The sequence below is a fragment of the Actinotalea soli genome, from assembly GCF_017565425.1.
GTDB lineage: Bacteria > Actinomycetota > Actinomycetes > Actinomycetales > Cellulomonadaceae > Actinotalea > Actinotalea soli.
The window spans coordinates 55130-111415 of record NZ_JAGEMK010000010.1 but is presented as its reverse complement, the minus strand read 5'-3'; the positions used below and the strand labels follow the sequence as shown (position 1 = coordinate 111415).

Here is a 56286-nt window from a genome sequence, read left to right as displayed (position 1 = left end):
TCACCGGGACCCTCCTCGGCGCGATCGGCGTCAAGCTCGCGATCGACGCCCCGGCTCCCGCCGCCTCTGCCTGAGACCCCCCGGCTCCACATGTGACCCCGGACGACCGTCAGACGCTGGCCGCCCACCCCGACCCCGGGGTGCGGCGCGTCGTCGCGGGGATCTTGCCACTGCTCACTCACGGTGACCTACCGACCGAGCAGATGCTCGCGGTCATCATTGGGCTCACTCTCGACGCCGACGGCGGGGTGCGGGACTACGCGTGCTTCGTCCTTGCACAGCGGTGGAGAGAGGTCGACACCCCCGGGCTCCGCGAGGCATTGGCAGCCCGCCTGGACGACATCGACCGGGACACCCGGTCAGAGGCGTTGGTCGGGTTGGCCTACCAGCCCAGGGCAGAGCGCAGCCGGACTGTCGGGAGACTGGGTCGCCTGGTGACAGGTGTCCGAGGAGGGGATGTCCTCGGTCACGAACGTAGGCCGTTGGCTGCGCTGATCCCCCCTCACGCCCCAACCCCGACAGCCCCCTCGCGAGGCGGTACGGTCGAACCCGTCACCACCAGGGCGCCCACCGCGCCCCGGCGAACGACACGGGTGTTGTCCTGTGGGTTCCACGAGTGAGACCACTCATCACCCGGGCCTCTGGGTGCTCTGGACTTTAACTCTGACCTGCAACGGAGCCCCTGACCTGCGACGTTGAAGTCCCGCCGAGGGAATCGCTGTACGGCGGATCGGGAACGTCGGTGCGCGAGGACCGCAGAACGCGAGGTCGTCGATCTGGAACGTGCGCGGCGGGCGGCCAACGGCAATGGGCTCAGACGCCAAGTAGATGGTGCAGTCACCGACGACGCCTGCTGAGGCTCGCTAGTGTCCTGAGCATGGGGCAGCGGCGCGACTACGCGATCGACAAAGCGGTGACGGACCGGGCCGAGGCCGAGGCCGTCTGTGCCGCGGTGATCGACGTTCTACGACCGGTCATCCGCTCGGCGCGGATCGACGTGTTCACCGACTCCCCCGAGAAGATGCCGGACGATGTGCGTCGGGCCGAGGCTCACCTGGCGGCGGCGGGTAGGGACCGCAAGAGACGCGGGTCCGACGGTCGAATGGGGCTCGTGGTGAGACGCGGTGATCCGGAGTGGAGCGCAGTGGAGAGCTACGCAGCCTGGTCGATCAACGCGGAGCTGACCGGGGCAGACGACCAGGACCTGGCGACATTCCACGACTGCGGCTACTCCGTTGTCGCCGCGTTGACCGACGACGAGGTCGCCGCCCTACGACTCCGCCTGGCACCGATTGCTCCAGTGAACCTGCTCAGCGACATTCACGACCGTCGTCGTTCGGAGAAGCGGGCCGTACGGCACTCCCGTGCACGCGCGTGGTTAGGGCGCTGAACGGTCCGGTAGAGACGGAGAGCGCCAGCTGCCGCGCACGGATGCGTGCGCCCTTGGTCAGCCGAAGTCGGCGGCTGACGGGCCCTGGCCTGCCAGGATGGATGCATGGCGATGCCAGACCAAGAGGGTGATGTCGACTACCTGCAGCGAGTGGAACGACTGGCTCACGCCGTAGTCGACCACGCTCAGGACGAGCCGTGGTTTGCCTATGGAGAGGATGGTCAGGCCGCCGAGCGATCACTGGAGCGCGCCATCAACGACCTCGCTTCCCACCTTCGACACACGCACCACGATGGCGATGGTTGCCTCAGTGAATGACGCGGTGTCCGCTCATGCCGAGGTCCGCGCATCTGCCGATGGGTGGACGAACAGGGCGCCCAGCTGCCGGCCCGAGCCACTCGCAACGCCGGGCACGCGCTCTCGCAGGCGATGCGGCCTTCCACTCGAGGGCGTCCCGGTGACCTCGACGGCTCGGTCTTCGGGGCAGGGCGACGCTAAGGCGAGGTGACGCCATGGCCGCGGCCCCTTGCCTGCCGTGGCGAGATCACCGGGCACACTCGTGGCATGGGTGTCGTCGAGCTACTGCTGGCCGGTCGCGCGGACACCGCTAGGTTCGATGAAGCTGTCGATGCTGCCGACGCGTCTGATGTCGCGGGGACGCTGACGCTGGCCGCCCACCCAGACCCCGGGGTGCGGCGCGTCGTCGCGGGGACCTTGCCACTGCTCACCCACGGCGACCCACCGACCGAACAGATGGTCGCGGTCATCATTGGGCTCACTCTTGACGCCGACCGCGGGGTGCGGGACTACGCGTGCTTCGTCCTTGCAGAGCAGTGGAGAGAGGTCGACACCCCCGCGCTCCGCGAGGCCTTGGCGGCCCGCCTGGACGACATCGACCGGGGGACCCGCTCAGAGGCGTTGGTTGGGTTGGCCTACCGTCGCGATCCCCGCGCGCTGGCCCGTGTCCGCGACGCGTTGTCGCGACCTCGTGGTGACGTGTGGCGCCTCGAGATGGTCGCGGCGGGGGCGCTGTCGGACCCGCAGCTGCACGACCTCGTCCAGCGACACCAGGACGGGTGGGCTACCACGGAGGACACCCAGACCGCTGACGCCGTCAGGCGACTGACCGACCCGACCGGTCCGGGGCCGGACCTTCTCGACGGCATGGCCAAGCTGTGCCGGAGTCGCGCACGCGGCTGGCCCGACGGCGATGCGCTGGGCGCTTGGGACCTGGTGGCAGAGATGCTGGAGATCGCGCCCTACCGCGCCAGGGAGTTCTTCGACGGCGTGCTCGCTCGTGTGGCTGGCGACGACGCAGCCGAGCAAGAGCTGCGCGAACACTCTGCACTCGCGCACCTCACGGGGGACAACGGAAGTCCTCGCGCCTGAAGACGAAGCGCCGGCGAACGACACGGTTGCTGTCCCGTGGGTTCCACGAGTTGACCCACGCACCACCCACGGACCAGCACCGCCACGGTGGCGCGTGGGACTGGTACTGGCAGGCACCGGCCATCGGGGGCGGGCCATCAGGCACTACTCCACCGAAGCAAGCACCACGACCTCCGCAGCTGAGGCGTCCGCATCGGGCAGGCAACGGCTCGCCAGGTCGGGGTAGCCCGACTCGAAGGCGACGAAGCCCCCACCTCCGGAGATCGGCGCGCCGACTTCCAGGACCGTGCCCTGCGCCGTGCGGACCTGTCCGTCGCTGGTCAAGTCGAACCCCTGGGGCCAGATCGCCACCGTGACCTGCCCTTCCGCGCCGGCCAGCCCGAAACAGCCCTGGTCGTTCAGGCCGAGGTCGCCCTCGATCGCAGCGTCCCCGCCGCTGTCGCTGACGGTCTGCACGAGCAGCGTCCGGTTGCCCTCGGTCAACGCGCGCGTCTCTGCCGCTGCGCACCCAGCAAGGGCAAGCAGGGCCACGACGGCCAAGACAGGTCGGGCACCCCGCACAGTCCACACCTCAGCTCGTCTTGACGGTGACACCGAGCGTGCTCGCGGCACTTCTCAGCGGCGTGAAGACGTCCCGGCGCGCTCCAGAAAGCGTGATGTAGCCGCTGTGAATGCCGTACCCGGCGTTTCCGTAGTACCACGGCCCTCCACTGTCGCCTGGCGCCGCCTGCCTCAGCAGAACCGACGTCAGACCGCAGTACTGGCCCCGGCACTGGTTGAGGGTAGAGACACGGTCGCACGACCCGCCGGTCTTCCTGCCGTACTTGCACACCGTCGTGCCCGATGTCGGGTTGTGGTACGAGGTGATTGTCTTCAAAGTTGTCGTTCCGACGTAGAACTTCGCAGCAGTCGTGCCGCCGCCGCTGTGCCACTGCACATCTCGGGTGGAGGACCCACCCCGATAGGTCAACGCCTTGCTCCCGTAAGACAACGAATTCGAACAATGCGCCGCGGTCATCAGTCCCTGCGAGTAGCTCGCCGAACCCACTGAGAAGCCCGCGGTGCAGTAGCCACCCGAGGAGGTTGTCAGCTTCGCACCGCCGTACAGGGCGTCGAACCCTCCAGCGTCCGCCTTCACGGCGGTGACCTCAACGGCGATGCCTTCAAGGTCTGACCTGGCGGTGTCCGCGCGGTGGTCCTCGACGCTGCTCGCGACGGCGAGCGACTCCGTGCGCACTGCAGCAGCAGGGGTTCCTGCCTCGACCTCGGTCACCACAGCGATGCGACCCAGGTTGGTGTCGATGGACGTCGAGACGTCAGCGACTCCCTCGAGCGCTCGTGTGCTGTGGTGGATCTCCTCACCCATCGCCCGGATGTCCACCTCGGTCCACCCGGCGTCCTGGCGGACCTCGACATCTGCGGGCAGCTTCGTCAGGACGTCCAGTGCGCCCTGCGGCGCCTTTCCGGCGAAAGACACCCAGACGCCAGAGTCTTCGATCGCTGACCCCGAGTACGCCTCGGGAAAGCCTTCCTGGATCGTGGTGACCGCATCGGCGAAGAGGTGCTGCCACAAGAGCGGGTCATCCGCCGCGATGGGTTGGTCTCCGCGGACTGTCTTGATGTCCGCGAGCAGGGCGGCCGACGGTCGAACCAGGGAACCTTCACCCCGGACCACCAGAGAGTTCCCGTCGCCTGTCGACCCTGACTCTTGCGGGCCGGCAGCGCCAGCTGCCGTGGGCAAAGCTGACGCTGCTATGAGAATGACAAGTGCCGTGGTGATACGACGAAACCCATGCATGGAAGCCCCCTGCGTCCAGATCTACTGTGATGTAGGGCACAACGTAGGCCTCCGCAAGGTGGCCGTCAATGGCCCATGCGGGTCTACCTTTCACCCGCTCGCATCATTGACCCCGATGCCATCTCGACCCTCACCGGGCCAATCTGCGACATGCGCACTACGACCACGCCCGCACCCCACAAGTCCGCCTCCACCTCTCGACCCTCCAATGCTGCGCGGCGCTGCCAGGCCATGACCAAGGCCGCCGGCGCGACCGTGGCCCTGGCGATGCTCGCCACCCTCACCGTCCCGTTCATCCCGGGCCGCCGCAGGTCGGCCTCCGGTCAGCGCCGCCAGGTCGTCGAGCGTCTCGCGGCGTCGAAGATGCGCTTGACCGCGTGCTGGTCCAGAACCTCCGGCTGACGGGCGAGCACTTCGCCAATGCGCGGCGGTACACGGCGTGCACGCCCTGCGGCGCGGTCTCGATGACGACGTCCTGCGCACCGAGGGCACCACCACACCGGCGGCGGCCAGCGCGACACCGGAAGCCGCCGTGAGGAGCTTCGCAGCGCGCTGCGCCTCGTGGCGGAAGTTGCGCAGGTACGGCTGGCGCTGGCGTTGATCATGAACCAGCTGGCCACCCGGAGCACCGAGCTCCTCACCTACCTCCCGCGCAAGAACACCCCCGGATCAGACAAGGCCGCATGCTCCATGCACGGTGTCATCGGGCGGTTCCTCAAGACCCTGGGGATCCTCGGTGAGGACCTCACCGCCAGCTGCGCCTACACCGCGGGCCTGCGTCGCGTGCTCGAGCGCGGCAGCGTCGCCGAAGCGCTCCTGGCCGCCGGCTACACCCGCGGCGAGGAGGCCACCCTCCTCAAGCTCCTCGGCCTGACCCGTCAGTCCGCCGCCGCGCCCACGGCCGCCCCGATCCAGCACCGCAACGGGTTCTGAGCCCTCCGCTCACCCAGCTACCCCGACGAAGCCCCGTCAGCACCGGACAACCGGTACGGCGGGGCTTCGTCGCGTCCGGATGACGTCGCGAACTACACGGTGATTATCCCGAGGGTTCCACCGACCCCACCGCCGCACCCCCGGCCCCTCACGCCCCAACCCCGACAGCCCCCTGACAAGGCGGTACGGTCGATCCCGTCACCACCAGGGCGCCCACCACGCCCCGGCGAACGACACGGGTGTTGTCCTGTGGGTTCCACGAGTTAGACCACTCACCACCCGGGCCTCTAGCTCAATTGGCAGAGCTGCGGACTTTTAATCCGTAGGTTGTCGGTTCGAACCCGACGGGGCCCACCCGAACCGGCCCACCGACGCCCGGCTAGTGCACCCTCCGCGCCGCGAACAGCACGTGCGTGTCCGGCCAGGGCACCGGCTCCCCCGTCGCCGCGTCGGTCAGGCGGGTACGCACCTCGAGCCGGTTCTCGACGAGCCACTCGTTGCGCCACGGGCCGCTGCCGGGGTCGAGGGTGAAGCCGACCTCCTCGAGCAGCTCGACCCACGCGTCGTAGCTCATGTCGCAGAAGCGCTCGTGGCACTCGGAGAGGTAGTTGTCGAGGTAGTCGCGGGTGTAGAGGAACTCCATCGCGTGCCGCAGCGGCAGCTCGGCGACGCCGTCCGCGACCCACCGCAGGTCGCACCGGCCGCCGGACAGCGCGGGGAAGTCGCGCGCGAACTGCTCGAGACGCTGGGCCGGCGCCAACCCCTCGAGGAAGGCTGCGACCTCCTCGGACAGCAGCCTTTCGAGGTCGACGGCCTCCTCCGTCGCCGCGCCCCCGAGGTGCAGGTGCACCAGCCGGTCGCCGTCCTGGGGCCCGAGCACGTCCGAGTTGATCCAGACCCCGCCGGGGGCCGTGTGCTCGAAGATCCGCCGGGCGAGCAGACGCAGGTCCGCGACGCCGTCGCCGTAGCTGGAGATCTCATGGGTGAGGGCGATCGTCGTCGTCGTGGTGACCGAGCCCGGGGAGAACACCGGGGCGTGCAACAGGTTCCGCTGGGCGAAGAACACGTTGGGGTGGCCGAAGACGCCCTGCGCCCTGCGGTGCTCGGCCTCGGCCACCAGGTGCCGCGAGACGTCGACCCCGTAGAGGTCGGAGTCGGCCAGGCGCGGGTCCCGGGCAGCCCGCTCGAGCAGCCCGCCTGCGGCGCACCCCAGGTCTACCACCCGGCCGGGTCGGACGAAGGGCCCCACCTGCTCCCACTTGCGGTCGGAGGCGTCGTCGAAGGCGGCCGTGTAGGTGCGGTAGTCCCGGGTCTCGGTCAGATCCCCCTCGCTCGAGACGGTCGGGTCCTCGTGCACGTCACGGACGTAGCTGGCCAGGCCGTACCTGTCGTACACCTCGGCGGCTGCGGGGTGCACCAGCTCACGCCACCGCTCGTCCTGCGCGACGAGCATCTCCAGGACGTCCCAGGGGCGCGCCGGCTGCGGGTCGCGGTCGTCCTCCACGGGCAGGACGACGAACCCTGCCGCCTCGTACAGGGCGGTCACCTCGGGGGTCGAGCAGGCGACGACGGTCGACTCGGGAGTCAGCTCGAGGCCCAGGGTCAGACCCACGCTCGCCAGCACGGTGGTCGCGAACCTGTCGCTGGGGGCGACGTCCGCCACGGGGGCCACGAGACTGGGCAGCCCGGTGGCTGCGGCGACCCGCTCGATGATGGCCTCGCGTCGGTGCGCGGGCAGCGGGTTGCGCCGGGTGCCGTGGTGGGTCGCCGAGGTCACGGCCCAGATCACCGAGGCCGCGGGCGCGGCGCCCGTCGCGAGGATCTCGGCGAGCCTCTCGACCTGGAAGCGGGTCACCAGGTGGTGGCGGCCGGGGAACAGCACGTACGTCGGTGGCATGGGCCCCATCGTGCCGTCACGGCTCGACGAGCCGCAGGTGCCGCTCCGAGGCCGCCCGGTGGACGGTCTGCCCGAGCGTGCGAGCACGGCGGGAACGGGCCAGCACTGTTTCCAAGGTCGCAATATTTGCCATGTCGGCAACTACCTGCCATAGTTGCCGACATGGAAAACAACACCACCGCACCTGACGTTGCCGAGGCCCGCGAGGCCCTGGCCGCCATCACGACCGCCCAGCAGGCCGTGCGCAACACTCCTTGGCCGACCTGGATCTACCCGGTCAACGCCGCGCTCCTCGCTGCGCTCGCGCTCACCGCGCTGCTCAGCGAGGACCGGCACACCATCACTCTCGCCGTCATGTTCATGGTGGTGGGGATCAACATGACGGCCGGGTACCGCTCGGGAACCCCGTCCGCCGTACCCACCAGCCGGGGCTTCCTGGCTGCGGCTGCCGTCGCGATGCTCGCCGCCGGCACCGCCGTCCTTCTGCCCACGGTCTCGGGCCCGACCTGGCTGATCGTCGTCCTGGCCGTCGTCGCGGCGGCCAGCTACCTGCTCGGCGGGGTCGCGCACCGCCGGTCCACCCGGCGCACACCGTGACCGCGGCGCTCGACCCCGTCATCCACCCGACGCATCGGCTACGCATCTGCGCGATGCTCGTCACGGGGACCACGATGGAGCTGTCGGCCATCAAGGACCAGCTCGACCTGAGCCCGTCGGCGCTGAGCAAGCAGGTCGCCGCCCTGGTCGATGCGGGATACGTCAAGCAGGAACGGCTCGGCGTCGACTCGCGCCGGGTATGGCTCTCGTTGACTCGCCAAGGCATGAAGGCGTATCGCAGCCATGTCGCGGCACTGCGGGAGATCGTCGCGGACGCCCCGGACCCCGACCAGTAGTCGCACCCCGGCCGCGAGGTGCGTCGCGCACGCGCTCGACGAAACCTCATCCTCGCCTTCTCACGTGCCGAGAAGGACAATGGGCGGACGTACTGCCCGGCTGTGCCTGTTTCCTGACGGGGGACCGTGGTGGCTGACCCACAGCGAGGACCAGGGCCTGTGGTGGGCGCGACGTCGACGTCGCCCGACCACCCCGTCGGCGCGCCCGACGCCCTGGACGACAACCCCGTGGACCGCCTGGTCGCGCGCGCCTCGCGGGTCTCCCCGGTGGTCTCGGTCACGGCCCTGGCGCTGATGCTCGTCGTGATCTGGGTCGCCGTGTACGTCTCGGGCGGGACGCAGCGCGCCCTCCCGCACCTGTTCTACATCCCGATCATCCTCGGCGCGCTGGCCTTCGGCTGGCGCGGGTCCTTCCTCACCGCGATCGCGGCCTCGGTGCTGTGCGGCCCGGTCATGCCCCTCAACAGCGTGACCGGTGAGGCCCAGCAGGTCGTCAGCTGGGTGACGCGGTCGGTGATGTTCGTGGTCATCGGCGTCGTCATCGCCGCGGTGCTCTCGGCACGCCAGCACCTCCTCGAGCAGCAGCTCGAGCGCGAGGTGCGCACGGCGATCGCCCGCTCGACCCACGGCGCACGGCACGTCGACCACGAGGCCGCCGCCCGCGTGGCCGACGTGCTCGAGCGACGTGCCTTCCACCCCGTCTACCAACCGGTCTTCTCCCTGCGGACCGGTCGCCTGCTCGGCGTCGAGGCCCTGACCCGGTTCGACGCCGAACCCGCCCGCACCCCGGACGTGTGGTTCGAGGCAGCGGCCTCGGTGGGCCTGGGCCCCGACCTCGAGATCGCCGCGATCGAGGCAGCCCTGGGGCCCGAGGGCCTCGGCGGGGCGCAGGTCGACGTCTCGGTCAACGTCTCCCCCGCGACCCTCGCCGACCCGCGGCTGCTCGAGCTGGTCCGCGGCCGTCCCGACAGTCCCCTGACGATCGAGATCACCGAGCACGCGGCGATCGAGGACTACCACGTGCTCAAGGCCAACCTCGCGCCGCTGCGGGCCACCGGCGTCCGGGTGGCGGTCGACGACGCGGGGGCGGGCTTCTCGAGCCTGCAGCACATCGTCCAGCTCGCCCCGGACGTCATCAAGCTCGACATGTCCCTCACCCAGGGGGTCGACGCCAGCCCCCTGCGCCGCGCCCTGGCCGGAGCACTCATCGACTTCGCCGAGCGCACCGGTGCACAGCTCGTGGTCGAGGGCATCGAGACCGACACCGACCTCGCGGCGTGGTCGGCCCTCGGCGCCCACGCCGTCCAGGGGTACCTCGTGGGACGCCCGGGCGCCCTGCCCGCCCCGCCGTCGAGCCCTCGCATCGCGTCGATGCTCGCCCTGCGCTGAGCGCCTGCGCGGACGACCGAGCGCCCCTGGTCGGACCGGGGAAGACCGCGAGCCGCCAGATCGCTTATCGTGTGCTGCCATGGACCTACCCGGCTCACCACGTGAGCCACTCGGACCCTGCTCCCGGTCGGTGATCGACCGGTGAGCCCCGAGTGGCTGCTCCTGATCCTCGTCGTCGTGCTCATCGCGGCCAACGGTCTGTTCGTCGCCGCGGAGTTCGCCCTCGTCACGGTCGACCGTCCCACGATCTCCAAGCTCGCCGACGCCGGCGACAAGCGGGCCACCTCGGTGCGCACCGCCCTGCGGTCCCTGTCGACCCAGCTCTCGGGCGCCCAGCTCGGCATCACCGTGACCAGCCTGATCGTGGGCTTCATCGCCGAGCCCTCGATCGCCACCATCCTGCGCGGCCCCCTCGAGAGCTGGGGGATGCCGGACGGCACCGCTGCTGCCGTGGCACTGACCGCAGGCTTCCTCATCGCGACCTCGACCCAGATGGTCTTCGGCGAGCTGGTGCCCAAGAACTGGGCCATCGCCGAGCCTGTCCGGGTGGGCCGCGCCGTCGCTGGCGCCCAGCGGGCCTTCACCTGGGTGGCCGGGCCGCTGATCCGCTTCCTGAACGGCAGCGCCAACAACATCGTCCGTCGCCTGGGCATGGAGCCGCAGGAGGAGCTGGCCTCGGCCCGCTCGGCCCAGGAGCTCGGCGCCCTCGCCAGCCGCTCAGCGATCGAGGGCAAGCTCGACGCCGAGGTCGCCCGCCGCGTGACCCACACGGCCGAGCTGACCGAGCGCACCGCGGCCGACGCGATGACCCCGCGCCCCCGGGTCCGCTTCCTCGACGCGACCGACCCCGTCAACGACGTGCTGACCCTCACGGCCCGCACCGGCCACGCGCGGTTCCCCGTGCTGGGCGAGGACGTCGACGACGTCGTCGGGGTGGTGCACTTCAAGCACGCCCTGGCCATCCCGGCCCTCGAGCGCGCGAGCCGCACCATCGGGGAGATCGCCCAGCCCGTCTCCGCGGTGCCCTCCGCGATGCCGCTGGACTCGGTGCTCGGCGTCCTGCGCGACGGGCTGCAGCTCGCGATGGTCGTCGACGAGTACGGCGGCACCGACGGCGTCATCACCCTCGAGGACCTCGTCGAGGAGATCGTCGGGGAGATCGAGGACGAGCAGGACCGCCCCATCGGCCGGCACCGGCAGGTCGGCCCCGACGCGTGGTCCCTCTCGGGACTGCTGCGCCCGGACGAGGCCGGCGAGATCACCGGCGTCGACGTGCCCGAGGGCGAGGAGTCCGACACCCTGGGCGGCCTCATCACCGAGCACCTCGAGCGCTTCCCCGCGGTCGACGACGAGGTGGTCCTCGAGGGCCGCGACTCCCGTCTGCTGGACGACGTGGGGCTGCCCACCCCGACCCAGGTGCGGCTGCGGGTCACCCGCCTCGACGGACGCCGCGTGGACCGTGTGCTGATGACCGTCGAGCCCATCACCGACGAGCACGACGAGGAGGACACCGATGGCTGACCTCCCCGCCCTCGGCATCGGCCTGGCCCTGCTGCTCGGCAACGCGTTCTTCGTCGGCGCCGAGTTCGCCCTGATCTCGGCCCGCCGCACCCAGATCGAGCCCCGGGCCTCCGAGGGCTCGGCCATGGCACGGATCACCCTGCGCGCCATGGAGCGGGTCTCGCTGATGATGGCCGGCGCCCAGCTCGGCATCACCATGTGCTCCCTGGGCCTCGGCGCCATCGCCGAGCCCGCGCTCGCCCACCTGCTCGAGGTCCCGCTCGCGGCCGTGGGAGTCTCCGGGCCGCTGCTGCACGGCATCGCCTTCACGATCGCCCTGGCCGTCGTGGTGTTCCTGCACATGGTCCTGGGCGAGATGGTGCCCAAGAACATCGCGATCGCCGGGCCCGAGCGCTCCGCGATCCTCATGGGCCCGCCGCTCTACCTCGTCGTGCTGATCCTCAAGCCGCTGATCGTCACCCTCAACTGGACGGCCAACATCGTCCTCAAGTCCCTGCGCGTGACCCCGCGCGAGGAGGTGGCCTCGACCTTCACCGCGGACGAGGTCGCCGGGTTCATCGCCGAGTCACGCCAGCAGGGGCTGCTCGAGGAGGCTGAGCACGACCTGCTCGCCGGGGCCCTGAGCATGGGCATCGAGCAGATCCACGCGGTCGCGGTCCCCCTCTCCGAGCTCGTGGTGCTGCCCGCTGGCGCGACCCCGGCCCAGGCCGAGGCCGAGTGCGTGCGCACCGGGTTCTCGCGCTTCCCGATCCGTGGGCCCGAGGGGGACATGGTCGGCTACGTGCACCTCAAGGACCTGCTCATGGCCCCGGCGCACACCCTCGCCCAGCCGATCCGGCCCCGGCTGATCCGCCCCCTGGTCGAGGTCGACGGCGAGACCACCCTCGACGCGGCGCTCACCGCGATGCAGGCTCGCGGCACCCACGTAGCCCTCGTCACCACCCAGGGCGAGCCGCACGGCATCGCGATGCTCGAGGACGTCGTCGAGAGGCTCGTCGGCGAGGTCGTGGACGCGGCCCAGCGCCCGAAGGACTGACCGCCCGGTCCGCGCCCTCGCGTGGCAGGCCGGACCCTCCCACGACGACCTCGAGCACGACGAAGGCCGCCCCAGCGGATGCTGTGGCGGCCTTCGTGATGTGCTGGGGCTCAGCCCTGGGGGGCGAGCAGGAAGCCCGTGCCGTCCTCGGAGGGGGCGGCATCGAGCTGCTGGTCGGCCAGGGTGCTCGAGGTCGTGGGCTCGACGAAGACGCGGGCGCCCTCGGCCTCGATGACCTCGTCGCCCTCGACCGGGGCGGGGACGAGCGACAGCTCGAAGCTGCCGACCTGCTGGGCGGACTCGGCGATCCGCAGACCGCCCTCGTCAGGAAGTCCAGCGCGGGTCGAGATGTCCTGGACGGCGTGACGGGCGTTGTCGGTCAGGGTGAGCATGGGTGCTCCTTCGGTGGCCGGGATCGACGCCGGGCCCGGCCTCGGCAGGTGTGCCGCACCGGGGACCAGGCGTCTCGGGCTCTTCCACCGTCACAAGCCCGCGGCCGGGCCGCAAGCGGCGAGCCCCACGACGTCCACCCAGCGGACACCACCGTCACGTGACGTGAAGCCGGCGGCCGGCCCGTGGCTCAGCGCTGGGCCTCGTCCTCGTCGGTCGGCGGCACCACCGGCTGCTCCGCGGTGTGCTCGCGCTCCTCCATGACCTCCTGACCCGGACCCGAGAAGGCCTTGGACCGCTCGACCGCCGCGAGGCTGCCGGTGAAGAGCCGCGAGTGCTTGTCCAGGTCGAGGCGCACGGTGTCCTGCTGCGAGCCGAGCTCACGCTGCAGCTCGGCCGTCCGACGGCGGCGGGGCGGGTCCACCGCGGCCATCACCTGGGTCTCCTGCCTCGGGTCCGCGTCCTGGCGTCCTGCCGGGGGCGCCGGCGACGCCCCAGGGTCGGGCGCGGGGGTGGGACGAGCAGGGGTGGACGCGGGGGAGGCCGGAGGCACGACGCCGGGCGCCGGGCCGGGGGCGGGCTCGGAGGTCGGGACGGACTCCACCTCGGGCTCTGCCGAGTCGGCGTCGGACAGGTCCGCGCCCGACGGGTCCGCATCCGCCGGGTCCGCATCCGCCGGGTCCGCATCCGTCGACCTCACCACCCGCGGGCGCGCGACCGCACCGTCCTCGAGGCGCGTGCGGGGCAGCGCACCGAGGTGGTTGCCCTGCAGCCACACCACGAGGCCCTCACGCACGTAGCAGCGCAGGTCGAAGAGGGTGGGGGCGTCGGCGGCCGAGGCGAGGGCCCGCACGCGGACCAGACCGCCCGTCGCCTCGGTCACCTGGAGGATCCCGACGCGGTGGTCCCAGAGCCCGGACGCCTCGAGCAGCCGGGTGAGCTCGATGCGCATCTCGTCGACCGGCACGGTCCAGTCGAGGTCGAGCTCGACGGTGCCGAGCAGGTCGGCCGCGCGACGGGTCCAGTTCTGGAACGGGGTCGAGGTGAACCACGTCGAGGGCAGGATCAGCCGACGGTCGTCCCACAGGTGGACGACGACGTAGGTCAGGGTGATCTCCTCGATGCGGCCCCACTCCCCCTCGACCACGACGACGTCGTCGACCCGGATCGCGTCGGTGAAGGCCAGCTGGAGCCCGGCGAAGAGGTTGGCCAGGCTGCTCTGGGCCGCGAGGCCGGCGACCACCGAGAGCACACCGGCCGAGGCCAGCAGGCCCGCACCCGCGACGCGGGCCCCCTCGAAGGTGAGCAGGGAGGCCGCGATCGCGCAGAGCACCAGGGCCGCCACCGTGAGCCGCCGCAGGATGCTCACCTGGGTACGCACCCGCCGGGCATGCCGGTTGTCGGCGACGTCGGTGCGGTAGCGCGCCAGGGCGGCGTCCTCTGCGACGAAGGCCAGGGCGCCAACGAGCCACGCGAGGGAGGCGATCAGGGCGATCAGCAGCGCGTGCTCGACGGCCGGTCGCCAGGCGGCACCGGGGTCGGTCTCGGTGGGCAGCCGGGTGACCAGCCGGATGGCCACCCACGACGCGCTGACGACGAGCACGGCGCGCAGCGGCTGGCGGGCTCGCCGGGAGAGGTTCTCGGCGAGCCAGGTCCGCCGGCCCGCCGCCCTCACGACGGCGGCGATGACCTCGGCGAGCACCAGGGCGACCACGAGAGCCGCGGCGACGGCGACGACCACCACGACGGCGGAGGTCGCCTCGCGGACGACCGTGCCCGTGGTGGTCTCGTCCTCGGTAGCGGTCAGCAGACGGGGCAGGTCACGGATGATGGCGGGGGGAAGCACGGGCCCAGAGTAGGACGGAACCCTGAGCACGTCCTGTGTTCAAGTTTGTTGAATTCCGTTGAACCTTGTCGATATGCTGCGGGCATGAGCACCTGGTTGGTCACCGGCGGCGCCGGCTACATCGGATCCCACGTCGTGCAGGCCTTCATCGACCAGGGCATCACGCCCGTGGTCGTAGACGACCTGTCGAGCGGGCACGCGGAGTTCGTCCCCGAGGGCATCCCGTTCGTCCAGGCGAGCCTCCTCGAGGGCGCCCGCATCGAGGCCGCCCTGCGCGAGCACGGGGCGACCGGCGTCGTGCACCTCGCTGGGTTCAAGTACGCGGGGGTCAGCGTCGAGCGCCCCCTGCACACCTACACCCAGAACGTGACCGGCACCGTCAACCTGCTCGAGGCGATGGCTGCGGCCGGCACCACCAACATCGTGTTCTCCTCCTCGGCCGCCGTGTACGGGACTCCCGACACCGACCTCGTGACCGAGACGACGGCCACCGCCCCCGAGTCGCCCTACGGCGAGAGCAAGCTCATCGGCGAGTGGCTGCTGGCCGACCAGGCCCGTGCCACGGCCTCCTCGGGCGCTCCTCTGCGCCACACCTCGCTGCGCTACTTCAACGTGGTCGGCTCAGGCAGTCCGCGGCTCTACGACTCGAGCCCGCACAACCTGTTCCCCCTGGTGCTCGACGCCCTCGTGGCGGGCCGCACCCCACGCATCAACGGCACCGACTACCCGACCCCCGACGGCACCTGCGTGCGTGACTACGTGCACGTGGCCGACCTCGCCGTCTCGCACGTCGCCGCGGCGCGGGCCCTCGAGCAGGGCACCTCCCTGGAGCCCGTCTACAACCTGGGCTCGGGGGACGGGGTCTCGGTGCGGGAGATCATGCAGGCCATGGCCCAGGTCACGGGCATCGACTTCACCCCCGAGGAGGCCCCGCGTCGCCCGGGGGACCCCGCCCGCATCGTCGCCTCGGGGGAACGCGCCGCACGGGACCTCGACTGGCAGATGCGCCACACGCTCACGGACATGGTCGGCACCGCCTGGCAGGCCCGGCAGGCCTCCTCCTGAACCCCTAGGGCCGCTGCACGGGGCTCGCAGGGCCGACGGAGCCGCCTGAGCGGTGCACCCGGCTCACGGACGCGACGCGGGCTCCAGGGCCTGGAGCTCGGGGAGGCGCGCTGCGACCTCCTCGAGGGTCCGCTCGCTCCCCGCGTAGACCCCCTCGGGCCGCGGCCAGTGGATGACCACGTCGGTGTACCCGAGAGCCGCCGCGCGCTCCACCCCTTCGACGAGCACCTCGGTCGAGGACAGCGAGAAGACCGGGGCGCCGTCCAGGCTCAGGTAACGGTCGACCTCCCCCGGCGCGCGCCCCGCCTCGTCCGCCGCAGCGTCGAAGCGCGCGGTCAGCTCGGCGAGGCCCTGCCACCACGCCTCCTGGGCCTGCGCCGGCGTCGGGCCCGTCTCCTCGATGCCGAGGCTCGGGCCGTAGGTGCCCCACCCCTGGCCATGACGCGCGGCCACACGCATCGCGCGCGGGCCGTTGGCCGCCACGACGAAAGGCACCCGCGGGGTCTGCACGCACCCCGGGATCATCCTCGCTCCGTGGGCCTCGAAGTGGGTGCCTCCGTGGTCCGTCACGGGCTGGCGCAGCAGGAGGTCGAGCATCTCGACGAACTCCTCGAACCTCTCGGTCCGGGTGCGCAGGTCCACGGGAGGGCCGAGCACCTCGGCGTCGACCCCCGTCCCGCCGGCCCCCACACCGAGCACGAACCGCCCCTCGCTCACGTCGTCGAGCCCCATGACGTCCTTGGCGAAGGTCACCGGGTGGCGGTAGTTGGGACTGGCGACCCAGGTGCCCAGCCGGATCCGCTCGGTGGCCGTCGCGGCCGCCGCGAGCAGGGGGACCGTCGCGAGCCAGGGCTCGTCGACCAGGGAGCGCCAGGCGAGGTGGTCGTAGGTCCAGGCATGGTCGAAGCCGTACTCCTCGGCGCGCTGCCAGCGGCGCCTCGCCTCCGGCCACCGGTCCTGGGGCAGCAGCACGATCCCGATCCGCATGTGTCTCCCTCTCTCGCCCGACCCCGGCGCGCACCTACGCCCAGCCGAGCTCGTGCAACCGCTCGTCGTCGATGCCGAAGTGGTGCGCGACCTCGTGGACCACCGTGACGGCGACCTCCTCGACCACCTCCGTGACCGTCTCACAGATGGCCAGGGTCGGGTGCCGGAAGATCGTGATCCGGTCCGGCAGGGATCCCGCCTCCCACCACAGGTCCCGCTCGGTCAGCGCCACCCCCTCGTACAGCCCCAGGAGCTCAGGGTCCTCCGGGGGCGGGTCGTCCTCGACCAGCACCACGACGTTGTCGATCTGCGCCGCGAGCTCGGGCGGGATCCGGTCCAGGGCGTCACGGACCGCCTCCTCGAAGTCCTCTCGCGTCATCTCCACCACCCCGCCATTGTGGCCGCTTTGGAGATCCCCGCCTCAGCCCGTATGCTTTCCGAGGTCTTACGACGCTGCGACGTCACGGGCGTCCGTGTGACACGGCCCCCATCGTCTAGCGGCCCAGGACCCCGCCCTTTCACGGCGGTAGCACGGGTTCGAATCCCGTTGGGGGTACGAGCAGGACAGCAGGATGCATCACCGCAGTACGCTCGAAGCAAGATCTGCAGGAACCTTGTCTCACACAAGGCCCCGTAGCGCAGTTGGTTAGCGCGCCGCCCTGTCACGGCGGAGGTCGCGGGTTCAAGTCCCGTCGGGGTCGCTCGTCGCCCGCCCGGTCTCACGACCGGGCGTCGGCGTCAGCAGGGCCAGATAGCTCAGTTGGTAGAGCGTTCGACTGAAAATCGAAAGGTCCGCGGTTCGAACCCGCGTCTGGCCACCCAGCTCCCCCCGCCCTGCGGCCCGCACCACGCCGCCCCGGCGACCTGCCGAAGCCCAGCGTCTGGCTCCGCCCCCCTCCCCGAGCGTCGTCCTCGTGCTCTCCGATTGCCGAACCGCCCCACGACGGGTTGGCTGGGCGGAGAATGGGGCCTAACCCACCGGCGCTGCCCGTGGGCCGACGACGACGAAGGACGTGGTGAGGTGACGAGCACGAACAGCACCGGGCGTGCCGACGCTCGACCGAGCATCGGCGAGCTCGTGCAGAACCTGACGGAGAAGCTCTCGCAGCTGATCCGCGACGAGATCGCGCTCGCCAAGGCGGAGATGACCGAGAAGGCCAAGCACGCGGGCATCGGCGTGGGGCTCCTGGTCGGGGCCGGTCTCTTGGGGTTCTTCGCCCTCGCCACGCTCATCGCCACCGCGGTGCTCGGCCTGGCGAACGCCGTCCCCGCGTGGCTCGCCGCGCTGATCGTGGCCGTCGTGCTCCTGGCGATCGCCGCGACCCTGGCCCTGATCGGCATCAAGACCCTCAAGAAGGGCGTCCCGCCGGTCCCCGAGCGTGCGCAGGAGAGCGTCAAGCTCGACGTCGAGGCCGTCAAGGAAGGACTTCAGTGATGAACGCGTCCACCACCGCAGCCAGCTCCTCCTCCGAGGAGGACAAGCACCAGCGCACCCCTCAGCAGATCGAGGCGGAGATCGCCCGGACCCGTCAGGAGCTCCGCCTCACCGTGGACGAGCTCTCCGACCGCCTCGACCCCCGCACGCAGGCGACCCTCGCGGTCGACGAGGTCAAGGCTGCCGTCGCCGAGGTCAAGCGCAAGGTCTCGGGGGAGTCCCGTCCGCTGGGCGAGCCCGAGCCGACGACGCGCGCCTGGGTGATCCTGGGCACGGGGGCCGCGGCCGCCGTGGGGCTCGTCGCCAGCATCATCCGCAAGCTCTGAGCCGAGGCTGCGGAGCCTCACGTCCCGTTCCGCGAGACGTGACGTCCCTCACGCTGGGCACATCACAGGGCCGTCCGGGGGGCGCGGGTCGCCGGAACGGCCGCAGAGCATGTACCGTTAGCGCACGACGAAGAACCAGCACCCCGGGGCCGCACGTGACAACACGGTGCCGCCCCGCTTCTACGTTAGAGGGGGTCGATGCCATGGGGCGCGGCCGTCAGAAGGCTAAGCAGACGAAGGTCGCTCGCGAGCTCAAGTACTCGAGCTACGAGCCGAACTACCGAGCCCTCGAGCAGGAGCTCACGTCTGGTGGACGCCGCAGCGACCTGGCGACGGAGAGCCGACAGGCCTCGGGAACCCCTGAGGACGCTGACGACTACGCCGACTGGTCAGCAGAGGAACGTTGACCGGTCGACACGCACCCTGACCTGCGCAGGACGGCAGGTCGGAGCACGCAGTCGACGAGAACCCCGGAGGCCCTCGGGCCCCCGGGGTTCCGTCGCGTCCGGAGCCGGTGCACCACCGCGCGCGTCGTCGGTCAGCTGGCCGCGGGCGCGCCTCCCCCACCCAGGTCCTCGCCGTCGCGAGGCCTGAGGCCGCAGCCGGGGTCTCAGGCCGTCGTGTAGCGCCCGAGCATCTGCACGGCCCCGCCGCGCACGCCCTTGGTCCCTCGGACGACGCCATCGCCCGTCTCACCCTCGTCGGAGCGGACCCGGCCCAGGACCCAGGAGGGCACTCCCGCCTCAGCGAGCTGCGCCACAGCCCCGTCGACGCCCTCAGGGCTGACGACGGCGACCATCCCCACCCCGAGGTTCAGGGTGGCCTCGAGGTCGGTCCAGGGCACGTCGCCCAGGTGCCGCACCATCTCGAAGACCGGGGGCACCGTCCAGCTCGACCGGTCGACTTCGGCGAGCAGCCCGGGGGGCAGGACCCGCGCCAGGTTCGCCGCGAGTCCCCCACCGGTGACGTGGCTCAGGGCGTGCAGGTGACGGCCCGCGTCTCGGGCCAAGGACAGGCACGGACGCGTGTACAGGCGGGTGGGCTCGAGGAGCTCCTCACCGAGCCGGCGGCCCAGCTCGGGCACCTCGCGGTCCAGGGACCAGCCGGCGACCTGGAGGACCCGACGCACGAGGGAGTACCCGTTGGAGTGCAGGCCCGAGGAGGCCATCGCGAGGACCACGTCCCCCGCCCGGACGCGCTCGGGGCCGAGCACGTCCTCGGCCTCCACGATCCCGGTCGCGGCCCCGGCGACGTCGTACTCGTCGGGGGCGAGCAGCCCGGGGTGCTCGGCGGTCTCCCCGCCGACCAGGGCGGTCCCCGTCTCGGCGCAGGCCTCGGCGATCCCCCGGACGATCGCGGCGACCCGCTCGGGGACCACCGACCCCGTCGCGATGTAGTCGGTCATGAAGAGCGGCTCGGCGCCCACCACGACGATGTCGTCCACGACCATGCCGACCAGGTCGAAGCCGATCGTGTGGTGCACGTCCATGGCCTGAGCGATCGCCACCTTGGTGCCGACGCCGTCGGTCGAGGTGGCGAGCAACGGCCGCCGGTACCGGGAGACCGCCGCCAGGTCGTAGAGCCCGGCGAAGCCGCCGACCCCGCCCAGCACCTGCGGGCCGTGGGTGGCCCGCACGGCGTCCTTCATGAGCTCGACGGCACGGTCCCCGGCCTCGGTGTCGACCCCGGCCGAGGCGTAGGTGACCGGCTCCCGCCCGGAGTCGCTCACGGGTGCTCGAGCGCGCTCGCGCCACCGGTCGAGGTGAGCAGCGAGGACAGGCCGTCCTCGGGGGCCCCCAGAGGCAGCTCGCTCTGCTCGAGCAGGTGCTTGCCGAGCCGGTCCGCCGGGGGCAGCTCGATGGGGTACTTCCCGGTGAAGCACGCGGTGCACAGCCGTGCCGAGGGCTGCTCGGTGGCCTCGATCATGCCCTCGAGGGACAGGTAGCCCAGGGAGTCCGCCCCGATCGAGCGTCCGATCTCGTCGGGGGTCAGGCCCGTGGCGATCAGCTCGGCCCGCGAGGCGAAGTCGATGCCGTAGAAGCAGGGCCACTTGACGGGCGGTGCGGAGATCCGCACGTGCACCTCGGCCGCCCCCGCCTCGCGCAGCATCCGGACCAGGGCGCGCTGGGTGTTGCCGCGCACGATCGTGTCGTCGACCACCACGAGGCGCTGCCCGCGGATGACGTCCTTGAGCGGGTTGAGCTTGAGCCGGATGCCGAGCTGGCGCAGGGTCTGCGAGGGCTGGATGAAGGTCCGCCCCACGTAGGCGTTCTTGGTCAGCCCCTGGGCGTACCGGATCCCCGACTCGGCGGCGTAGCCGATGGCTGCCGGGGTCCCGGACTCGGGCACCGGGATGACGAGGTCGGCGTCGACGGGGAACTCCCGCGCCAGGGCCCGGCCCATCTCCACGCGGGCGGCGTGGACCGAGCGCCCGGAGATGCTCGTGTCCGGCCGGGCCAGGTAGATGTACTCGAAGGAGCAGCCCGTCGGCGTGGCCGGGGCGAAGCGGGTGCTGCGCAGCCCGTCGGCGTCGATCGCGATGAGCTCGCCGGGCTCGACCTCACGCACCAGCGAGGCACCGACGATGTCCAGGGCGGCGCTCTCGCTCGCGACCACCCAGCCGCGCTCGAGGCGACCGAGGACCAGGGGCCGGACGCCGTGGGTGTCCCGTGCCGCGTAGAGGGTGTGCTCGTCCATGAAGACCAGGCAGAAGGCGCCGCGGAGCCGCGGCAGCACCTCGAGGGCGGTGGCCTCGAGGGTGTGGTCGGGGTCGCCCTGGAGCAGGGCCGTGACCAGCGCGGTGTCGGTGGTGGTGCCGCGGGCGAGCTCACCGCGGCGCTGCGAGCCGTAGCGCTCGGCCACGAGGTCGACGAGCTCGGCGGTGTTGGTGAGGTTGCCGTTGTGACCCAGGGCGATCGTCCCGCCGGCCGTGGGGCCGAGGGTCGGCTGGGCGTTCTCCCACGTCGAGGCGCCGGTGGTCGAGTACCGGGTGTGGCCGATCGCGACGTGCCCGGTCAGGGCGTTGAGGGCCGTCTCGTCGAAGACCTGCGAGACCAGGCCCATGTCCTTGTAGACGAGGAGCTGGTCCCCGTTCGAGGCGGCGATGCCGGCTGACTCCTGACCCCGGTGCTGCAGGGCGTACAGGCCGAAGTAGGTGAGCTTGGCCACCTCCTCACCGGGGGCCCAGACCCCGAAGACGCCGCACGCGTCCTGGGGGCCCTTCTCACCGGGCATGAGGTCATGGCTCAGTCGTCCGTCACCGCGGGGCACGGCGCCATCGTCGCACACGCCCGCCGGGTCGCGCGCGCGGCGTCGGGGAGTCCCGGCGGACGGTGTCCCGCCACCGCCGGCGCGCGCCGTCCCTCAGCGCCGCGAGCGCCGGTCCGCGACCACGGCGGCCACGGCGCCGAGGATCGCGCCCAGGACGGCGAGGGTCAGCCCGGTGAAGACGACGACGGGCCCCAGGCCGAGCTCGTTGGTCCCCCCGCGCCAGAGCAGCACGGTGGGCACCGCGACGAGGATCCCCAGCACGACCCCGGCCATGACGAAGCCCCGGTAGCGGGGCGCGCGGCGCACCGTCGCGGGGGTGGCGACCCGCTCGAGCTCCTCGGCGTCGGGCGCGGGGGCGGGGGCGGGCCGGCCCTCGGCGGGCTGGTCCGGGTCTGGGGCGTTCTGGTCGGACGACACAACCGGACCCTACCCGCGCGGAGCGGGCAGGGTCCGGTCGTCGTGCGTCACGCCACAGGTGGCGGCGAGCTCAGGCCGTCATCCGGCACGGGCTCAGGGGCGCCACCAGCCGATGAACAGGTACCAGAGCCAGCCGAAGAGCTTCTTGACCAGGTCCACCAGCCAGTTGCCCCCGGGCTCCCCGGGCTCCTCGGGCTCGTCCGCCTCGGCCACGGTCACCGCGAACTCGGCACTGGTGCCGGTCTCGGTCCCCGCGACGAGCACGAGCTCACCCGCCTCGGTGCCCTCCGGCACGGTGAAGGTCACGCTCGCCCGGCCCACCTCGTCGGTGGTGTCGACGATGGTCGGGTCGATCGCCGCGGTCGCGAGGACCTCGTCGCCCGCCCGGACGGTGACCTCGTCGGGCTGCTGCTCCCCGGCGCTGAACAGCAGGGAGGAGAGCTCGACCGTGACCTCGTCCTCGGGCAGGTAGCCCTCCGCCGGCGGGTCCACGACGTGGACTCCGACGGCCCGCTGCGCGAGGTCGGGGCTCACGGGCGAGAGCTCCCCCAGGTAGTCGACGAAGGCCTGCAGGTCCACACGACCCGAGTCCCGCGCGTCGCTGCCCTCGGCGAGGGTCGTGAAGTTGTCCCCGCCCGAGGCGAGGAAGGAGTTCACGACCACCGTGTACCCGGCCTCGAGGTCGAGCGGCTCCCCGTCGACCAGCACCCGGTCGATCCGGTCGCCCTCGGGGCCGGTCGGGTCGTAGGTGTAGGTCAGGCCCGACGTGCCGAGCTTGAGGAACGGGCGGCTGGCCCCCGCGGGCTGCCACTGCTCCTCGAGCACGTCGACCACCTGCTGGCCCGTGAGGGTCATGGTGACGAGCGTGTTGGCGAAGGGCTGGACGTTGGCCGCCTCCCGGTAGGTGACGTTGCCGTCCGGGTCCCCCTCGCCGCTCGAGGCATACGTGAGGTCGGCCCGCAGCCCGCCCGGGTTCATGAAGGCGATCTGCGTGCCGGCGTCCTGCGTGGCCCACCGCTGCACGTCGGCCACGAGGTTGTTCAGGGTGGACTCCCCGCCCCGGTTCTCCGAGCCGTTCGACTGCTGGGCCCGCCGCAGGTCACCCGTGATCTCCCCGAGCGAGACCTGGCCGAGCTCCTCCGCCACCTCGACGGCCTCGGCCACGATGGCCGCGACCTCCGCGTCGGGCTCGAAGGCCGGCTGCCCGTCGACCACGAGCGGGACGATCTCGGCCGCGTTGTCCACGACCTCGCCGTCCGCGTCGACCGTGAGGGTGACCCGGGCGAGGGTCTCGCCGTACTGGCCGCCCTGCACCACCGGCCGGGTGAGCCCGTCGGCCCATCCCTCGACGGGGATCTGGTGGGTGTGCCGCTGGTGGGTGTGACCCGCGAAGATCACGTCGACCTCGGGGCTCACCTCGGTCGCGATGCGTCCGAAGTCCGAGTCGTCGGTCGAGTCGGCGATGTCGGCCGAGGCCGGGCCCTCGTGGACCAGCAGGACCAGCACGTCGGCCTCGCCGTTGGCAGGGTCACCGTCGGTCAGGTCGGCCGCGACGCGGTTGACCTCCTCGACGATCGGCCGGAACTCCAGGCTCGCGATCCCGGCCGGGGTGACCAGGGAGGGCATGTCCTCGGTGAGGGCGCCGATGAAGCCCACGTCGACCCCGTCGATCTCGGTGATCCAGTAGTCCTCGTACGCGGGCTCGCCGGTCTCACGGTCGTAGACGTTGGCCCCGAGGTGCGGGAAGTCCGCGAGCGGGATCACGCGGTCGTCCAGGTCCTCGCGGCCCCGGTCGAACTCGTGGTTGCCCAGGGCCGCGGCGTCCAGGCCCATCGCGTTGAGGGCCTCGATGGTGGGGGTGTCCTCCTGGACGAAGGAGGTGAAGGTCGAGGCACCGATGTTGTCCCCCGCCGAGAGGAACAGCGTGTTCGGGTTCGCGTCCCGGTAGGAGTTGACCGCCCCGGCCAGGACCGCGGCCCCGGCCGCCGGGGGGTTCGCCTCGAGCCGCCCGTGGAAGTCGTTGACGGTCAGCAGGTCGATCTCGACCGTGCCGTCACCGCCGTCGGGGCCCTCGGCCGTGAACCCGACGAGGATCGGGTCGTGGTCGGAGGAGCGGTACACGGTCCCGGCCTCGGCCTGCGGGAAGGCTCCGTAGTACTGGTAGCCGAACCACTCGGGGGCGTTGATCTCCCAGATGTCGGCCCCGGTCACGCGCTCGGCGAAGGACGGGGTCGCGAGGGCGTGGTCGAGGGAGCCGAGCTCGCCGTCGAAGGTGTAGGTGTACTGGCCCGAGGCGTGCTGGGCCGTGAGGTCCACGTAGCCTGCCGCCGCGAAGGCCGCGATCGGGTCCTCCTGGCTGTAGGAGTTCAGGTCCCCGAGCACCGCGACGTCCTCGACACCCGCGCCGAGGACCTCCTCCTCGACGAACTCGATGACCGCCTCGGCCTGGCCGACGCGCTCGGCGTTGAAGAAGCCCTGGCCGTCGGCCGGCTCCTCGCCCGTTCCGCCGCCCTTGGACTTGAAGTGGTTCGCGACCACCGCGAACTCCTCCCCGCCGTCGAGCGGGGCGAAGGTCTGGGCGATCGGCTCCCGGGCGATGTTCCACACGGTCTCGTCGACCGGCGCGAGGCTCTCGCCCACGGGCTCGACCGTGTCGGTGCGGTAGATGATCGCGTTCATGATCGCGTCGGTCTCGGTCGCTCCCTCGCCGACGAGCACCGCGGGGGTGGGCACGTAGGCCCAGACCTCGCTGCCCTCAGCCACGTTCAGGGCAGCCACGAGGTCGGCGAGCGCGACGTCGGGGGTCCCGTCGCCGAACTGCACCGAGTTCTCGATCTCCTGCAGGGCGACGACGTCGGCCCCGAGCGAGGTGATGGCCTGGACGATCTTGGGCTTCTGCAGGTCGAACTGGGCCTGGTTCCGGGCGCCACGCGCCCGCGAGTCGTCCTCGGTGAAGGTCGTGAAGTAGTTGAGGACGTTGAAGGCCGCGACCGCGAGGTCCCCGCCGACCTCGGCCGGGGCCTCGGGACGCGGGTTGAGCTCGGTGAAGGTGGGCTTCTGCTCGGCGGGGGTCTGCGCGCTGATCGGCGTGGTGGGCTGGAGGCGCCACTCGTCGAAGCCGTAGTGCAGCACGTAGGTCAGGTCGGCAAAGTCGACGCCGTCACCGACGCGGACCGGGTCCTCGGCCGTGAGGTACGGCTGGGTCGCACCGGTCACCTGGCTGCTGCGACCGTCGTCCAGGAGCAGGCGACGGGCCGCGTTCTGGGCCGCGATCGCGTCGGCCTCGGCCCCCGGCCGGGCCAGCTCGGTGCTCTTGACCGGCAGGGTGTCCCCCGCGCTCAGCCAGACGGCCCCGAAGCGGTCGACCTCGTGGGTCGAGGCCACCAGGTAGTCACCCTCGGGGGCGACGAGCATGCCCTCGAAGGGCTCGCGGTCCGCGCCGGTGAGGGAGTCGGGCAGGCTGACGGGGTCGGGCACCTGGCCCTCGCCGACCACCTCGACCGCTCCGCCCGCTCCGGCGGCAGAGATCTGGGTCAGCCCGAAGTACTCGCCTGCGACGCCCGTGACCTGCACGAGGTCGCCGATCTGCGCGTCGGTGGTCCGGGTGTTGAGGTAGACGAAGATGCCGTCCGAGGCTCCGGGGGTCGCGTCCTCGGTCCCGCCCGAGCCGGCGGTCTGCACGTACAGGCCACGGTAGCCGCCCGTGGTGTGGTCGGCCGTGACCACACCCTCGACGGTGACCGTGCTGCCTGCCAGGGGGGTGGCGTCGCCGGTGCCCTGCACCTCGGCGATCGTGTGCGTCACCTCGGCCGCAGCGGCCGGGGGGACGAGAACGGCAGCGAGGCCGAGAGAGCCTGCTGCCGAGAGGGTGACGAGGCGCCGGGTACGGCGCCGGGCGTGGTGCATCGGGCTGACCTCCAGGGGGTCACTGCACGGAGCGAAGGCGCTCGAGGCGGCGCCCTGACCCGGTGCACGCTATAGGCCGACCGGGTGAAGATCCACCCCCCTTGTGACCTTGGTCATGGAAGGTTTGACCTTCGTTCACCAGGTGGTCGCAGCCGTCCCGCGAGCTGAGCGGTCGGCGCCGGCGGCGACCCGGTCGCGGCCCGCCCGACCGGACCCCCGTCAGCGCTGTCGCGCGGCCTGGAGCGGGAGGTACGGCGCGAGGTCGGCCCGGGCCCCGGAGGCGCGGACCCGCCCCGAGGCGACGGCCTCGGCCCACACGATCTGCCCGCTGACCAGGGCCAACCAGGTGCTGGGGTCCGTCTCGACGACGTTGGGGGGCGTGCCCCGGGTGTGCCGCGGCCCCGCGACGGCCTGCACGGCGCCGTCGGGCGGGACCCGCACCTCGACCGACGGACCGGGGGCGACCTCGGCGAGCTCCTCGAGGGTGAAGCGGACGGCGGTGCGCACCTGGGCCCGGGGCGCACCCTCGGGATCTGCCTGCCAGGCGGCCAGGGCCGCACGGCCGACAGCGGGGTCGGTGCGTCGTGCCGGTGCCATGCCAGGCAGCCAACCACAGAAAACCCGTCCTCAAGGTCGGGGGGTCAGCGACCGATAGGAGCATCAGTCCGCACCGCGGTGCCATGGGGGCCCAGGGCGACTGTCCTGAGAGGCCTCTACGCATGGCTCGACGCCCTGTCCTGCTCGCCGCCGCGACGGCGATCCTGCTCCCGGTGGTGGGCCTCGCCCCCGCCGGGGCGACCACCGGCACCACGGTCACCGCGCCGACGGTGACCACGACCACCACAACCACCGACGTGGCGACCGAGGGCTCGACCGAGCCTGAGACCGTCACCGGTGAGGTCCAGCGCCTCGCCGTGGAGCTGCGCGACGGCGGCGGCTTCCAGCTGACCTTCGTGGTGCCGACCGAGGGCGACCCGGTGCGGGTCCCCGACGAGGAGATCGCCGAGGTGACCACCGGATCGACCGTCGAGGTCGTCGTCGTCGGGGTCGACCCCCTCGAGGAGATCACCGAGCCCGAGACCTCGGCCGAGCTGCTCGCGGTCGACGTGCTCACCGCCGCCCCCGAGGCCAACGTGCTCGCCGAGGCCACCGAGGCCGAGGTCGCCGACCCCGAGATCGCCCAGGCGCCCGGCGTGGTCGCCGTCCGACCGGTGCACCTGATCTCCGGCCGGCTCTCGGGCCAGACCCTCGACGCGATCCGCAGCGCCGACCTCGCGACCGACCTGACGACCCTCGTCACGCCCTACTGGTCGGACTCGACGGCCGGGCAGGTCGTCTTCAGCGAGTCGAGCCGCAGGAACGGTGCGGTCCACAGCACCTGGGGCAAGACCACCACCTGCACCAACTCCCAGATCCTCGGGACCCTGGCCTGGGCGAGCGCCCTCGTCGGCCTTCCCCGCCCGGCCGGTGACGGGCAGCACGCCGTGCTCTACACCCCTGACGTCGCTGCCTGCGGCTTCAGCGGCGTGGCTCACGTGGCCAACGGCGGCGCGGCGTGGCTCAACGGGGACACCAAGCGCTCCAGCCGGTGGATGACCTTCGCCCACGAGCTGGGACACACCCTCACCCTCGGCCACTCGAACTCGTACGTGTACTGCGGCGACCTCGCCGACGGCGACGAGTGCCTCCCCGGCGAGTACGGCGACGCCTACGACATCATGGGCGTGGGGACCTCGGCCGGCCCGCTCAGCGGCGCGCACCTGCAGACCCTCGGCCTGCTCGACAGCGCCTCGACTGTCTCGGCGAGCGGCTCGACGACGGTCGCCCTGGCTCCTGTCGGCGGCCTCACCGGCACCCGTTTCCTCACCTTCACCTCGGGCGGCGTGACTTACCACGTCGAGTACCGGGCCGCCGTCGGCCGCGACGCGGACCTGGCGACGAACCGGGGCGGCTGTGCCCTCGGCGTCTTCTACTGCACGGGGCTCGACCGCTACACCCCGGGCGTCGTCGTGCGCCGCGTGGACTCCCCGGGCGCGGGGGCCGACACCCTGCTCCTCGACGCCGGCGTGGAAGACCCCGCGTACGTCACCTCCGAGCCGTGGTTCGTGCTCAAGCAGGGACGCACCTTCACGACGGCCGACGGCGGCGCGGTGGTCAAGGTCACCGCGCAGTCCTCTGGCTCGGCAACGGTCGCGCTGACCATCGGCCCGAACCTGCGGCCGGGGACGCCGACGATCTCAGCCCTCTCGGGGACAGTGACCGACGACACCGGCAGGTTCTACACCCAGGGCAGCACGACCACGATCTCGTGGAGCGTGGCCGACGGCCCGGCGGCGGTGCAGCAGCAGGTGCTCCGCAACGGCAACGTCGTCGCAACGCTGGCCCCAGGCGTCCGTACGGCGGACATCGCCCTGAGCAAGGGCGCGAACTACATCGTCGTCCGCGCGGTGGGTGAGGTGTCGACCGCCCTGAGCCACGGCGTGAGCCTCACCCGGGACTCGATGGCGCCGACCTTCCCCCAGGCGCCTCAGCTCGCGGTGCGCACGGGCGTGGTGTCCACGACAGCGGTCCCCGTGACCCTGACGTGGAAGGCCGCCGACTCGACCCTGCGGGACGTCAGCCTGGTGCAGCCTGCGGGGCGCGCGGCCACCTACAAGCCGACGACCACGAGCGCGCAGTACGTCGTGCCGCGCGGCTCGCGGACCTGGGAGCTCAAGGCCCGCGACTGGTCGGGCCGCACCACCACCTCCTCGATGGTCAGGGACATCGCGACCGCACCGGAGACCTCGACCTCACGCACGGGCACGTGGCGCACCGCCTCCAACACCCAGCTGCTCGGCGGCAAGGCCCTGGTGTCCGACGTCCGGGGGTCGACGATGAGCTACAAGTTCACCGGGCGCAGCGTCGGCTGGGTCGTCCAGACCGGGCCGGACAAGGGCCGCGCGACGGTCTACGTCGACGGCAAGAAGATCGGCACCGTGGACACCCACTCGCCGTCCCAGGTGCGCCGGAACATCGTCTGGACGCACAGCTGGGCGACCTCGGGCACCCACACGGTGAAGATCGTCGTGCAGGGCACCGCGGGGCGGCCCCGTGTGGTGAGCGACGGGTTCGTCGTCCTGCGCTGACCTGACCCGGCCGGGGGGGCGGCGGGGCGCGCCCCCCCCACGGACGGTCCCTCGCCCTCAGACGACGCCGAGGGCGAGCATGGCGTCCGCGACACGGCGGAAGCCCGCGATGTTGGCCCCGAGCACGTAGCTGCCCGGGGCGCCGTGCTCCTCGGCGGTGCCTGCGCACCGGTCGTGGATGTCGGTCATGATCTCGGTCAACCGGTCCTCGGTGTGCTCGAAGGTCCACGAGTCCCGCGAGGCGTTCTGCTGCATCTCGAGGGCCGAGGTCGCCACACCACCGGCGTTGGCCGCCTTGCCCGGCGCGAACAGGACGTCGGACTCCTGGAAGAGCGCGGCGGCGTCGCGGGTGGTGGGCATGTTGGCCCCCTCCGCCACGACCTTCACGCCGTTGCGGAGCAGGGCCTGGGCGTCGGCCACGTCGAGCTCGTTCTGCGTCGCGCACGGGAGGGCGACGTCGACGGGCACCTCCCAGAGGGTGCCGGTGGTGGACAGGTGGGAGCCAGGGCGACGCTCCACGTAGTCCGCGGCGCGTCCGCGCTGGACCTCCTTGATCTCCTTGAGCAGCTCGAGGTCCACGCCCTGCTCGTCCACGACGTAGCCCGAGGAGTCGGAGAAGGTCACCACGCGGGCGCCGAGCTGCTGGGCCTTCTGGGCCGCGTAGATCGCGACGTTGCCCGCCCCGGAGATGCTCACCCGGCGCCCGTCGAGGGACTCGCCCTGCGTGCGGAGCATCTGCTCGGCGAACAGGACGGTGCCGTACCCGGTGGCCTCGGTACGGACCAGGGAGCCGCCCCAGGCCAGTCCCTTGCCGGTCAGGACCCCCGACTCGTACCGGTTGGTGATCCGCTTGTACTGGCCGAAGAGGTAGCCGATCTCCCGGCCGCCGACGCCGATGTCCCCCGCGGGCACGTCGGTGTGCTCGCCGATGTGCCGGTACAGCTCGGTCATGAAGGACTGGCAGAAGCGCATCACCTCGCCGTCGGAGCGCCCGCGCGGGTCGAAGTCCGAGCCTCCCTTGCCGCCACCGATGGGCATGCCGGTCAGGGCGTTCTTGAAGACCTGCTCGAAGCCCAGGAACTTCACGATCCCCAGGTAGACCGAGGGGTGGAAGCGCAGGCCGCCCTTGTAGGGGCCGAGGGCCGAGTTGTACTCGACCCGGAAGCCCCGGTTGATCTGCACCTGGCCGGCGTCGTCGACCCAGGGCACCCGGAAGATGATCTGGCGCTCGGGCTCGCAGATCCGCTCGAGCACCGCGGCGTCCGCGTAGTGCGGGTTCTTGGCCAGCACCGGGCCGAGGCTGTCGAAGACCTCGCGCACCGCCTGGTGGAACTCGGACTCACCGGGGTTGCGACTCAGGACCTGGGCGTAGACCGGCTCGAGCTTGCTGTCCATGGGTGCTGCTCCTTCGGGGCGCGACGTCGCGCCGGTCGATCCGTGGCTGGGAAGGACCGGCGAGCCGTGGCGGCCCGTGGCCCGCCCCGGTGGGTCAGGCGAACAGTCGCGGCAGGGTGTCCCGGTGCGCCTGGGCGAGCTCGTCGAGCCCGAGGGTGAACAGGTCCTGGACCTCGAGGGCGGGCCCTGCGGCAGCCCCCGACGCGTCATGGTGGTCGGCGTCGGTGGTGTCGTCGGTCACGCCGATCCGCTGGTGCGCCACGCCCCGGGCGGTGCACATGTCGACGAAGCGCACCTCCTCGGTGCGCGGCACGGCGAAGAGCGCCTCGAAGGGCGTGATCTCGTCACGGGCGCACAGCTCGTCGAGCCACACGCGGGCCCCCGTGCCGTAGCGCAGGCAGGCCTCGACCAGGCCCTGGGCCAGCCCGCCCTCGGAGAGGTCGTGTGCGGCGTCGACCAGCCCGTCCCGCGAGGCGTTGACGAGGATCGCGGCGAGGGTGCGCTCGTTCGCGAGGTCCACCCGGGGCGGGAGGCCGCCGAGCTGGTTGTGCACGACGTCGGCCCAGGCCGAGCCGTCGAGCTCACCGCGCGTGGTGCCCAGCAGGTAGATGGCCTGCCCGGGGACCCGCCAGCCCGAGGGGGTGGCGCGGGCGACGTCGTCCAGGACGCCGAGCACCCCGACCACGGGGGTCGGGTGGATCGAGGAGTCGATCGTGCCGGGCTCCCCGGTCCCGTTGTACAGGGAGACGTTGCCGCCCGTGACGGGCACCCCGAGCTCGGCGCAGGCGTCGGCGAGGCCCTCGATCGCGCGGACCAGCTGCCACATGGAGTCCGGGTCCTCCGGGGAGCCGAAGTTCAGGCAGTCGGTCACCGCGAGGGGGCGTGCCCCCACGGTCGCGACGTTGCGGTAGGCCTCGGCCAGGGCGAGCTGGGCACCGAGGTACGGGTCGAGCTTGGCGTAGCGGCCGTTCGCGTCGGTGGCCAGAGCCACGCCGAGGCCGGACTCCTCGTCGACGCGGATCACGCCGCCGTCGTCGGGCTGGGCCATGGCGGTGTTGCCCTGGACGAAGCGGTCGTACTGGTCGGTCACCCAGGACTTGCTCGCGAGGTTCGGCGAGGCGACCAGGCGCAGCAGGGTCTCGCGCAGCTCCTGCCCCGAGGCGGGGCGCGGGTAGCGGGCGGCTCCCTCGGGGCCGCTCACGGTGTCGGCCTGCAGGCCGTCCATCCACGCGGGCCGCGCGTAGGGGCGGTCGTACACAGGCCCCTCGTGGGCGACCGTCCGCGGGTCGACGTCGACGATGCGGTGGCCGTGGTGGTCGATGGTCAGCCGACCCGTGCCCGTGACCTCGCCGATCACGGCGGTCTCGACGTCCCAGCGGGCGGTGATCGCGAGGAACTCCTCGAGCTTGGCGGGAGTCACCACCGCCATCATCCGCTCCTGGGACTCGGACATGAGGATCTCGCCCGCGGTCAGGCTCGGGTCCCGCAGCAGGACGTTCTCGAGGTCGACGTGCATGCCGCCCTCGCCGTTGCTCGCGAGCTCGGAGGTCGCGCACGAGATGCCTGCGGCGCCCAGGTCCTGGATGCCCTCGACCACGCGCGCGGCGTACAGCTCGAGGCAGCACTCGATGAGGACCTTCTCCATGAAGGGGTCGCCCACCTGGACCGAGGGACGCTTGGAGGGCACGCCGTCCTCGAAGGTCTCGCTCGCGAGGATCGAGGCCCCGCCGATGCCGTCACCGCCGGTGCGCGCCCCGAAGAGCACGACCTTGTTGCCCACGCCCGAGGCGTTGGCCAGGTGGATGTCCTCGTGGCGCAGCACGCCCACGCACAGGGCGTTGACCAGGGGGTTGCCCTGGTAGGCCGAGTCGAAGACCAGCTCGCCGCCGATGTTCGGCAGGCCGAGGGAGTTGCCGTAGCCGCCCACCCCGGCGACCACGCCGTGCACCACGCGGGCCGTGTCCGGGTGGTCGACCGCGCCGAAGCGCAGCTGGTCCATGACCGCGACCGGGCGCGCTCCCATCGAGATGATGTCCCGCACGATGCCACCGACGCCGGTGGCCGCGCCCTGGTAGGGCTCGACGAAGCTCGGGTGGTTGTGGCTCTCGACCTTGAAGGTCACGGCCCAGCCGTCACCGATGTCCACCACGCCCGCGTTCTCGCCGATGCCGACGAGAAGGTGCTTGCGCATCTCCTCGGTGGTCTTGTCCCCGAACTGACGCAGGTGCACCTTGGAGGACTTGTACGAGCAGTGCTCGGACCACATGACCGAGTACATCGCGAGCTCGGCAGCGGTGGGCCGACGGCCCAGCAGCGCGACGATCCGCTCGTACTCGTCAGGCTTGAGGCCCAGCTCGGCGAAGGGCAGGGCGGTGTCCGGGGTCGCCGCGGCGTGCGCGACGGTGTCGGGCAGCACGCCGTGCGAGGAGTCCGTCGCGGCCTGGGCGACGTCGGACGAGGTGTCAGGTGCGGAGGTCATCGATTCCCTACCGAAGGGCCCACGGGGTCGGGCTCAGGCTACCTGGGCGTGGCCGCGCCTCGGGCGTCGTCTCGGCACAGGGCCCACGCGCGGGCGGGTCGACGGCGGGCGACCTCCCCACGGAACAGAGACCCACCCCCCGCGGTTGGCGTGAGCAGCGACCACCACCAGGAGGCAGAGTGAGCATCGAGCTGGGCATCGACCACTTCGGCGACGTGACCGAGCGTCCCGACGGCACCCTCAAGCACGAGGGCGAGGTGCTGCGCGAGCTCGTCGAGCAGGGGGTCCTCGCCGACCAGGTGGGCATCGACCTGATCGGGCTGGGTGAGCACCACCGCGACGACTACGCCGTCTCGGCCCCCGAGGTGGTGCTCGCCGCGATCGCCGCCCGCACCGAGCGGATCCGCCTGGCCTCGGCCGTGACGGTGCTCTCCTCGGACGACCCGGTGCGCGTGTTCCAGCGGTTCTCCACCCTCTCGGCCCTGAGCGGGGGCCGGGCCGAGGTCGTCGTCGGGCGCGGCTCCTTCACCGAGTCCTTCCCGCTGTTCGGCTACCCGCTCGAGCAGTACGAGGAGCTCTTCGAGGAGAAGCTCGAGCTGTTCCGTCGACTCCTCGACGGCGGGACGATCAGCTGGACCGGGCGCCTGCGCCCCTCGCTGCAGGGCCAGGTCGTCTACCCGCGGCTCGAAGGTGACCTGCCGACCTGGGTCGGCGTCGGCGGCAGCCCCGAGTCCGTCATCCGCACCGCGCGCCACGGCCTGCCGATGATGCTCGCGATCATCGGTGGCGACCCGATGCAGTTCCGCCCGTACGTCGACCTGTACCACCGGGCCCTCTCCGAGCTCGGCACCGGGCCGGGACGCGTGGGGCAGCACTCCCCGGGGCACATCGCCGACACCGACGACGAGGCCAAGGAGCAGGTCTGGCCGCACTACCGGAAGTACGTGGGCCGCATCGGCCGCGAGCGCGGGTGGCCGCCGCCCACGCGCGAGTCCTTCGAGCAGGCCGCGGGGCCGGACGGCGCCCTCATGGTGGGCTCCCCCGAGACGGTCGCCGGGAAGATCGTGCGCAGCGCCCAGGGACTGGGCCTGGACCGGTTCAGCCTCAAGCTGTCCCAAGGGGCGTTGCCGCACGAGCACACGATGCGAGCGATCGAGCTCTACGGCACGCGGGTCGCTCCCCTGGTCCGTGACGCCCTCGCCGACTGAGCCAGCGCGACCTGGGGCCACGTGGCCCAGGTCGCGGCAGCTCACCTCGGGACCTGCTGGCTGGTCCGCTGCCCTGCAGCTAGCCTGTTCGCGCCGCCGAGGAGGAGACCGCGATGCCCCACGCCCCAGCGCCCGCGCGCCCGACAGTGCCGCCTGTGCTGTACCTCCCGAGCGACGGCACGACGACGGCGTCGGGCGAGGCCCAGGTCGTGCTGCGGACGACCAGGGACGGCCGCACGGCGCTGCTCGCCTACACCGCGCTCGACCGGCTCGTGACGTGCTGCGGCCCCGCGCAACCCTGGCTGCTCGTGCCGACGGAGCAGCTGTCGGCGATCAACTCGACGCAGCCCTACGACGTCGTCTATCTCGACCTCGACATCCCTGAGGAGCACCGGCACCGCGGGGAGCTCGGCGCATGAGCACCGGGGGCTTCCGCACCGGGGTCGACCTCTCGACCTTCGCGGCGCGCATGCGCGCCGCTTCCGACGGCATCGAGGCGCTCGCGAGCGACGTCCCGTCGGCCCCTGACGCCGGCGCGGCCACAGAGTCGATCAGCTCGCTCCTTGCGACGCTCGTCGACGCCGTCAGCGTCCTGTCGCTCGACGCCCAGGAGGCAGCGGCCCGACTCGACGCATCCGCGACGTCCTACGACGCAGCCGACCAAGGAGCAGTCGCCGCGCTGCCCGCCCTCCGGGACTGACCATGCCGATCCACACCGAGATCCAGGGGTCCCCGACGCAGGTGCGCGCGGTGGCGACGTGGACCCGCTCGACGCTCGCCACCGCGACGGGCTCCTACGCCGACAGCGTCACGAGCGTCCGGCGTGACGCCGGCTCGGACTGGGAGGGGGACGCCTCCGACGCCTTCCGTGCCTCGATGCTCCGGCTCGTCACCCGCGCCGACGACGTCGAGGCCGCGGCTCGGGAGTCCGCCACGGAGCTCGACGCCTTCGCGGACGCCCTCGACGCTGCTCAGAGCGGCATGGCCACCGTCAGGACCACCGCCGCCGCGGCCGGTCTCCGGGTCACGCCGAGCCAGGTGCTCGAACCCGGGCCAGCCCCCTGGGTGCCCGCACGCCCCCCGAGCGACGGATCGGCGCCCCAGGGCCAGGTCCTCGCCTACAACAGGGCGGTCGACGCGCACGACGAGCACCTCAGCCTCGCGCTCGCCTACAACGCGGCGGTCGACGAAGCGGCCGACGTCCTCCGCGCCTTCCAGACGGCGATCGATGCCTTCGGGGTGTTTCTCCGCAAGGTGTTCACGGCTTGGCAGTCCTACGTCGACACCGCGGTGCTCGCGACCGAGCTCGCTCTCAAGCGCCACATCGGCGACATGCGTTCGTATGCCGAGGACCTCCGCGCAGCAGCGGCGCGGGCCGAGGACGCCTACCTCCGCAGCCCGGGCGGCAGCACCGAGGCGCAGTTCCAGGAGCGCCTGCGCCTCCAGAGCACGCGTGAGGCGGACACCGTCCTCCGCAACGCCGACGAGCTCTCGAGCGGCCGTCTGGCGCGGCTCTTCGGAGGCAAGATCCCGGTGGTCGGGACCGTCGTGACCGTCGCTGGCGTCGGGTACGACGTGAGCCAGGGAGCGTCCCCCAGCGGCGCGATCGTCGGAGCCGCCGCAGGGGCGCTCGCAACAGCGGGGGTCGTGGCCGTCGTCGGCGGACCGGTCGGGGCCGTGGCCGCCGTCGGCATCGTCGCGGGCGTCGGGGCCGGCATGCTCGCCGAGGCGGCGTGGAACGCCTGGGTACCCGACGACGTCAAGGCGAAGATCGACCAAGGCATCGAGGACACCGTGAACGCCACCACCGATGCGCTGTCGGACGGGCTGGACAGCTTCACCGAAGGCGTCTCCGGTGTCTGGAACGCGATCTTCTGACATGAGGGACTCCCCCGCTGCAGGTGCCTCGATCGACCTCGCCCGGTTCCCGTGGCCCGAGCGGTGGGCTCGACCTGGTCGAGCCGTCTCGGTCCTCGTCACGGCCGGGTTCGCCACGGCCGTCGTCGTCGGTGTCGTGCTGCTCGTCACCGGTGAGCTCCGCGGCGCACGGGGTGCCCTCGGCGCCGGCGCCCTCCCCGTGCTGGCCCTCCTGTCGCTGCTCGTCCTGCGGACGCGGGTGCAGCGCCGACGGCCCTCGACCGACGAGGTCCGGGCGGCGGGGTCGGACGAGGCACCGGCTGGCGTGGCCGTCCCCTACCGTCGTGACACGGCCATGCTGCGCGGTCTGCTCTCGGCCTACCAGGCGCTCGTGGGCCTGGTCCTGTCCGTCGGCGGGCTCGCCCTCCTCGCGCAGGGCGACGCACCCGGAGGGGTGGCGGCGCTCATCGGCGCGGGGCTGCTGGCCGCCGCCGTTCCGGCGCTCCGACGCTGGGCGGCCTCCCGCGGGCGACCTCCCGTGCTGGTCCTCACCCCCGGGGGGCTCGTGCACCGGACCCCTCGGACGCAGGTCGAGGTGGCGTGGCGCGACGTCCTCTCGGTGGTGCCGTCGGGGGGCCGTGACCCGCACGTGCTCGTCGCGGTCGCCCAGCGCGCCGGTGCCCATGGCACCGCCGGGCGGACCACGCTGCTCCGCCCGGTCGCCGACCGTCTCGCGCCCCACCTCGCCGTCCCGGCCTCCGAGGTCGTCCTCGACCCCGTGGTCCTGGTCGAGGCGCTCCGGTGGTACCTCGCCCACCCCGAGGCACGCACCGAGCTCGCGGGGCCTGCCGGGCTGGACCGCGTGCGGCGCGGGCAGGTCTAGGCGTCCGTCGCGGGCCAGAGACCAGGAGCCCGCAGGCCGAGCCGCTTCTGGGTCTGGTCCGCGAGCCAGCGCGCGAAGGGCAGGAGGTCCACCGGCTGCCCCGCCCACTCCTCCGCCGTGGCGAGGCTGGCGCGCGAGCGCTCCCCGTCGGGGTCGTCGTCGAGGGTGTCGCTGGCGACCGTGCCGTCGAGGTGAAGCTTGACGCCCACCGTGTGCTCGATCCAGAGCTTCCGCCGGGCAGCCTCGTCCGCATCCTCCGGGACCTCGTGCTCCCTCGTGACGAAGACCAGCACGCACCAGCGCGCCCGCGACCGGTCGGTGGCCTCGAGCCGCTGCAGGTTCCCGTCCGTGAGGGTCAGCGGAGCGGGGACGTCCACCCTCGCGGCGCCCTCCTCCACGAGCGCCGAGGACATCGCGACGAGCAGCTCGTGCCGCGCACGCTCCGCAGCGGCCGGGTGCACCAGCTCCGCCGCGTCGAGCATCCCGCGGCCGTGCACGACGTCGTCCCGGACCACACCGATGTCGAGGTCCCCGTCCCCCCACACCGAGAGTCGCAGCGTTCCGCCCGCATCGAGATGCACCTCTCCGTCCGTCTCGTCACCCCGGGGCCCCAGGACCAGGTCGACCTCGCCGCGCAGCCCGGCGGCCTCCAGAGCCGTGTACGCGGGCCGTGCGAGATCGAGGGCGCGACGCACGTCCTTCGTGTGCCGCACCTCCTGGGGGTCCAGGCCGTCGACGGTCACGAGCCGGAGCGAGCCCCCGATCCCGAGGTCGTCGTCGGTGACGTGCCGGGTGCGGCCGACCAGGCGCATGGGCCCTCCCCGTGGTGCGTGCGGGTCATCGATCGACTGATCGGCGCGAACCTTACGCGGAACCGAGGCCGGCCAGCCCTCGCGTAGCGTCGTCCTGTGGAGGGAGGCCCGTTGCCAGGACCTGGTCGTCGCGTCGCAGCCGTGGTTGCCGTGGGGGCGGCGCTCGTCGTCGCCGGGTGCACACCCTTCGCGGACGAGGCCTCTGACGTCCCGGGGGCGAGCCCCACGACCTCCGCGGCCCCACCCACGAGCCCGTCCACGGACCCGCGCTCCGGCGAGCCGGTGGCCCTCGGCCAGGTGACGTTCTGGCCCTCCGCGGGCACCCAGGTGGGAGCGGCCGAGGACGGCGCCGTCCATCTCGAGGTCGCCCTGGGCCCGGGCTCCGGCGCAGCGCCGATCCCCGTCCTCGCGGCCGAGGAGGGGGTCGAGGTCGAGGTGCTCGGGGATGGTTCTGCGGTGCTGCGCGACGCGACCGGTGTGGTGGGCGGCGCGGCCTCCCCCGCCGCGACCAGGACGGACGGCGAACCCGCGAGCGCCCTGCAGGTCGGTGAGCCCGGGCTGCTGACGCTGGTGCCCTCCGCCCCGCCCGCCGACGCCACCGTGACCCTGTGGATCGCGGGCCGCGCCGTCGACTCCCTCGACTGGGCCGAGCGCGCGGACGAGGGGGGCCGCAGCCTCGCCGTCGTGCCGACGGCATGGGCCCGGCAGGCAGGGTCGGCGGGGGTCGAGGCGGTGTGGACTGAGGTCGCCGCCCTGGGCGAGGAGGCTTCCGGCAACCAGATGCGCGACCAGCTGACGTGCCACGCCCTGGGCGCCCCGGACAAGGCGAGCTGGAACCTCGAGCCGTGGCGCCCTGACGTCGGACTCCTGGAGACCCTCGCCGCCCGCTGCAACCCCACCTGACCCCCACCCCACCCCACCTCCCCATCCCCTCCCCACCGCGCCCGTCGAGATGTCACTTCTTGGCGGAACGGTCTCGCGGCGATGCGGCAAGAAGTGACATCTCGACGATGGGGTGGTGCGTGGGAGGGGCGCGGTGGGGGTTGGTCTGGTGGGTGGGGGGCGGGCGCGCGAGACTGGCCCGATGGACCTCCCGGTGATGCCGCCCGTCGACCCGATGCTCGCCAAGGCCGTGCCCGAGATCCCCGCGGGCCAGCACTACGAGCCCAAGTGGGACGGGTTCCGCGCGATCGTGTTCCGTGACGGGGACGAGGTCGAGATCGGCAGCCGCACCACCAAGCCGATCACCCGCTACTTCCCCGAGGTGGTGGCCTCGGCCCTGCGCGAGCTGCCTGAGCGGTGCGTGGTCGACGGCGAGCTCGTCGTCACCAACGCCGACGCCACCGGCCTGGACTTCGAGGCCCTGCTGCAGCGCATCCACCCGGCCGACTCGCGGGTCCAGCAGCTCGCGCGGAGCACCCCGGCGGCCTTCGTCGTCTTCGACCTGCTCGCCCTGGACGGCGAGGACCTCACCGGGCGGCCGCTGAGCGAGCGCCGCGCCCTGCTCGAGGAGGCCGTGCCGGGCGGCGGTCCCGGGGTCTACCTGACCCGGACCACCACCGACCTCGCCGAGGCCCAGGAGTGGTTCGAGACCTTCGAGGGGGCCGGGCTCGACGGGGTGATCGCCAAGCGCACGGACCTGACGTACCAGCAGGGCAAGCGCGCGATGACCAAGATCAAGCACCAGCGCACGGCCGACTGCGTGGTCGCCGGGTACCGGGTGCACAAGAACGACGAGGCCGCCGTCGGCTCCCTGCTGCTCGGCCTGTACGACGACGAGGGGGTGCTCGCCTCGGTCGGGGTGACCAGCTCCTTCCCCATGGCCCGGCGGCGTGAGCTGTTCGCCGAGCTGCAGGAGTGGGTGACCGACGCCGCGGACCACCCGTGGACCGCGCAGGCGCAGGCCTCGGGCACCCGCACCCCGCGCGAGGCCGAGAGCAGCCGGTGGAACGCGGGCAAGGACCTGTCCTTCGTGCCGCTGCGACCCGAGCGGGTGGTCGAGGTGCGCTACGACCACATGGAGGGCCGGCGCTTCCGGCACACCACCCAGTTCTCCCGGTGGCGGCCGGACCGCGAGCCCGAGACCTGCACCTACGCCCAGCTCGAGGTGCCCGTGCGGTTCGACCTGGGCGAGGTGCTCGCGGGATGAGCGCCCCGGGCACCGGGCCGACCTCGGCGGCTGACGGACCTCGCCTGACGACCTTCGAGCGCGAGGGCCTGGCCTTCGACGTCCACGACCACCGCCCCACGCGCGAGCAGGTCGGCACCGCGGTGCTGCTGCACGGCTTCCCCCAGGACGCGACCGCGTACGACGACGTCGTGCCGCACCTGGTGCGCGGCGGGCTGCGGGTGCTCGTGCCGGACCAGCGTGGCTACTCCCCCGGTGCGCGACCGTCGGGTCGCCGCCCCTACGTGCTGCGCGAGCTGGTCGAGGACGTCGTCGCCCTGCTGGACGCGGCGGGGGTCGAGGAGGCGCACGTCGTCGGGCACGACTGGGGCGGGGCCGTGGCCTGGGCGGTCGCGAGCCGCCGGTCCGCCCGCGTCGCCTCCCTCACCGCGCTCTCGACCCCGCACCCGGCGGCCCTCGCGGAGGCCCTGCGGTACACCGACCAGGCCCGGCGTTCGACGTACATCCTGGCCTTCCAGGTGCCGCGGGTGCCCGAGGCCCGGCTGCTCGCCGGGGACGGCGCAGGGCTGCGGCGGGCGCTGCGCTCGTCAGGGCTCGACGAGGACCGGACCGCGCACTACGTCGAGCGCCTGCGGGAGCCCGGCGCCCTGACCGCGGCCCTGGCCTGGTACCGGGCCCTCCCCCTCGGGCAGGGGTTCGGCGCTGGGATCGTGCACGTGCCGACGGTCCTGGTGCACGGCCGGGCCGACCCCTTCTTCTCCGCCTGGGGCGCCGCGGCGACGCACCGCTACGTGCGCGGGCCGTACCGCTCGATCGGCCTCGACGCCGACCACTGGCTCCCCGAGTCCCACCCCCTGGTGGTCGCGGACGCCGTCCTCTCCCACCTCACCTGATCTCGTGTCAGAACGTGGGGACCCTGGGGGTACCCCACGTTCTGACACGAGGTTGCTAGGAGCGGGTGGCGGACTTCTCGGGGATGGGGGCGTCGCCGCTCGCACGCTGCCGGCGGTAGTAGGTGCGGGCCTCCTCCTGGCGCGCGGCCTCGGCCCCGGTGGCCACCTCCGCGCGGACGTGGGCAGGGGTGTAGCCGAAGGCGTCGACCAGGTCCTGGGCGTGCGGGCGCAGGCGGGTCAGCAGCCGGTCGATGTAGGAGGTGACCGTCCGCGCCCGGCCCGCCGAGAGGCGCCCGTTGATGAGGTACCAGGCGAGGTTCCGCTCGACGACCGAGAGGCCGTGCAGGTCACGGAGCCAGGTGAGCACCTGACGGGTGCCGGGGTCGGTGATCTTGTCCAGACCCGCGGTGAAGGCCTCCCACAGCAGCAGGTCGGCGTGGGCGCGGGCGCACTCGATCAGCGCGTGCTGGTGGGTGTTGAAGATCTCCGCGGCCTTCTCGCGCGGGGCCTTCGTCGCGGGACGCAGCAGCTGGGCGACCTCGGCGACCATCGTCTCGACGCGGTCGGTGAGGAGCTCGCGCTGGGTCTCGGTCTCCCGCAGCTGACCCGCTGACCGGCGGACGTTGCCGCCGTCGGCCAACGTCTGGACCACGCGCAGCAACGGGGTTCTGTGCAGGGCCGCGCTCGCGGCCCGTTCCGCCACGTACCGGGCGACCCCACCGGCGTCGACGTCCTTGAACTCCTTGGCGTAGTCCCCGAGGAGCCGCTTGGCCACGAGCTGGAGCAGGACGGTGTTGTCCCCCTCGAAGGTCACGTACACGTCCATGTCGGCGCGCAGGGAGACCAGCCGGTTCTCGGTGAGGAAGCCTGCCCCGCCGCAGGCCTCCCGGGCCGTCTGCAGCGTGTCCAGCGCGTGCCAGGTCGAGGTCGACTTGAGGGCCGCCGCGATGGTCTCGAGGTCCTGACGGTCCTCGTCGGTGTCGGACGCTCCGGAGAACACGGCGTCGAAGGACTTGAGCAGCTGCTCGTGGGCGAAGGCCGCGGCGTAGGTCTGGGCCAGGCGCGGCAGCAGCCGACGCTGGTGCTCGGCGTAGTCGAGCAGCAGCACCTCGTCGTTGACGGCACCGCCCGCGAACTGCCGACGCTCGTTGGCGTAGGTCACGGCGACGACCAGCGCCAGCTTGCTCGCGTTGACCGCCGCACCGTTGAGGGAGACCCGTCCCTGCACGAGGGTGCCGAGCATGGTGAAGAACCGGCGCCCGGGGCTCGCGATCGGCGAGGTGTAGGTGCCGTCGGGGGCGACCGAGCCGTACCGGTCGAGCAGGTTGGTCCGCGGCACGCGCACCTGGTCGAAGTGCAGCCGGCCGTTGTCGATGCCGTTGAGGCCGCCCTTGAGGCCGTCGTCCTCCCCACCGATCCCGGGCAGGAACTCGCCGGTCTCGGGGTCACGCAGCGGGACGTACAGGGCGTGCACCCCGTGGTTGACCCCGCGGGTGATGACCTGGGCGAAGACCACCGCCGCGGTGCCGTGCAGGGCCGCGTTGCCCAGGTAGTCCTTCCACGCCGCCCGGAACGGGGTGTGGATGACGAACTCCTCGGCCAGGACGTCGTAGGTCGCGGTCGTCCCGATGCTCGCGACGTCCGAGCCGTGGCCCGTCTCGGTCATGGCGAAGGCCCCGGGGACCTCGACCGACATCGCACCGGGGAGGAACTTCTCGTGGTGCTCGGCGGTGCCCAGGTGCAGGATGGCCGAGGCGAACAGGCCCCACTGGACCCCGGCCTTGATCTGCAAGGACGGGTCGGCGGTGATGACCTCCTCGAACCGCGCGAGGCTGCCGCCGTGGTCGTCCGCGCCGCCCAGGGCCTTCGGGAAGGCGCGCAGCACGTCCCCCTCGGTGGCCAGGATGCGCAGCTGCTCCAGGACGGTCTCGCGGTGCTCGGCCATGGTCTGGCCCTCGACGCGATGCAGGCGCGGGTCGGCCAGGAAGGTGCGGGCCTCCCGGCGGATGTCGGCCCAGCGCCCCAGCAGGGCCTGCTCGAGGACGGCGACGTCGATGCGCGGCTCGGCCGAGGACGGCGCCGTGGTGGGGCGCTGCTCGCGGTGGTCGCTCAGGGTGGTCATGACTGCTCCTCGTCGTTGAGGTGGGCGGTGGGAGTCGTACAAGGGGTCTCGGTCGTGCTCGGAGGCTCGGCGTGGCTCGAGGCCTCCTGGCGGGTACGGGTCAGGAAGCCCACGGGCCCGGCCAGCAGCCACGTCGTCACGCGGTCGGTCAGCTCGAGGCGGGTCGGGGCGCCGTCGTCCTCGCGGTGGCTCAGCCACCACTCCCCGGTGCCGCGGATGAAGCCCACGGCTCCCGAGGCCCACAGGTCCGCCTGCACACGCTCGCGGCTGCCCGCGGTGAGCACCGCGGTGAAGGGCCTGGCGATGAGGTTCGCGACCGCGTCGAGGAAGTGCCCCAAGGGCGCCTCGGCGTCCTCCGAGAGGGGGCGGGTGACGAAGTAGTAGACGTGCGGGGAGTGCTCGACCATCGCGAGATACACGTCGATCATGGCGCGCAGCCCCTCGCGCGGGGTCTCCGCGGCCCGCGAGGCCTCGTCGAGGGCCGTGTGCATCTGCGCCACGACCGCGGCGCCGACGGCGACCTGCAGCCCGGGCTTGTCCTGGAAGTACCGGTAGACGATCGACTTCGAGGTGCCGGCCGTCGCGGCGATCTCCTCCATCGAGACGTCCGGACCGTGGCGGTGGACGGCCTTGCGCGCGGCGTGCACCAGCGCGGCACGGCGCTGGGTGCGGTGCTCGTCCCAGCGCGCCGAGCGGCCGTCCGGCGTGCGGAGGTCGACCTCGGGGGTGCCGTCGGCGGCAGGACCAGGACCGGCGGGCACGCCGTCGTCGGATGCGGGCAGGCCGCCGAGCAGGGCCGGCGCGCTCGCGCTGCGTCCGGTCCCGGGCGACCTTGCCGATGTGATCCGACTCACGAGACTGACGGTATCAGGTACTGTGGGTGTCAGGCACTAGCACCCGGCCTCCCAGATCCCCTGGGACCCAGGTCCCCGGGGTCAGGTGACCGACCGAACGCTCAACGACGACGCGAGAGGACATGCCCATGGCGGCAGCCCGCACCCCCGGAAGCCAGACCTCCTCAGGCCCCACCCCCGGCAGCACCGGCGCGGGCGGGGACGGCAGCAGCCCGCGCCGTGCCGTCGTGGTCGGCGGGAACCGGATCCCCTTCGCCCGCTCGGGTGGCCCCTACGTGCGGGCCAGCAACCAGGACATGCTGACGGCGGCCCTCGACGGGCTCGTGGCACGGTTCGGCCTGGCCGGCGAGCGGGTCGGCGAGGTGGCCGCCGGGGCCGTGCTCAAGCACTCCAAGGACTTCAACCTCGCCCGGGAGTCGGTGCTCGGCTCGGCCCTGTCCCCCGAGACCCCTGCCTACGACGTGCAGCAGGCCTGCGCGACCGGCATGGAGACCGTCGTCGGGCTGACCAACAAGATCCGGCTCGGGCAGATCGAGTCCGGCATCGCGGGGGGCGTCGACTCGACCTCGGACGCGCCCATCGTCGTGAGCGACGCGCTGCGCACCATCCTGCTCGACCTGTCCCGCGCCAAGACCCCCCAGCAGAAGCTCAAGGCCGTCTCGCGCATCCGGCCCGGGCACCTCGCCCCCTCGGCCCCGACCACCGGCGAGCCCCGCACCGGCCTGTCCATGGGCGAGCACCAGGCCCTGACCACCGCCGCGATGGGCATCACCCGTGAGGCCCAGGACGAGCTCGCCGCCGCGAGCCACCACCGCCTCGCCGCCGCCTACGACGACGGGTTCTTCGACGACCTGCTCACCCCCTACCGGGGCCTGACCCGCGACGCGAACCTGCGGGCCGACACCTCGGTCGAGAAGCTCGCCAAGCTCAAGCCCGTCTTCGGCAAGCACCTCGAGACCCCCGCCACCATGACCGCGGGCAACTCGACCCCGCTGTCCGACGGCGCCTCGACCGTGCTCCTCGCGAGCGACGCGTGGGCCGCCGAGCGCGGCCTGCCGGTGCTCGCCACCGTGGTCGACGTCGAGGCCGGGGCCGTGGACTTCGCGCACGGCCGGGACGGGCTGCTGATGGCCGGGGCCCACGCCGTCCCGAGGCTGCTGGCCCGCAACGGCCTGAGCCTGCAGGACTTCGACTACTACGAGATCCACGAGGCCTTCGCCGCCACGGTGCTGTGCAACCTCGCGATCTGGGAGTCCGAGGAGTACTGCCGCGAGCGCCTGGGCCTGGACGGCGCCCTCGGCTCGATCGACCGCAGCAAGCTCAACGTCCACGGCTCGTCCCTCGCGGCCGGGCACCCGTTCGCCGCGACCGGCGGGCGCATCGTCGCCACCCTCGCCAAGCAGCTCACCGCGAAGGGCCCGGGCAGCCGTGGCCTGATCTCGGTGTGCGCCGCGGGCGGGCAGGCCGTCGTCGCGATCCTGGAGGCAGCATGACCGACACGTACCTGAACCTCGTCAACACGGGGTTCACCAAGACCCTCGCCCAGCGCCTGGGCCTGCCGCGCCCCGCGGTGCTGCGCCGCCACCGCCCGGGCGACCCCCTGGTGACCGGCCCGGTGCTGGTCGTCCACGACGCCGGCTCCCAGGCCGAGGCCGACGCCCTCGCCGAGCAGCTGCTCGGCTGGGACCTCGACGTGCACCGGCACGGGAACCGGGACGACCGGTTCGGCGCGATCCTCGTCGTGCTCACCGGGGCGCAGGCCCCCGCCGACCTCGGCGCACCGCTGCTGACCACCGGCGGGGTGCTGCGCGGGCTCGCCCCGGGTGGCCGCGTGGTCACCGTCTCGCGGGCCCCCGGGGACGCGGCCCCTGCCGTGGCTGCCGCCCGCCAGGGGATCGACGGCGTGCTGCGGTCCCTGGCCAAGGAGCTGCGGCGCGGGGCGACCGGCAACGGGATCGTGCTGGGCGACGGCGTCGAGATCGACGCCCCCTCGGTGGCCGGGACGCTGCGCTTCCTGCTCTCGGGCCGGTCGGCCTTCGTGGACGGCCAGCTGCTCACGATCGGCTCCGGGGCGGGCGAGCTGCCCGCTGACTGGGAGCGGCCGCTCGAGGGGCAGGTCGCGGTGGTGACCGGGGCTGCCCGCGGCATCGGCGCCGAGATCGCCCGGACGCTGGCGCGGGACGGCGCGACCGTCGTCGCCGTGGACGTCCCGGCGGCCGGGGACGCGCTGGCCGCCGTGGCCAACGAGGTGCACGGCTCGGCCCTGCAGCTCGACGTCACCCGCGAGGACGCCGCCGAGCGGATCACCGAGCACGTGCGGTCCCGTCACGGCCAGCTCGACCTGGTGATCCACAACGCGGGCATCCTGCGGGACAAGCTGCTGGCCAACATGAAGCCCGAGACCTGGGACCCGGTGCTCGCGGTCAACGTCACGGCCCCGCTGCGCATCACCCAGGCCCTGCTCGACGGCGACCAGCTCGGCACGGCCCCGCGGGTGGTGTGCCTGGCCTCGACCAGCGGCATCGCGGGCAACCGCGGGCAGACCAACTACGCGGCCTCCAAGGCGGGCGTGATCGGGATGGTGCGGGCCTCGGCCTCGGCCCTCGAGGGTGCGGGCGGCACCATCAACGCGGTCGCCCCCGGGTTCATCGAGACCGACATGACGGCGCGGATCCCCTTCGCGACCCGGGAGGTGGCCCGGAGGCTCAACTCGCTGCAGCAGGGCGGGCAGCCGCGCGACGTGGCCGAGGCCATCGCCTTCCTCGTCTCGCCCCAGGCGGGTGGGGTCAACGGCCAGGTGCTGCGCGTGTGCGGGCAGAACATGGTCGGCCAGTGAGGACCCCTGAGGTCGAGGTCGTCGAGCTCGACGCGGTCCCCGCCCTCGGGGGGCTCTACGCGCGCGGGGTGGCAGGGTCCGCGCGGGCCGCGGCCGCCCGACGCCGGACGGTACGGCCGGACGACCTGCCGGCCACCGAGCTCCTGGTGCGCGGGGTCCGGGCCGAGGTCGAGCACCTGAGCACCTACCAGCACCTGCTCGGCGAGACCGGCCAGGACGCGCTCCCGGCGGGGTTCGTGCACGTGCTGGCCTTCCCGGTCGCGACCGCCCTGATGGTGCGGCCCGGCTTCCCGCTGCCGCTGCTCGGCATGGTCCACGTGGCCAACCAGGTCGAGCAGCGGCGCGCCGTCCGGCTGGACGAGGAGATGGACCTGCGGGTGCGGGCGCAGGACCTGCACGCGCACCGCTCGGGGGTCACGGTCGACCTGGTCGCCGAGGCGTGGGTCGAGGAGGAGCTGGTGTGGACCGGCACCTCGACCTACCTCGCCAAGGGCCATCACCTGGCCCCCCACTCGGCCTCGACCGACCCCACCCCCCTCCCGTCCCCCGACAACCTCGTGTCAGAACCTCAGGGTGCCCTGGGCACCCGAGGTTCTGACACGAGGTCTGAGGAGGGGGCTGGGCGGGCGCCGACGGGGCAGTGGCGGCTCGGGGGCGAGGTCGGGCGGCGGTACGCGGCGGTCTCCGGGGACCAGAACCCGATCCACACCTCGGCCCTCGCGGCCAAGGCCTTCGGCTTCCCCCGCGCGATCGCCCACGGCATGTACACCGCGGCCCGCGCCCTGGCCGACGTCGGACCGGCCCGCGGCGAGGCCTTCGTGTGGCACGTGCAGTTCGCCAAGCCCGTGGTGCTCCCGAGCACGGTCGCGGTGCGCGTCGCCCGGGCCGACGGCGAGGCGGAGGGCTTCTCCTTCGAGGCGTGGAGCCCCCGGAGCGGACGCACGCACCTGACGGGCGGGGTCAGCCCGTCGAGCTGATCCCTCCCGCGGTCAGAGCAGGTCCTCGCAGCCCTCCTCGTGGGGCAGCAGGGGGCGCGGCCATAGCTCGTACAGCGCGCCGTCCTGCTCGACGAGGGAGGTGGTGGCGGCGTCGGTCAGGGCCTCCCTGAGGGTCACGGCCTGGTCTCCCGTCACCGACGTGCACTCCTCGAGCTCCGCGAGCGCGAGCTCGGTCAAGGGCCAGGGGAACACCCCCGGCTCGAGACCGTCCTCGGCAGGGGCGGGGACCGCCGGCCTGGCCATCACGGCGAAGGCGGTGATCTCGTACGAGGTCTCCTCGCCGGCCTCGCCGACACCCGTGATCTCGCGGGCCGTGGTGAGGAACTCCGACAGCCGCGCGCGCGCGGTCACCTGCTCCTGGGTCAGCCCGAGGTCACCCGAGGCGCCCCCTGCGGCGTCAGGGTCTGCCCCTGGAGCCGTCCCGTCAGGACCCTCCTCGACGCCGAGGGCCTGCACCTCGTGGCGGACGGTCTCGCCGTCCACGTGCAGCTCGACCACGGTGGCCGGGACGTCAGCGATCGGAGGCTGCCCGTAGTCCGGGGCCTCCTCGAGGAGACCGGCCTCGCGGGCCGCGGCGACGACCGCGGCGACGTCCTCGGCCGTGAGCTCGTGCGTCAGCAGGTTCGGCAGGGCCGGGGGCGGGTAGACCAGGAGCTGGGGCCCGTGGCTGATCACCTGGCCGTCCGCGTACACGGTCACCTCCGGCACCGTGCGGAAGTCCGTCCCGGCCAGCACGAACCCTCCGCTCTGCCGGACCTGGAGCAGGGGAAGACCGGTCACTGCCGCCTCCTCGGTCGGTTCGTCCGCCCCACCGGGCTCGGCGGGCGTGGCGCCGTCGCCCGCGGGGGTCATGCACCCGGCGAGCCCGATCATCAGCACGCCGAGGACCGCGTTGCGCCACGCCGCTCGTCCGGTTCCTCGTGTCGTGCGCATGCTCGCCCTCCTCGGTGTCGACGCCGGCGCGGCAGCGTGCCTCGCCCGCTGCCTGGTCTGTGTGGCGACGGCGGCGCGCCTTGCGGCAGACCGGTGCGCGCTCGTCGGTGCCGCTCGTCGGTGCGGCCCGTCGGTGCCGGCGGGCAGAGTAGGGCCGTGCCGCACCGCGAACCCTTCACCGGTCCCCTCGAGCCCGGGGCCGACGTCGACCTCGCCTCTCTCGAGGACCTCGACCTCACCGGGCAGGACGCCACCGGGGCGACCCTGGTCGACTGCGCGCTGGTCCGCTGCCGTCTCGACGGGGTGCGGATGAGCCACGCGCGGCTGGTCGACACCGTCCTCGAGCAGGTGACGGCCGGAGAGCTGCACACCCCGGACGCGGCCTGGCAGGGGGTCGAGCTCCTCGACTGCCGGCTCGGCGCGGTCCAGGCCTACGGCAGCACCTGGACCCGGGTCACCCTGCGCGGCGGCAAGACCGACTACCTCAACCTGCGCGGCGCGAGGATCACCGACCTGCGGATCGACGGCGTCGTCCTGGGGGATCTCGACCTCGGCGACGCGACGGTCAAGCGCCTGACCATCACCGGCAGCCGGATCGGCCGCCTGGCCCTGCACCGCTCGACCCTGACCGAGGTCGACCTGCGCGGCGCGGACCTCTCGGGGATCGAGGGCGTCGACGGGCTCGCGGGGGCGACCATCAGCGAGCAGCAGCTGCTCGAGCTCGCCCCCGCGATGGCCGACCACCTGCGGATCGCCGTCACCTGACCGAAGCTCGTGTCAGACGCTGGGGTCGCCCTGGGTATCCCAGCGTCTGACACGAGACTTCAGCAGGGGTGAGGGGTCACGCCAGGGTGAACTCGCGGGAGCCCTCGCCGAGCTCGGCGGCGACCGAGGAGAGGTCCGTGACGGCGTCCCGCACCTCGCCGACCTGACCCGAGGTGCCCTGGGCGGCGCGGGCCACCAGGGTCACGTGGTCGGCGATCTCGGTGGTCCCCCCGGCGGCCCGCACCAGGTTCCGCTCCATCTCGGTGGTGGTCGCGCTCTGCTCCTCGACGACGGCGGCGATCGACCCCTGCCGCTCGCTGACCTCCTCGATGACCGAGGTGATCCGCTCGATCGCGCTGCGCACGTCCTCGGCGTCGGTCGTCACGGCCGTGAGCACCGGGGTGATCGCCTCGATCGCTGCGGCCGTCTGGCTCGCGAGCTCCTTGACCTCCCCGGCGACGACGGCGAAGCCCTTGCCCGCCTCCCCCGCGCGGGCGGCCTCGATGGTCGCGTTGAGGGCCAGCAGGTTGGTCTGCTCGGCGATGGCCGTGACCGAGCGCAGCACGCTGGCGATCTCCGCCGAGGAGGTGCTGAGCCGTCCGGCCGAGGCCCCGGCGTCCTGGGTCAGGCTCACGGCCTGCCCGGCCTGGGTGGTGGCCTGCTGCACGTCGGCGCTGACCGAGTCGATCGAGGTGCGCATCTCGGTCATCGCGGCCGTCACGGCCTGGACCTCCTCCGAGACGGTGACCGCGGCGACCGAGGCCTCCGAGGCCCGCGCGTCGGTCTCCCCGGCGATGCCCTCGAGGGTGCCGCTCGACCCGTCGAGGGAGGAGGCCGTCGAGCGCAGCTGCTCGGCCCCGCTCTGCATCCGCAGCAGGGCTGCCCGCATCGCCTCGACGGCCTCGCGCAGGGCGTGGCCCATGGCGCCGATCTCGTCGTGGCCCTCCGGGGTCACCTCGACCGAGAGGTCACGGTCGGCGACGCGACGCAGGGTCGCCGTCAGGCGTCCGAGCCGCGCGACGATGCGCCCGGAGGACCACAGCACCAGGCCGGCGATGACCGCAGCGACGAGCACCCCGGCCACGAGAAGGTTGCGCTGGAGGGCCGAGGAGCCCTCCTCGAGGCCGGCGGCGACGGCACCGAGCTCGGCGTCGACCCCCCACGCGGCCATGGTCCAGCCCCAGGCGGGGAAGCGGGCGAGCTCGACCGAGGCCGGGCCCGTGCTCGCGAGATCGACGTCGGTGCGCACGGTCTGGCCCTCCTCGAGCTCGACGGCGGCGTCCAGGAGCCCCTGGGCGTAGGGCTCGCCCTGCGCGTCGACCGCGTCGAGGGCGGACTCCTCAGCACCGGCCCCGGGGGGCGGGACGACCCAGCCACCCGCGGCGTCCTGCACGGTGAGGAAGCCCTGCTCGCCGACCGTGACCTGGCTGAGGGTCTCGCGCAGCGGTGCGTCGACCTCGGCCTGCGGGATGCCCACGAAGAGCGCTCCGACGACCTCTTCGCCCTGGGTGATGGGCGCGTAGCCCGTCACGTACGTCTGACCCACCACCTGCGCGGTCCCGAAGAACGCCTCGCCGCGGAGCAGGGAGCCGACGACGGCGTTGGGGGTGCCGTCCGCGCCGGTGGCCGCGATGTAGGTGCCGATGGCCCGGTCGCCGTCCTGGGTGACGACCGTGGTGGCGACCCGCAGCATGTCGCCGTCGTCGTTCATGCGCTGGAAGACGGTGACCGCATGACCGAGGAGGTCCGCGATCTCGTCGACCACGGGGGTCGTGGTGTCCAGGCTCTGGTTCTGGCCCAGCCAGTCCCCGCCGACGAGCATGCGCGGGAGGGTCACGGTCGAGACCTCCTGGGTGGTCTGGTCCCGTGCCTGCCACGAGGTGGTGCCCTCGAAGGTGACCTGGCCGGCCCCGGCCATGACCTGCTGCGCGACGCCGAGGTCGGACTCGAGCCGCTCGGTCACCGTCGCGACCTGGGTCGCGACGAGGGCCTCGGCCTGCCCGACGGTGCTCGCGAGGGAGGCGTCGGTCAGGGTCTGGACGTCGGCGGTCGCGGTCGCGGTGAGCTCACGGCTCTGCCAGCCGCTGACCACCGTGAGCAGCAGGGCGGTGAGGACCACCGCGCCGACGCCGGTCAGGGCCAGCTGGGCTCGCAACCCGGGACGCCGCAGGCTCGACCCGCGCCGCGGGGCCGAGTCCGAGGTGGGGTGCGGGCGTGGGCCGTTCGCGGCGGTCATGATGTGCTCCTCGAGTAGGAGCCGGGTGCCGCGTGCCCCCGCCGCTGCACCCGGCACTGGGGTCTGTCTGCCCCACGTCATCGACCGTCGCGGAAAGATCATGATCCTTCCGGCGGGTGAAAGGTGCCTGGACGGGACCTTGGTCCCTGGTCGGCCGATCCCCGGCCGTCCGGGGTGGCGATCGCCGGGTGCTCTCAGCCCGGAGCGGGCGCCGACCCGAGACGCTCGAGGAGCCCTTCGCGCACCCCGGGCCACTCCTCGGCCAGGACCGAGAAGTAGGCGGTGTCGCCGCGCGTGCCGTCGGCGGCGATCCGGTGCCCACGCAGCACCCCCTCGGCCGTGGCCCCCAGGCGGCGCATCGCCGCGATGCTGCGGGAGTTCCTGGCGTCGGCCCGCAGCGCCACGCGGTGCATGCCCCAGACGTCGAAGGCGTGGGTGAGCAGGGCGAGCTTGGCCGCGGGGTTGGTCGACCCGCCCCACCACGCCCGGCCGTAGAAGGTGTGGCCGATCTCGCAGCGCGCGACCCGCTCGTCGACCTCGTAGAAGGAGGTCGAGCCGCGCGTCGTGCCGTCCGGCCCGAGCACGGCGAAGGCGTAGCGCTGCGGGGTGGTGCGCGCGGCGTGCACCCAGGTGGTCATCTCCTGGACGGTGCGCGGGGTGGGGCTCGTCATGCCGGCCCAGAGCTCGTCGTCGACGAGGTCGAGCAGGGCCGGTGCGTGGTCCTCGGCGAGGGGCGCGAGCCGCAGGTCGGCGGCGTGGAGGGTCAGGTCGTGGTGCACGTCAGGGAACGGTGAGGAGCGCGCGCTCGAAGCACAGGGAGTCGGCCTCGTGGACGTAGGGGCCGTATCTGGGAATCGGGGTGTAGCCCGCCGACCGGTACAGGCCGATCGCCTCGGGCTGGAGCACGCCGGTCTCGAGGATCAGCCGACGCATCCCGCGCGCGGTGGCCGCCGCCTCGAGCGCGGTGAGCACGAGCCGCGAGAGCCCGCGACCGCGGTAGGGGGCCCGGACGTACATCCGCTTGATCTCCCCCGAGCCGGTGCCGTACGTCGAGGCGTCGCGCAGCGAGCCGGTCGCGACGGGCTGGCCGTCGACGTGGACGAGGAGGGTCACGAGCATCTCCTCCGCGGGAAGGTTCGGCTCGGCGCCTCCGTCGTCGTCGTACCTGCCACGGAGCTCGGCCTGCTGCTCGGTGCACAGCTCCTGCACGGCGGGGTGGTCCCACGCGACGGGCGTGGCGGCGGGCGCGGTCTCCTGGGTGCTCATGCGCGCGGGCTCCGGGTGCTCAGCCGAGCAGGGTGGTCAGGACCGAGCTGAAGAAGCGCAGGCCGTCCGTCCCGGTGCGGGGGCCGGCCTCGCCGTCGGGCCCGAACCCGACCTCGACGGCGTGCTCCGGGTGGGGCATGAGGCCGACGACGTTCCCGGCGGCGTTGGTGATCCCGGCGATGTCGCGGCGCGAGCCGTTGGGGTTCCAGCCCTCGTAGCGGAAGACGACGCGGCCCTCGCCCTCGAGCTCGTCGAGGGTGTGCTCGTCGGCGACGTACTGGCCGTCCTGGTTCTTGAGCGGGATCGTGATGCGCTCGCCCTGGTTGTAGTCGCGGGTCCAGGCGGTCTCGGCGTTCTCGACGACGAGGACCTGCTCGCGGCACAGGAAGGTGCGGTGGTCGTTCTTGATCATCGACCCGGGCAGCAGGTGGGCCTCGGTGAGCACCTGGAAGCCGTTGCAGATGCCCAGCACGGGGAGGCCGCCCTGGGCCGCCTCGACGAGCTCGCCCATGACGGGGGCGAAGCGCGAGATGGCCCCGGCACGCAGGTAGTCCCCGTAGGAGAAGCCGCCGGGCAGCACCACGGCGTCGACCTCGTGCAGGTCGGCGTCGGCGTGCCACAGGGGGACGGCGGTGCCGCCGGCGAGGCGCACCGCGCGGGCCGCGTCACGGTCGTCGAGGGTGCCCGGGAAGGTGATGACACCGACGCGGGCGCCCTGCAGGGTCGTGCTGCCGGTGGCCTCGGGGGCGACGGCGGTCACGCGTGGGGCCCTGCGGTCGAGGCACCGCCCGGGACGGCGCCGGCCTGCGTGGCGTCGTGCTCCTCGGCAGCGGCGACGCGGACGACGTCCTCGATCACGGGGTTGGACAGCAGCGTGGCCGCGGCCTGGCGCACGGTCTCGAGCACCGCCTCGGTGACCTCGCCGTCGACCTCGAGCTCGAAGCGCTTGCCCTGCCGCACCCCGGTGAAGCCCTCGAAGCCCAGGCGGGGCAGGGCCGCGGCGACGGCCTTGCCCTGGGGGTCGAGGATCTCGGGCTTCGGCATCACATCGACGACGACACGTCCCACGTCAGGCTCCTGGTGCTGGTCTGGCGGCAGCGGCGGTGGCTGGGTGCACGACGTCGTGCGCGGCCGCCGCCAGCCTACCCGCGCCCCCCACCAGCCCCCGCCCCGTGTCACCCCCTGACCCCACCCCCGGCCCCACCCTCGTGTCAGAACGTGGGGTACCCCTGGGTATCCCAGCTTCTGACACGAGATCGGCGCAGGCTCGTGTCAGAACGTCAGGTACCTCCAGGTATCCCAGGTTCTGACACGAGGTGGGGGTGGTCAGGTGCGGCGGCGGCGCGCGGTGCGCGTGGCCTGGCTCGAGCCTGCGCCCCCGCCGAAGACGGCGGACAAGCCCAGCAGGAAGCCGGCGTCGTACCAACCGCCGTTGTTGTGGACCTCGTAGATGCCGACCCCGTCGGAGAAGAGGGAGACGACGAAGGTCACCGGGGCGATGACGCCGTGCCACAGGCCGCGCCAGAACCCGGCCGGGCTCGTGGTCCCGGGGATCGCCGTCCCGACCAGCTCGTTGGCCCCCGGCGCGCAGGCGGCGAGCACGAGGACGGCAGCAGCGAGCGCCGCCATCCGTCCGATCCGCGCACCCATGGCACCTCCCCCGCCCCACTCAACCCCGCCGGCCCTGCTCGGACAACCCCAGATCTCGTGTCAGAGCCCCAGGTACCCCGAGGTATCCGAGCGTCTGACACGAGGAGGAGGGGGCTAGGGCCGGGGGAGGACGACGGTCATGCCGGCACCGACGGCAGGGGCGCCCATGGCAGCGAGGGCCGCGGGGGCGTCGTCGAGGGGGATCTCGCGGGTGACCAGGCGGTCGGGGCGCAGCACACCGGCCGCGACCTGCTCGAGCATCGCGGGGTACTCGTGGGCGGCCATCCCGTGGCTGCCGTAGATCTCGAGCTCCCACCCGACCACGCGGTCCATCGGCAGGGCGGTGCGCGCGTGGTCCGCGACGAGGAGCCCCACCTGGACGTGCCGCCCGCGGCGGCGCAGCCCCAGCATCGACGCGACCGCCGTCGTGGGGCTGCCGAGGGCGTCGAGGGAGACGTGGGCCCCGCCGTCGGTCAGCTCGGCGATCCGGGCCGCCACCGCCTCGGGACCGTCGAGGGTCGAGGCGTCGAGGAGCACCTCGGCCCCGGCTGCCCGCGCGGCCTCGAGGGCGGCCTCGGAGACGTCGACCGCGAGCACCCGCGCCCCACCGGCCGCGGCGATCATCACGGCCGAGAGCCCGACGCCGCCGCACCCGTGCACCGCCACCCAGTCCCCCGCGCGCACCCGCCCGTGCACGGTCAGCGCACGGTAGGCGGTCGCGAACCGGCACCCGAGGGAGGCTGCCGTCGCGGCGGTCAGGGCGTCCGGCAGGGCGACGAGGTTCACGTCGGCGTGGTGCAGGGCGACCTGCTCGGCGAAGGAACCCCAGTGGGTGAACCCGGGCTGGGTCTGCCGCTCGCACACCTGCTGCTCCCCCGCCAGGCACGCGTCGCACTCCCCGCAGGCGGACACGAAGGGCACGGTCACCCGGTCCCCGACGCGCCAGAGCCGCACCTCGGGCCCGACCTCGAGGACCGTCCCGGCGAGCTCGTGCCCGGGGACGTGCGGCACGGTGATGTCGGCGTCGTGGCCCTGCCAGCCGTGCCAGTCGCTGCGGCACACCCCGGTGGCCTCGACCCGCAGGACGACGCCGTGGGGCGGGCACGCGGGGGCGGGCACCTCGCGCACCTCGAGGGGTCCACCGAAGGCGTCGAGGACGACGGCGCGCATGGTCGCGTCGCGCTGGCCACTCGCCGCGGCACCCGGGCCGGTCGCCTGCTCCACGCCGCTCACGGCCGCAGCAGCACCTTGATCGAGCGCCGCTCGTCCATGGCGGCGTACCCCTCGGGGGCCTGGTCGAGCCCGAGCTCGACGTCGAAGACCGGCCCGGGGTCGATGGTCCCGTCGAGCACGTCGGCGAGCAGCTCGGGCAGGTAGGCGCGGACGGGGGCGACCCCGCCGCGCACGGCCACGTTGTGCCGGAACATCTGGCCGAGCGGCAGGCCGTCGGTCAGGCCCGCGGGCACCCCGACGTAGCCGACGGTCCCGCCCGGGCGGGCGATGCCGATCGCGGTCTCCCAGGAGGACTGCATGCCCACGCACTCGAGCACGTGCGCGAAGCCCAGCCCGTCGGTCATCTCCATCGCCTGGGCGACGGCCCCCTCGCCTCGCTCCGAGATGACGTCGGTGGCCCCGAAGGTCCGCCCGACGGCGATCCGGTCCGGGTGGCGCCCCAGCAGCATGATCCGCTCGGCCCCGAGCCGGCGGGCGGCGAGCACCCCGCACAGCCCGACGGCGCCGTCCCCGACCACGGCCACGTGCGACCCGGCCTCGACCCCGGCGGCCCGCGCCGCGTGGTGCCCGGTGCCCATGACGTCGGAGAGGGTCAGCAGCGCGGCCAGCCGCTCGTCGTCCGCGGCGACCGGCGCCACGACGAGGGTGCCGTCGGCCTGCGGGACGCGCACGGCCTCGCCCTGACCGCCGTCGACCCGGTCCTCGCCCCAGCCGCCGCCGTG

Annotated in this window: 54 protein-coding genes and 4 tRNA genes (2 of these 58 only partly in view); 32 read left to right on the top strand and 26 right to left on the bottom strand. The window is 72.9% G+C overall.

Features of this window, described 5'->3' with window-relative positions:
- The 4 genes from J4G33_RS15395 to J4G33_RS15380 form a co-directional block, all read left to right on the top strand.
- Positions 1-74, top strand: partial view of a LysE family translocator gene (locus J4G33_RS15395; RefSeq protein ID WP_208056867.1) — the 3' end only. It extends 574 nt beyond the left edge of the window; 74 of the gene's 648 nt are visible here — the last part of the coding sequence; its start codon lies beyond the left edge, outside the window; the stop codon is at positions 72-74.
- 803 nt (positions 75-877) lie between these two features.
- Positions 878-1390, top strand: a complete 513-nt coding sequence (locus J4G33_RS15390) for a hypothetical protein (protein WP_208056866.1) — start codon at positions 878-880, stop codon at positions 1388-1390.
- A 105-nt stretch (positions 1391-1495) separates the two neighbouring features.
- Complete coding sequence (locus J4G33_RS15385) at positions 1496-1708, top strand: hypothetical protein (protein ID WP_208056865.1); 213 nt, start codon at positions 1496-1498, stop codon at positions 1706-1708.
- Positions 1709-1954: 246 nt separating this feature from the next.
- The gene (locus J4G33_RS15380; protein WP_208056864.1) at positions 1955-2779 is read left to right on the top strand and encodes a hypothetical protein; all 825 of its coding nucleotides are present in this window, start codon (positions 1955-1957) and stop codon (positions 2777-2779) included.
- A gap of 144 nt (positions 2780-2923) precedes the next feature.
- On the opposite strand, the gene J4G33_RS15375 is transcribed toward J4G33_RS15380, so the two are convergent.
- Positions 2924-3262: a hypothetical protein gene (locus J4G33_RS15375; protein WP_208056863.1), complete on the bottom strand. Its 339-nt coding sequence runs from the start codon at positions 3260-3262 to the stop codon at positions 2924-2926.
- An 88-nt stretch (positions 3263-3350) separates the two neighbouring features.
- Positions 3351-4352 carry a S1 family peptidase gene (locus tag J4G33_RS15370; RefSeq protein ID WP_208056862.1) on the bottom strand — a complete coding sequence of 334 codons (1002 nt, stop codon included), beginning with the start codon at positions 4350-4352 and terminating at the stop codon, positions 3351-3353.
- Positions 4353-4652: 300 nt separating this feature from the next.
- On the opposite strand from J4G33_RS15370, the gene J4G33_RS15365 reads away from it, so the two are divergent.
- The 3 genes from J4G33_RS15365 (at position 4653) to J4G33_RS15355 (ending at position 5864) form a co-directional block, all read left to right on the top strand.
- Entirely contained in the window at positions 4653-4979 is a 327-nt protein-coding gene (locus J4G33_RS15365) for a hypothetical protein (protein WP_208056861.1), read from the top strand.
- 201 nt (positions 4980-5180) lie between these two features.
- Positions 5181-5510: a hypothetical protein gene (locus J4G33_RS15360; protein WP_208056860.1), complete on the top strand. Its 330-nt coding sequence runs from the start codon at positions 5181-5183 to the stop codon at positions 5508-5510.
- Between the two features lie 281 nt (positions 5511-5791).
- A tRNA-Lys gene (locus tag J4G33_RS15355) sits at positions 5792-5864 on the top strand.
- 25 nt (positions 5865-5889) lie between these two features.
- On the opposite strand, the gene J4G33_RS15350 is transcribed toward J4G33_RS15355, so the two are convergent.
- Complete coding sequence (locus tag J4G33_RS15350; protein ID WP_243759210.1) at positions 5890-7407, bottom strand: methyltransferase domain-containing protein; 1518 nt, start codon at positions 7405-7407, stop codon at positions 5890-5892.
- 162 nt (positions 7408-7569) lie between these two features.
- On the opposite strand from J4G33_RS15350, the gene J4G33_RS15345 reads away from it, so the two are divergent.
- The 5 genes from J4G33_RS15345 (at position 7570) to J4G33_RS15325 (ending at position 12246) form a co-directional block, all read left to right on the top strand.
- Positions 7570-8004 carry a hypothetical protein gene (locus tag J4G33_RS15345; protein WP_208056858.1) on the top strand — a complete coding sequence of 145 codons (435 nt, stop codon included), beginning with the start codon at positions 7570-7572 and terminating at the stop codon, positions 8002-8004.
- Positions 8001-8300, top strand: a complete 300-nt coding sequence (locus J4G33_RS17565) for a transcriptional regulator (RefSeq protein WP_307793948.1) — start codon at positions 8001-8003, stop codon at positions 8298-8300. Before J4G33_RS15345 ends, J4G33_RS17565 begins: the two co-directional genes overlap by 4 nt.
- Before the next feature lie 159 nt (positions 8301-8459).
- Positions 8460-9689: an EAL domain-containing protein gene (locus J4G33_RS15335; RefSeq protein ID WP_208056857.1), complete on the top strand. Its 1230-nt coding sequence runs from the start codon at positions 8460-8462 to the stop codon at positions 9687-9689.
- A 141-nt stretch (positions 9690-9830) separates the two neighbouring features.
- Positions 9831-11210, top strand: coding sequence for a hemolysin family protein (locus J4G33_RS15330; RefSeq protein ID WP_208056856.1), 1380 nt, complete (start codon positions 9831-9833; stop codon positions 11208-11210).
- Positions 11203-12246 carry a hemolysin family protein gene (locus J4G33_RS15325; protein ID WP_208056855.1) on the top strand — a complete coding sequence of 348 codons (1044 nt, stop codon included), beginning with the start codon at positions 11203-11205 and terminating at the stop codon, positions 12244-12246. Before J4G33_RS15330 ends, J4G33_RS15325 begins: the two co-directional genes overlap by 8 nt.
- A 110-nt stretch (positions 12247-12356) precedes the next feature.
- Here the strand turns inward: J4G33_RS15325 and J4G33_RS15320 are convergent, their stop codons facing one another.
- Positions 12357-12638, bottom strand: a complete 282-nt coding sequence (locus J4G33_RS15320) for an adhesin (RefSeq protein ID WP_208056854.1) — start codon at positions 12636-12638, stop codon at positions 12357-12359.
- 188 nt (positions 12639-12826) lie between these two features.
- Positions 12827-14482 (bottom strand): mechanosensitive ion channel family protein, encoded by a 1656-nt coding sequence (locus J4G33_RS15315; RefSeq protein WP_307793947.1) that lies wholly within the window; start codon positions 14480-14482, stop codon positions 12827-12829.
- 84 nt (positions 14483-14566) lie between these two features.
- Here J4G33_RS15315 and galE point away from each other — a divergent pair, with 84 nt between their 5' ends.
- Positions 14567-15547 (top strand): UDP-glucose 4-epimerase GalE, encoded by a 981-nt coding sequence (gene galE, locus J4G33_RS15310; protein WP_208056853.1) that lies wholly within the window; start codon positions 14567-14569, stop codon positions 15545-15547.
- A 63-nt stretch (positions 15548-15610) separates the two neighbouring features.
- Here galE and J4G33_RS15305 read toward each other — a convergent pair whose 3' ends face one another.
- Both J4G33_RS15305 and J4G33_RS15300 read right to left on the bottom strand, forming a co-directional pair.
- Complete coding sequence (locus J4G33_RS15305) at positions 15611-16534, bottom strand: LLM class flavin-dependent oxidoreductase (protein ID WP_208056852.1); 924 nt, start codon at positions 16532-16534, stop codon at positions 15611-15613.
- Between the two features lie 34 nt (positions 16535-16568).
- Positions 16569-16913: a metallopeptidase family protein gene (locus tag J4G33_RS15300; RefSeq protein ID WP_208056851.1), complete on the bottom strand. Its 345-nt coding sequence runs from the start codon at positions 16911-16913 to the stop codon at positions 16569-16571.
- 104 nt (positions 16914-17017) lie between these two features.
- Here J4G33_RS15300 and J4G33_RS15295 point away from each other — a divergent pair.
- From J4G33_RS15295 to J4G33_RS15270, 6 genes are all read left to right on the top strand, one after another.
- Positions 17018-17090: transfer RNA gene (locus tag J4G33_RS15295), tRNA-Glu, on the top strand.
- Positions 17091-17161: 71 nt separating this feature from the next.
- A tRNA-Asp gene (locus tag J4G33_RS15290) sits at positions 17162-17235 on the top strand.
- 44 nt (positions 17236-17279) lie between these two features.
- A tRNA-Phe gene (locus J4G33_RS15285) sits at positions 17280-17352 on the top strand.
- A gap of 203 nt (positions 17353-17555) precedes the next feature.
- Entirely contained in the window at positions 17556-17969 is a 414-nt protein-coding gene (locus J4G33_RS15280; RefSeq protein WP_208056850.1) for a phage holin family protein, read from the top strand.
- On the top strand, positions 17969-18295 hold the full coding sequence (locus J4G33_RS15275) for a DUF3618 domain-containing protein (RefSeq protein WP_208056849.1): 327 nt from the start codon (positions 17969-17971) through the stop codon (positions 18293-18295). Before J4G33_RS15280 ends, J4G33_RS15275 begins: the two co-directional genes overlap by 1 nt.
- A gap of 203 nt (positions 18296-18498) precedes the next feature.
- On the top strand, positions 18499-18702 hold the full coding sequence (locus J4G33_RS15270; protein WP_208056848.1) for a DUF3073 domain-containing protein: 204 nt from the start codon (positions 18499-18501) through the stop codon (positions 18700-18702).
- Positions 18703-18905: 203 nt separating this feature from the next.
- Here J4G33_RS15270 and purM read toward each other — a convergent pair whose 3' ends face one another.
- The 5 genes from purM to J4G33_RS15245 form a co-directional block, all read right to left on the bottom strand.
- A complete protein-coding gene (purM, locus tag J4G33_RS15265; protein WP_208056847.1) occupies positions 18906-20024 on the bottom strand; it encodes a phosphoribosylformylglycinamidine cyclo-ligase in 1119 nt (372 codons plus the stop codon).
- Positions 20021-21529, bottom strand: coding sequence for an amidophosphoribosyltransferase (gene purF / locus J4G33_RS15260; protein ID WP_243759227.1), 1509 nt, complete (start codon positions 21527-21529; stop codon positions 20021-20023). Before purF ends, purM begins: the two co-directional genes overlap by 4 nt.
- A 129-nt stretch (positions 21530-21658) precedes the next feature.
- Positions 21659-21982, bottom strand: a complete 324-nt coding sequence (locus J4G33_RS15255; protein ID WP_208056845.1) for a histidine kinase — start codon at positions 21980-21982, stop codon at positions 21659-21661.
- A 93-nt stretch (positions 21983-22075) separates the two neighbouring features.
- Complete coding sequence (locus J4G33_RS15250) at positions 22076-25888, bottom strand: ExeM/NucH family extracellular endonuclease (RefSeq protein WP_208056844.1); 3813 nt, start codon at positions 25886-25888, stop codon at positions 22076-22078.
- 219 nt (positions 25889-26107) lie between these two features.
- Complete coding sequence (locus J4G33_RS15245; protein ID WP_208056843.1) at positions 26108-26485, bottom strand: sterol carrier family protein; 378 nt, start codon at positions 26483-26485, stop codon at positions 26108-26110.
- A 122-nt stretch (positions 26486-26607) separates the two neighbouring features.
- Here J4G33_RS15245 and J4G33_RS15240 point away from each other — a divergent pair, with 122 nt between their 5' ends.
- The gene (locus J4G33_RS15240) at positions 26608-29016 is read left to right on the top strand and encodes a metallopeptidase domain-containing protein (protein ID WP_208056842.1); all 2409 of its coding nucleotides are present in this window, start codon (positions 26608-26610) and stop codon (positions 29014-29016) included.
- 57 nt (positions 29017-29073) lie between these two features.
- On the opposite strand, the gene gdhA is transcribed toward J4G33_RS15240, so the two are convergent.
- Together gdhA and purL are read right to left on the bottom strand one after the other, a co-directional pair.
- Positions 29074-30411 carry an NADP-specific glutamate dehydrogenase gene (gene gdhA, locus J4G33_RS15235; RefSeq protein ID WP_208056841.1) on the bottom strand — a complete coding sequence of 446 codons (1338 nt, stop codon included), beginning with the start codon at positions 30409-30411 and terminating at the stop codon, positions 29074-29076.
- A gap of 94 nt (positions 30412-30505) precedes the next feature.
- The gene (purL, locus tag J4G33_RS15230; RefSeq protein ID WP_208056840.1) at positions 30506-32890 is read right to left on the bottom strand and encodes a phosphoribosylformylglycinamidine synthase subunit PurL; all 2385 of its coding nucleotides are present in this window, start codon (positions 32888-32890) and stop codon (positions 30506-30508) included.
- Between the two features lie 179 nt (positions 32891-33069).
- On the opposite strand from purL, the gene J4G33_RS15225 reads away from it, so the two are divergent.
- The 5 genes from J4G33_RS15225 (at position 33070) to J4G33_RS15205 (ending at position 36838) form a co-directional block, all read left to right on the top strand.
- On the top strand, positions 33070-34098 hold the full coding sequence (locus tag J4G33_RS15225; RefSeq protein ID WP_208056839.1) for an Atu2307/SP_0267 family LLM class monooxygenase: 1029 nt from the start codon (positions 33070-33072) through the stop codon (positions 34096-34098).
- Between the two features lie 113 nt (positions 34099-34211).
- On the top strand, positions 34212-34517 hold the full coding sequence (locus tag J4G33_RS15220) for an SAV_915 family protein (protein WP_208056838.1): 306 nt from the start codon (positions 34212-34214) through the stop codon (positions 34515-34517).
- Complete coding sequence (locus J4G33_RS15215) at positions 34514-34798, top strand: hypothetical protein (protein ID WP_208056837.1); 285 nt, start codon at positions 34514-34516, stop codon at positions 34796-34798. The genes J4G33_RS15220 and J4G33_RS15215 overlap by 4 nt, the downstream gene beginning before the upstream one ends.
- Positions 34799-34800: 2 nt before the next feature.
- Entirely contained in the window at positions 34801-35976 is a 1176-nt protein-coding gene (locus J4G33_RS15210) for a hypothetical protein (RefSeq protein WP_208056836.1), read from the top strand.
- A 1-nt stretch (position 35977) separates the two neighbouring features.
- Complete coding sequence (locus tag J4G33_RS15205) at positions 35978-36838, top strand: hypothetical protein (RefSeq protein ID WP_208056835.1); 861 nt, start codon at positions 35978-35980, stop codon at positions 36836-36838.
- On the opposite strand, the gene J4G33_RS15200 is transcribed toward J4G33_RS15205, so the two are convergent.
- The gene (locus J4G33_RS15200) at positions 36835-37650 is read right to left on the bottom strand and encodes a hypothetical protein (protein WP_208056834.1); all 816 of its coding nucleotides are present in this window, start codon (positions 37648-37650) and stop codon (positions 36835-36837) included. The genes J4G33_RS15205 and J4G33_RS15200 overlap by 4 nt on opposite strands.
- 141 nt (positions 37651-37791) lie before the next feature.
- Between J4G33_RS15200 and J4G33_RS15195 the strand changes: the two genes are divergently transcribed.
- From J4G33_RS15195 to J4G33_RS15185, 3 genes are all read left to right on the top strand, one after another.
- Complete coding sequence (locus J4G33_RS15195; RefSeq protein ID WP_208056833.1) at positions 37792-38553, top strand: DUF2599 domain-containing protein; 762 nt, start codon at positions 37792-37794, stop codon at positions 38551-38553.
- 181 nt (positions 38554-38734) lie between these two features.
- Entirely contained in the window at positions 38735-39799 is a 1065-nt protein-coding gene (locus J4G33_RS15190) for an ATP-dependent DNA ligase (RefSeq protein WP_208056832.1), read from the top strand.
- Positions 39796-40671 carry an alpha/beta fold hydrolase gene (locus J4G33_RS15185; protein WP_208056831.1) on the top strand — a complete coding sequence of 292 codons (876 nt, stop codon included), beginning with the start codon at positions 39796-39798 and terminating at the stop codon, positions 40669-40671. Before J4G33_RS15190 ends, J4G33_RS15185 begins: the two co-directional genes overlap by 4 nt.
- A gap of 55 nt (positions 40672-40726) precedes the next feature.
- Here the strand turns inward: J4G33_RS15185 and J4G33_RS15180 are convergent, their stop codons facing one another.
- On the bottom strand, positions 40727-42793 hold the full coding sequence (locus J4G33_RS15180) for an acyl-CoA dehydrogenase family protein (RefSeq protein ID WP_208056830.1): 2067 nt from the start codon (positions 42791-42793) through the stop codon (positions 40727-40729).
- Positions 42790-43647: a TetR/AcrR family transcriptional regulator gene (locus J4G33_RS15175; protein WP_307793946.1), complete on the bottom strand. Its 858-nt coding sequence runs from the start codon at positions 43645-43647 to the stop codon at positions 42790-42792. Before J4G33_RS15175 ends, J4G33_RS15180 begins: the two co-directional genes overlap by 4 nt.
- A 128-nt stretch (positions 43648-43775) precedes the next feature.
- Between J4G33_RS15175 and J4G33_RS15170 the strand changes: the two genes are divergently transcribed.
- From J4G33_RS15170 to J4G33_RS15160, 3 genes are read left to right on the top strand one after another with little or no spacing between them, the layout of a single operon-like run.
- Positions 43776-45140, top strand: a complete 1365-nt coding sequence (locus J4G33_RS15170; protein WP_208056829.1) for an acetyl-CoA C-acetyltransferase — start codon at positions 43776-43778, stop codon at positions 45138-45140.
- Positions 45137-46483, top strand: a complete 1347-nt coding sequence (locus J4G33_RS15165) for a 3-oxoacyl-ACP reductase (protein WP_208056828.1) — start codon at positions 45137-45139, stop codon at positions 46481-46483. Before J4G33_RS15170 ends, J4G33_RS15165 begins: the two co-directional genes overlap by 4 nt.
- Positions 46480-47460, top strand: coding sequence for a MaoC/PaaZ C-terminal domain-containing protein (locus J4G33_RS15160; protein ID WP_208056827.1), 981 nt, complete (start codon positions 46480-46482; stop codon positions 47458-47460). The genes J4G33_RS15165 and J4G33_RS15160 overlap by 4 nt, the downstream gene beginning before the upstream one ends.
- Before the next feature lie 12 nt (positions 47461-47472).
- On the opposite strand, the gene J4G33_RS15155 is transcribed toward J4G33_RS15160, so the two are convergent.
- A complete protein-coding gene (locus J4G33_RS15155; RefSeq protein WP_208056826.1) occupies positions 47473-48414 on the bottom strand; it encodes a hypothetical protein in 942 nt (313 codons plus the stop codon).
- 156 nt (positions 48415-48570) lie between these two features.
- Here J4G33_RS15155 and J4G33_RS15150 point away from each other — a divergent pair, with 156 nt between their 5' ends.
- Complete coding sequence (locus tag J4G33_RS15150) at positions 48571-49179, top strand: pentapeptide repeat-containing protein (protein WP_208056825.1); 609 nt, start codon at positions 48571-48573, stop codon at positions 49177-49179.
- Between the two features lie 76 nt (positions 49180-49255).
- Here J4G33_RS15150 and J4G33_RS15145 read toward each other — a convergent pair whose 3' ends face one another.
- The 8 genes from J4G33_RS15145 to J4G33_RS15110 all read right to left on the bottom strand — a co-directional run.
- The gene (locus J4G33_RS15145) at positions 49256-51415 is read right to left on the bottom strand and encodes a methyl-accepting chemotaxis protein (RefSeq protein WP_208056824.1); all 2160 of its coding nucleotides are present in this window, start codon (positions 51413-51415) and stop codon (positions 49256-49258) included.
- Positions 51416-51609: 194 nt separating this feature from the next.
- A complete protein-coding gene (locus J4G33_RS15140; RefSeq protein WP_208056823.1) occupies positions 51610-52194 on the bottom strand; it encodes a GNAT family N-acetyltransferase in 585 nt (194 codons plus the stop codon).
- Between the two features lies 1 nt (position 52195).
- On the bottom strand, positions 52196-52681 hold the full coding sequence (locus J4G33_RS15135) for a GNAT family N-acetyltransferase (protein ID WP_208056822.1): 486 nt from the start codon (positions 52679-52681) through the stop codon (positions 52196-52198).
- Positions 52682-52700: 19 nt separating this feature from the next.
- Positions 52701-53441 (bottom strand): phosphoribosylformylglycinamidine synthase subunit PurQ, encoded by a 741-nt coding sequence (purQ, locus tag J4G33_RS15130; RefSeq protein WP_208056821.1) that lies wholly within the window; start codon positions 53439-53441, stop codon positions 52701-52703.
- Positions 53438-53749, bottom strand: coding sequence for a phosphoribosylformylglycinamidine synthase subunit PurS (gene purS / locus J4G33_RS15125; RefSeq protein WP_208056820.1), 312 nt, complete (start codon positions 53747-53749; stop codon positions 53438-53440). The genes purQ and purS overlap by 4 nt, the downstream gene beginning before the upstream one ends.
- A gap of 258 nt (positions 53750-54007) precedes the next feature.
- The gene (locus J4G33_RS15120; protein ID WP_208056819.1) at positions 54008-54331 is read right to left on the bottom strand and encodes a hypothetical protein; all 324 of its coding nucleotides are present in this window, start codon (positions 54329-54331) and stop codon (positions 54008-54010) included.
- Positions 54332-54445: 114 nt separating this feature from the next.
- The gene (locus J4G33_RS15115; protein ID WP_208056901.1) at positions 54446-55501 is read right to left on the bottom strand and encodes a zinc-dependent alcohol dehydrogenase family protein; all 1056 of its coding nucleotides are present in this window, start codon (positions 55499-55501) and stop codon (positions 54446-54448) included.
- A gap of 59 nt (positions 55502-55560) precedes the next feature.
- A protein-coding gene (locus tag J4G33_RS15110; protein ID WP_208056818.1) for a zinc-dependent alcohol dehydrogenase family protein crosses the window boundary here: on the bottom strand, positions 55561-56286 show its 3' portion. The gene runs 309 nt beyond the window's last position; 726 of the gene's 1035 nt are visible here — the last part of the coding sequence; its start codon lies beyond the right edge, outside the window; it ends in the stop codon at positions 55561-55563.

Coding starts and splice junctions, on each gene's coding strand:
- J4G33_RS15390 (WP_208056866.1), top strand. CDS start 878: ATGGGGCAGCGGCGCGACTACGCGATCGACAAAGCGGTGACGGACCGG.
- J4G33_RS15385 (WP_208056865.1), top strand. CDS start 1,496: ATGGCGATGCCAGACCAAGAGGGTGATGTCGACTACCTGCAGCGAGTG.
- J4G33_RS15380 (WP_208056864.1), top strand. CDS start 1,955: ATGGGTGTCGTCGAGCTACTGCTGGCCGGTCGCGCGGACACCGCTAGG.
- J4G33_RS15365 (WP_208056861.1), top strand. CDS start 4,653: ATGCGGGTCTACCTTTCACCCGCTCGCATCATTGACCCCGATGCCATC.
- J4G33_RS15360 (WP_208056860.1), top strand. CDS start 5,181: ATGAACCAGCTGGCCACCCGGAGCACCGAGCTCCTCACCTACCTCCCG.
- J4G33_RS15350 (WP_243759210.1), bottom strand. CDS start 7,407: ATGCCACCGACGTACGTGCTGTTCCCCGGCCGCCACCACCTGGTGACC.
- J4G33_RS15345 (WP_208056858.1), top strand. CDS start 7,570: ATGGAAAACAACACCACCGCACCTGACGTTGCCGAGGCCCGCGAGGCC.
- J4G33_RS15325 (WP_208056855.1), top strand. CDS start 11,203: ATGGCTGACCTCCCCGCCCTCGGCATCGGCCTGGCCCTGCTGCTCGGC.
- J4G33_RS15320 (WP_208056854.1), bottom strand. CDS start 12,638: ATGCTCACCCTGACCGACAACGCCCGTCACGCCGTCCAGGACATCTCG.
- galE (WP_208056853.1), top strand. CDS start 14,567: ATGAGCACCTGGTTGGTCACCGGCGGCGCCGGCTACATCGGATCCCAC.
- J4G33_RS15305 (WP_208056852.1), bottom strand. CDS start 16,534: ATGCGGATCGGGATCGTGCTGCTGCCCCAGGACCGGTGGCCGGAGGCG.
- J4G33_RS15300 (WP_208056851.1), bottom strand. CDS start 16,913: ATGACGCGAGAGGACTTCGAGGAGGCGGTCCGTGACGCCCTGGACCGG.
- J4G33_RS15275 (WP_208056849.1), top strand. CDS start 17,969: ATGAACGCGTCCACCACCGCAGCCAGCTCCTCCTCCGAGGAGGACAAG.
- J4G33_RS15270 (WP_208056848.1), top strand. CDS start 18,499: ATGGGGCGCGGCCGTCAGAAGGCTAAGCAGACGAAGGTCGCTCGCGAG.
- purF (WP_243759227.1), bottom strand. CDS start 21,529: ATGCCCGGTGAGAAGGGCCCCCAGGACGCGTGCGGCGTCTTCGGGGTC.
- J4G33_RS15250 (WP_208056844.1), bottom strand. CDS start 25,888: ATGCACCACGCCCGGCGCCGTACCCGGCGCCTCGTCACCCTCTCGGCA.
- J4G33_RS15245 (WP_208056843.1), bottom strand. CDS start 26,485: ATGGCACCGGCACGACGCACCGACCCCGCTGTCGGCCGTGCGGCCCTG.
- J4G33_RS15240 (WP_208056842.1), top strand. CDS start 26,608: ATGGCTCGACGCCCTGTCCTGCTCGCCGCCGCGACGGCGATCCTGCTC.
- gdhA (WP_208056841.1), bottom strand. CDS start 30,411: ATGGACAGCAAGCTCGAGCCGGTCTACGCCCAGGTCCTGAGTCGCAAC.
- purL (WP_208056840.1), bottom strand. CDS start 32,890: ATGACCTCCGCACCTGACACCTCGTCCGACGTCGCCCAGGCCGCGACG.
- J4G33_RS15220 (WP_208056838.1), top strand. CDS start 34,212: ATGCCCCACGCCCCAGCGCCCGCGCGCCCGACAGTGCCGCCTGTGCTG.
- J4G33_RS15215 (WP_208056837.1), top strand. CDS start 34,514: ATGAGCACCGGGGGCTTCCGCACCGGGGTCGACCTCTCGACCTTCGCG.
- J4G33_RS15210 (WP_208056836.1), top strand. CDS start 34,801: ATGCCGATCCACACCGAGATCCAGGGGTCCCCGACGCAGGTGCGCGCG.
- J4G33_RS15205 (WP_208056835.1), top strand. CDS start 35,978: ATGAGGGACTCCCCCGCTGCAGGTGCCTCGATCGACCTCGCCCGGTTC.
- J4G33_RS15200 (WP_208056834.1), bottom strand. CDS start 37,650: ATGCGCCTGGTCGGCCGCACCCGGCACGTCACCGACGACGACCTCGGG.
- J4G33_RS15190 (WP_208056832.1), top strand. CDS start 38,735: ATGGACCTCCCGGTGATGCCGCCCGTCGACCCGATGCTCGCCAAGGCC.
- J4G33_RS15185 (WP_208056831.1), top strand. CDS start 39,796: ATGAGCGCCCCGGGCACCGGGCCGACCTCGGCGGCTGACGGACCTCGC.
- J4G33_RS15180 (WP_208056830.1), bottom strand. CDS start 42,793: ATGACCACCCTGAGCGACCACCGCGAGCAGCGCCCCACCACGGCGCCG.
- J4G33_RS15170 (WP_208056829.1), top strand. CDS start 43,776: ATGGCGGCAGCCCGCACCCCCGGAAGCCAGACCTCCTCAGGCCCCACC.
- J4G33_RS15165 (WP_208056828.1), top strand. CDS start 45,137: ATGACCGACACGTACCTGAACCTCGTCAACACGGGGTTCACCAAGACC.
- J4G33_RS15155 (WP_208056826.1), bottom strand. CDS start 48,414: ATGCGCACGACACGAGGAACCGGACGAGCGGCGTGGCGCAACGCGGTC.
- J4G33_RS15145 (WP_208056824.1), bottom strand. CDS start 51,415: ATGACCGCCGCGAACGGCCCACGCCCGCACCCCACCTCGGACTCGGCC.
- J4G33_RS15135 (WP_208056822.1), bottom strand. CDS start 52,681: ATGAGCACCCAGGAGACCGCGCCCGCCGCCACGCCCGTCGCGTGGGAC.
- J4G33_RS15120 (WP_208056819.1), bottom strand. CDS start 54,331: ATGGGTGCGCGGATCGGACGGATGGCGGCGCTCGCTGCTGCCGTCCTC.
- J4G33_RS15115 (WP_208056901.1), bottom strand. CDS start 55,501: ATGCGCGCCGTCGTCCTCGACGCCTTCGGTGGACCCCTCGAGGTGCGC.